Genomic DNA, 56,553 nt, shown 5'->3' with positions numbered 1-56,553 from the left:
TCCCGCTGCCGGTGGAAGTGATCCCAATGGCGCGCTCTTATGTTGCGCGTGAACTGGTTAAACTCGGCGGCCTGCCGGAATACCGCCAGAATGTGCTGACAGACAATGGCAATGTGATCCTTGATGTGCATAACCTGAACATTCTTGATGCCGTCGCGATGGAAAATAAGATCAACAGTATTGCCGGTGTTGTGACTGTCGGCCTGTTCGCCAACCGGGGTGCTGACGTGGCGCTGGTCGGGACTTCTGAAGGTGTCAAAACCGTCAAACTGAAGTAATCAGAATATAAGCAGAAGATCTGGCTGCTTTAGGGCAAGGCAGCCAGCCTAAGCCTCGTCATTGCGCTGTCATAACGCAATGTTATGAAGATGATAATTTTCTGACTGAATCATCTTTTCTTCAAAGGCTTTAATTTGGTGACTTATGTCACATTTCTGTATTTCTCCTCCTGAACGTCTGGCACAGTAAAATTGAACCAGCATGAAATGCTAAAAACCGGCAGGCGTGCTGAGCCTTCTGCTGGGGGGCAGGCAATCGTTTGTATTGATGATGGCGGATTTTTTGTTATGTTGACTGTGAGCAGTCATCTTGCAGTTCGAATTCAGCCAGAAAAATATAGGGTCGGGAAATGGCAAAAGTATCACTTGAGAAAGACAAGATTAAATTTTTGTTAGTGGAAGGCGTCCACCAAAGTGCGGTTGATACACTCCGTGCCGCGGGTTACACCAATATTGAATTTCACAAAGGTGCTTTAGACACGCAATCGCTGAAAGAATCGATCCGTGATGCGCACTTTGTTGGACTCCGATCGCGTACTCAGCTGACTGAAGAAGTGTTCCAGGCAGCAGAAAAACTGGTGGCTGTTGGGTGTTTCTGTATCGGCACCAATCAGGTAGATCTGAAAGCTGCGACCCGTCGCGGTATTCCGGTCTTTAACGCACCCTTCTCCAACACCCGTTCGGTTGCCGAAATGGTGCTGGGCGAGATGTTGCTGATGATGCGCGGCATTCCTGAAGCTAACGCCAAGGCGCACCGTGGTATCTGGAACAAATTAGCCGTCGGCTCGTTCGAAGCGCGCGGCAAGCGTCTGGGCATTATCGGTTACGGCCACATTGGTACGCAGCTGGGGATCCTGGCGGAAAGCCTGGGGATGCGCGTCTTCTATTATGACATCGAAAGCAAACTGCCTTTGGGCAACGCGCAGCCGATTGCCACACTGGAAGAATTGCTCAATACCAGCGACGTGGTCACGCTGCATGTGCCGGAAACAGCCGGAACCAAAGACATGATCTCCGAGTTGCAACTGGCGCAGATGAAGCCTGGCGCGTTGTTAATCAACGCCTCACGCGGTACCGTGATCGACATTCCTGCTCTGTGCAATGCGCTGCGTAACAAACATCTTTCCGGTGCGGCTATCGACGTCTTCCCGGAAGAACCGGCGACTAACAGTGACCCGTTCAATTCTCCGCTGTGTGAATTTGACAACGTGCTGCTGACGCCGCATATCGGCGGTTCAACGATGGAAGCGCAGGAAGGTATCGGCCTCGAAGTGGCAGGCAAACTGGCGAAATATTCTGACAACGGTTCTACACTGTCAGCGGTCAACTTCCCGGAAGCGTCTCTGCCAGCGCATACCGAGAAAGCCAGCCGTTTGCTGCATATCCACGAAAATCGTCCGGGTGTGCTGACCAGCATCAACCAGATTTTTGCGGAACAGGGTATCAACATTGCTGCGCAGTACCTGCAAACCAGCCCAGAAATCGGTTATGTGGTGATTGATGCGGAAACGGATACTGCGACGCTGACTACCGCGCTGCAACTGATGAAGGCGATTCCGGGAACCATTCGTGCCCGTTTGCTTTACTGATAAGTCTTTCTGAAACAGACAAAATACCAACCGCCGAAAGGCGGTTTTTTGTTTTATGGCATCAGGGCGTTAAAAAATGTCTGCAGAGGGAATAAAGGGGGGATCAAAACGTCAGAAGTAAAAGGACAGGGTAATCAGACCGCAGAGGATCATTGATGAAAAAGTGATTTCGAACAGGTAGCGGCGCAGCATCATCTGTCAGTACCTCAGGGCAGAAAACGGAGAAAAAAACACCCGGCGAACCGGGTGTTAAATTTTTCAGTCTTGATAAGAGTGAACAGATTCGTTCACAAAGACTTCCTAGTGACTTCTTATGCTGCCGGAGTTGCTTTAGCCGGAGCAGCTTTCTTAGCATGTTTCACGTGCTTTTTAGCCGCCTGCGCCTTCTGAGCAACAGGAGCCGCTTTCTTAGCGTGTTTCACGTGCTTCTTAGCCGCCTGCGCTTTCTGAGCAACAGGAGCCGCTTTTTTAGCGTGTTTCACGTGTTTCTTAGCCGCCTGCGCCTTCTGAGCGACTGGTGCTTTTTTAGCGGCTTTTTTGTGTTTCTTGGCAGCTTGCGCTTTCTGAACAGGTTTCTTGTGTGCTTTATGCTTAGTGGCATGAGCCGGAGCTGCGGTGGTTGTGGTAGCAGCAGGTGCCGGCGTTGCGGTAGTTTCAGCAGCGAAAGCGACAGAAGACAGGCCCATTGCAGCGGCTACAACCAGAGCTAATACTTTTTTCATCTTTAATTCCTCAGGGATCTTGGTTTGTGTGTCTACCCCACTGCGGGGCCGATGTGAGAATAATAGGCGTGACAAACCTTGCTGTCCGTGAGTGATTGGTTTCGGCGTGTAACGGTATGTATAAAGAGAAAGTATTATTAATTTCAATTGGTTGGGTTTTTAAAAAGCGAGGGAGACGTGCGGATTTCAAGCTTAGTTACAACATACTTATGAGGTATGCTTTCTATTTCTGGCTGGCACTCTGCTTACCGTGGATTTATATCGTCTGGCATCACCATCTCCACACTTTTCCAGGCGTGATGACCTCAGGTAAAGGCACATCCCAGTGTTCCACCGGTAAAGCATCGACATGCTGACAATCGTGCGCTAATCCGATCGGATACGGCCCGCCTTCTTTCCAGCGCTCAAGTGTGCGGTCATAAAAGCCACCACCCATACCTAAACGTTGCCCCGCACTGTCGAACGCCACCAGCGGCGTCAGGATGATATCCAGCTGCGCCAGTGGGATCACCTGCGTGACATCCAGTTGTGGCTCAAGAATGTTGAGCCGGTTGCGCACCAGCGTCGTATCGGGCGTATAACGCAGAAAAAGCAGATTACCCGGCGAGAAAGGGTGCAGCACTGGCAGACAAAGCTGTTTGCCTTCGTTCCACAAACGGGCGATCAACGGTGCGGTATCCAGCTCACCATCAAAGGACAGAAACAGGGAGACTGAAGTGGCGGACTGAATTTTCGGATGGGTTGCAACGCGTTCTGCAGCCTGCAGCGCAAAATGAGTTTGCTGTTCAGCGGTCAGCGTATTTCTGCGTTGGCGTATTTCACTGCGGATGGTTTGTCGGGCAGAAGCAAAAAGTGGCGTGTAGGGCATAGATACAAACACCAGAAAGGGATGTACCAAAAAGAAAGGGGAATCTCCGAGATGCCGTCGCAGGCTGTAACCCTTGAACCCATGGTTCAAGGTGAACGTGCTGTCGCAATCTTTAGGCTTCTCGGACGGACCGAGCATGCGCACCGATTACGGATCATCACATTCTGTTGGTACTAATTATCGGCTCAGGGGACGGGCCCGCTGGCGAACATCTCAGAGAAATTTTTTACCGTTTCTGACGACCTGTGACCAGTCAGTCAGCAACGTGTGTTATTCGAAAGGCGCCCCTTCACGTTCAGAGATCCGGCCTTGTTCGAGCAATGCCTGCTCGATGGTTTGTTGCAACATCCGTATACGTTGTTCCATATTGGATGCGTAGTCGCGCGTTTTCAACCTTTCCTGAGCAAGTTCGTGACATACGTTCAATGCCGCGATGAATACCAGTTGCTCCGTATTGGTGACTCTAGTGCGAACTTTCAGATCTTGCAACCGCTGATTAAGATCTTCAGCTGCCAGATTCAGTGCTTCCTGTTGTTCTGGCGGACAATTCACCCGTAAAGAGCGACCAAAAATTTGAATATCTACCGGTTGTGCAGACATGCCACCTTCCTGCTGATTTATTCGTCCGCCCCAACGTGACCACTACGACCTGGCGCAGGATGTTGGAAGCGGGCGCCACTATAACTATCTCAATACCAGGTTACAACCCCATGACCGGCTGACTGCTGCCCGATTGTTCAGAGCGTGCCATTCATGTTTAAGACCACCCCATCACGGGCTGCTAATCTGGTACTACGACAGACCTTGGTGGTAGCATAACACGAACTTAACCTGCCAACGATGGCGAATGCGCATGTCTATAGAGAATACTTACCCTACTTACGATTCGTTGGATCAAAACCTGAAACAACAATCGGTTGCTTTGACCGCAGCAGAAATGCACGGTTTGATCAGTGGTTTGCTGTGCGGTGGCAATCGCGACGGCAGCTGGCTGACGATGGTGCATGATCTGACTAACGAAGGTATGGCCTTCCCGCACACGCTGGCAGATTTGCTGCAACAATTGCGCAAAGTGACGTCAGACACTCTCGAAGATGACAGCTTCGAATTCAAAATGTTGATGCCCGACGATGAAAAACACATCTTTGAGCGTGCCGATGCGCTGGCCGGATGGGTTAACCATTTCCTGCTTGGCCTGGGCATGATGCAGCCAAAACTCGCCAAAGTGAAAGGCGAAGTCGGTGAAGCGATCGACGATTTGCGCAGCATCGCGCAACTGGGCTACGACGAAGATGAAGATCAGGAACAACTGGCGCAATCTTTAGAGGAAGTGGTGGAGTACGTCCGTGTTGCCGCCATTCTGTGCTTTGGTGAATTTGGCCACAGCCGCCCGACGGCTGCGGAAAATCACCGTACTTTGCATTGATGGTACATTGCATTACATAAACTGATTGCACTCATTAAAACGATTTCAGGAGAAGGTGATGACTCAGCAAGAGTACGAGAATCGTCGTCAGGCGCTGTTAGCGAAGATGGCCCCGGGAAGTGCTGCGGTAATTTTTTCTGCGCCCGAAGCACCACGCAGTGCCGACAGTGAATACCCGTATCGTCAGAGCAGTGATTTCTGGTATTTCACCGGTTTCAATGAGCCGGAAGCGGTATTGATCCTGGTGAAAAGTGATGAAAATCATAACCACAGCGTCCTGTTTAACCGCGTCCGTGATCTCACCGCTGAAATCTGGTTTGGTCGTCGTTTAGGTCAGGAAGCCGCGCCCGCCAGGCTTGGCGTGACCAAAGCGCTGCCTTTTGATGATATCAACGATCAGCTTCATCTGCTGCTTAACGGTCTCGACGTGCTGTATCACGCACAGGGCGATTACGCCTATGCGGATGAAATCGTTAACCGTGCCATGGAAAAACTGCGCAAAGGCTTCCGTCAGAATCTCTCGGCCCCGGCCACTGTCACCGACTGGCGTCCGTGGGTGCATGACATGCGCCTGTTCAAATCGGCTGAAGAGATTGCCGTCATGCGCCGTGCCGGACACATCACCGCGCTGGCCCATACCCGTGCGATGGAAAAATGCCGTCCGGGCATGTTCGAATATCAGCTTGAAGGCGAGATTCATCACGAATTCACCCGTCACGGTGCACGTTATCCTTCCTATAACACCATTGTGGGCGGCGGCGAAAACGGCTGCATCCTGCATTACACCGAAAACGAATGTGAACTGCGTGACGGCGATTTAGTGCTGATTGACGCTGGTTGTGAATATCAGGGTTATGCCGGTGATATCACCCGCACGTTCCCGGTGAACGGCAAATTCAGCAAAGCGCAGCGCGAAATCTACGACATCGTGCTGGCGTCAGAATATAAAGCGCTGGAAGTGTTCGGGCCGGGCAGCAGCATTCAGGCCGCAACCGAAGCCGCAGTTCGCGTGATGATTGAAGGTCTGGTCAAACTGGGCGTGATGAAAGGTGACGTTGAAACCCTTTACGCGGAGCAGGCACACCGCCAGTTCTTCATGCACGGTCTTTCCCACTGGCTGGGGCTGGACGTTCATGATGTCGGCCATTATGGCTCAGTGGATCGCAGCCGTACGCTGGAGCCGGGCATGGTGCTGACCGTTGAACCGGGTCTGTATATCGCGCCGGATGCCGACGTACCGGAAGCGTACCGCGGCATCGGTATCCGTATTGAAGACGACATTCTGATCACCACCACCGGTATTGAAATTCTGACCGGCGATGTGGTGAAAGAAGCCGATGATATTGAAGCGTTAATGGCGGCGGCAAAGAAATAATATGAGCATCGTAATTGTTGGCGGCGGCATGACCGGTGCCACGCTGGCGTTGGCGATTTCCTCGCTGACGCAGGGACGTTTGGCGGTGCATCTGGTGGAAGCCACTGCGCCGGAACATCACGGACACCCGGGCTTTGATGCCCGCTCGATTGCGCTGGCACAGGGAACCTGCCAGCAATTATCGCGGGTGGGGATCTGGTCTGCCCTGGCGGCAATCGCCACGCCAATCCGTGATATCCATGTCAGCGATCGTGGTCACGCGGCCTTTGTGAATCTCAATGCCGCGCATTATGGCGTTGAGGCGCTGGGGCAGGTGGTTGAGTTGCATGAAGTCGGTAAGCGCCTGTTTGCGATGCTGAAAAATGCACCCGGCGTCACGCTGCATTGTCCGGCGAAAGTTATGGATGTCGCGCGTTCACAAGATTCCGCCAGCGTGACGCTCGACAGCGGTCAAACGCTGACAGCACAGCTTTTGGTGGCCGCTGACGGTTCGCATTCTTCGCTGGCAAAAGCCTGCAATATTGGCTGGCAGCGTGAAGATTATGGCCAGATTGCCGTCATCGCCAACGTGGCGACCAGCGAGCCGCACAACAATCGTGCTTTCGAGCGTTTCACCCAACACGGTCCGCTGGCACTGCTGCCGATGTCCGATGGCCGCAGTTCGCTGGTCTGGTGTCATCCGCGCGAAGCGAAAGGCAAGATTGATCACTGGAGCGAAGCGCAGTTCCTCAGTGAGTTGCAAAAAGCTTTCGGCTGGCGACTGGGCACCTTCCGGCAGGCCGGTAAACGGTTCAGTTATCCGCTGCAATTACAGCAAGCCAATAGTCACATCAGCCACCGTCTGGCGCTGGTTGGCAACGCGGCGCAAACGCTGCATCCGATTGCCGGACAGGGTTTTAACCTCGGCCTGCGCGACGTCATGACGCTGGCGGAAACACTGGCTAATGCTGCGGCACAAGGTGCCGATGTCGGCAGTTACCGTGTGCTGAGTGAATATCAGCAGCGCCGTCAGCCCGATCAGCAGGCAACCGTCGGCGTGACCGATGGCTTGATCCACCTCTTTGCCAACCGCTGGCTGCCGTTAATGGTCGGGCGCAATCTCGGTTTACTGGCGATGGAAGGCATTACGCCATTACGCGATGCTTTCACTCGCAGAACGTTAGGTTGGGTTGACCGTTAATCCCTACAGGAAAAATTATGCAATCTTTTGATGTGGTTATCGCCGGTGGCGGAATGGTTGGTCTGGCGCTGGCGTGCGGATTACAGGGCAGCGGTCTGCGTGTTGCCGTACTGGAAAATCAGCAGCCGGATCTTGATACGCCCTTGCCGGAACAGCCTGGCTTGCGGGTTTCAGCGATCAATGCTGCCAGTGAACGTCTGCTGAAATATATCGGCGTCTGGGACAACATTATTGCGCAGCGTGCCAATGCCTATCAGGGGATGGAAGTCTGGGATCGCGACAGCTTCGGCAAAATCGCGTTCCGCGGCGAAGAATACGGTTTCAGCCATCTGGGCCATATTATTGAAAATCAGGTGATCCACCGCGCCTTGTGGCAACGTGCGGAAAAATCTTCCGACATCACATTGCTCACACCGGCAACACTGAAAAATGTGGCGTGGGGAGAAAATGAAGCCTTCATTACCCTGAGTGATGAACGTCAGCTCAGCGCGCGTTTAGTGGTCGGCGCGGATGGCGCACAGTCGTGGCTGCGTAAGCACGCCGATATTCCGCTGACCTTCTGGGATTATCGCCATCATGCACTGGTGGCGACCATACGCACTGAAGAACCGCACCAGTCTGTCGCAAGGCAGGTATTCCACGGCGAAGGTATTCTGGCATTTCTGCCGCTGGCGGATGCACATCTGTCTTCTATCGTCTGGTCAGTGTCACCGGATGAAGCGCAGCGCCTGAGTGCGCTTCAGCCGGAAGAGTTCAACAAAATCCTTGCCAGTACCTTTGACCTGCGTCTGGGTATTTGTACCGTAGAAAGCGATCGCGTGACCTTTCCGCTGACCGGCCGTTATGCCCGCAGTTTTGCCGGACAACGTCTGGCGCTGGTGGGCGATGCGGCACACACCGTGCATCCGCTGGCCGGGCAGGGTGTCAACTTAGGTTTTATGGATGCCGCAGAACTGGCCTCCGAAATCAAACGCCTGCAAAAAGAAGGCAAAGATTTCGGCCAGCACATGTACCTGCGTCGTTACGAGCGTCGTCGTAAACACAGCGCTGCGCTGATGCTTGCCGGGATGCAGGGCTTCCGCGAACTGTTTGCCGGTGACAATCCTGCCAAAAAACTGTTGCGTGATATTGGACTGACGCTGGCGGATTCCCTGCCGGGCGTGAAGCCGAAACTGGTCCGCCAGGCAATGGGGCTGAATGATTTACCGGAATGGTTACGGGACGATTCGCTTCGATTGAAATAATCTAATTTTAGCTCAATTTTTCCATTACATTTTCTAATCCGGGGCCGGATTTCTCATTCTGCAAATGGTGAGAAATCCGGCCTTGTCGTTATATAACATCGATACTTTTGATGTTTATTTGTAGATTTTGCGCCACAAACCCCAGTTTACCAGTCAAAAACTCTGCACAATGCCCTTGTGAGATCACTGACATTCATTCTGCTCTGCATATTTTAACTTATGGTTAGCAGGGAGATTCAGTGGTAAGTTCGAGTAAAGGGTATCGTTTGCGCTCCCTGTCATTTTCAACTTTCAGGCAGCCTTTTCGTCATGAGGAATAAGATGGTTAAGCAGACTCAGCTTTATGAACAACATGTTGCGTGCGGTGCGCGTATGGTCGATTTCCACGGCTGGATGATGCCTCTGCATTACGGCTCCCAACTGGATGAACACCACATCGTGCGTCAGGATGCCGGTATGTTTGACGTCTCGCACATGACCATTGTCGATCTCCACGGTGCCCGTACCCGGGAATTCCTCCGTTACCTGCTGGCGAACGATGTCGTCAAACTCACCGTTCCCGGCAAAGCGCTCTATACCGGTATGCTCAATGCGTCCGGTGGCGTGATCGACGACCTGATTGTTTACTTCCTCAACGAAAATTATTTCCGTCTGGTGGTTAACTCCGCTACCCGCGAGAAAGATCTGGCATGGATTTCGCAGCATGCAGAACCGTACGCTGTTGAACTGACGGTGCGTGATGATCTGGCGCTGGTCGCTGTACAGGGGCCGCAGGCGAAAGAAAAAGCGGAAACCTTGTTTACCGCCGGGCAAAAACAAGCGGTCGCGGGCATGAAGCCGTTCTTTGGCGTTCAGGCGGGCGATCTGTTTATCGCCACCACCGGTTATACCGGCGAAGCGGGTTATGAAATCGCGCTGCCGCAAGAGCAGGTGGCGGATTTCTGGCAGAAATTGCTGGCCGCAGGCGTGAAACCCGCCGGTCTGGGCGCGCGCGACACGCTGCGTCTGGAAGCTGGCATGAATCTCTACGGTCAGGAAATGGACGAAGGCGTTTCACCGCTGGCGGCCAACATGGGCTGGACCATCGCGTGGGCGCCTGAAGACCGTCACTTTATTGGCCGTGACGCACTGGAAAGACAGCGCGAGCAGGGCACCGAACAGCTGGTCGGCCTGGTGATGACCGAGAAAGGCGTATTGCGTAACGAACTGCCGGTGCGATTCACCGACAGCGCGGGCAACACGCTGGAAGGCGTGATCACCAGCGGGTCATTCTCTCCGACGCTGGGCTACAGTATTGCACTGGCACGCGTTCCGGCAGGCATTGGCGAAAATGCCATTGTGCAGATCCGCAACCGTGAAATGCCGGTAAAAGTCACCAAACCCGGTTTTGTCCGTAACGGCAAACCGCTGGTGCAGTAACGAATTCGTGATAAAAATTATCCGGTTAACGCTGAATTAAGCACTTTTTTGGAGAAAGTAACATGAGCAATGTTCCAGCAGATTTGAAATACGCATCCTCCCACGAGTGGATACGTTCAGAAGGCAACGGCGTTTATACCGTAGGCATCACCGAACACGCACAGGAGTTACTGGGCGATATGGTTTTCGTTGATCTGCCAGAAGTCGGCCGTGAAGTTGCCGCCGGTGAAGATTGCGCAGTGGCTGAATCCGTCAAAGCGGCGTCAGATATTTACTCTCCAATTAGCGGCGAAATCGTTGCAGTTAACGGCGAACTGGAAGGTTCTCCGGAGCTGGTCAACAGCGAGCCATACGGCACCGGTTTCCTGTTCCAGATTAAAGCGTCAGACGAAAGCGAACTGGCTAAGCTGCTTGATGCACAAGCCTACTCAGCTTCCATCGACGAGTAATTACACATTGCATTACCCGCCCCGCAACCCGCTTGCGGGGCAGATCCCGACCCGTAGCTTTTGTCAGTATCCCAAGACACCTCCAGCAGATTTCAGGAATGCGTAGCAAATGACTCAGACTCTCAGCCAACTCGAACACAGCGAAGCCTTTATCGGCCGCCACATCGGTCCGTCTTCTCAGCAGCAGCAACAGATGCTGGAAACGGTCGGTGCGGATTCTTTAAATGCGCTGATCCAGCAGATCGTTCCGGTCGATATCCAGTTACCTGGCCCGCCGGCTGTCGGTGATGCCGTCACGGAACATCAGGCGCTGGCTGAGCTGAAAGCCATTGCCAGCCAGAATCAACGCTATAAATCCTACATCGGTATGGGTTACAGCGCGGTGCTGACGCCGCCGGTTATCCTGCGCAATATGCTGGAAAATCCGGGCTGGTATACCGCGTATACGCCGTATCAGCCGGAAGTGTCTCAGGGCCGTCTTGAAGCATTGCTGAACTTCCAGCAACTGACTTTAGACTTAACGGGGCTGGATCTGGCTTCTGCTTCTTTGCTTGATGAAGCGACTGCCGCTGCCGAAGCGATGGCGCTGGCAAAACGTGCCAGCAAACTCAAAGACGCCAACCGTTTCTTCGTGGCAGACGACGTGCATCCGCAAACGCTGGATGTGGTGCGTACCCGTGCGGAAACCTTCGGTTTTGACATCATCGTTGATAAAGCCGAAAAAGTGCTCGAGCTGGAAGGCGTGTTCGGCGTGCTGTTGCAGCAGGTTGGCACCACCGGTGAAGTTCACGATTACACCGCGCTGCTGGGCGAACTGAAATCCCGCAAAATTATTACCAGCGTCGCCGCTGACATTATGGCGCTGGTGCTGCTGGCTGCACCGGGCAAGCAGGGCGCAGACGTGGTCTTCGGTTCCGCGCAACGCTTTGGTGTGCCGATGGGCTACGGTGGTCCGCACGCGGCATTCTTCGCCTGTGTAGACGAATTCAAACGTTCCATGCCGGGCCGTATCATCGGGGTTTCCCGTGATGCCGCAGGCAAAACTGCACTGCGTATGGCGATGCAGACCCGCGAGCAACATATCCGCCGCGAAAAAGCCAACTCCAACATTTGTACCTCGCAGGTTTTACTGGCGAATATTGCCAGTCTGTATGCGGTATTCCACGGCCCTGAAGGCCTGAAACGCATTGCGTCACGTATTCACCGTCTGACCGACATTCTGGCCGCTGGCCTGAAACAGGGTGGCCTGACGCTGCGTCATAACACCTGGTTTGACACGCTGACTGTTGAAGTCAAAGACAAAGCCGCCGTGCTGGAACGCGCGCTGAGTTTCGGTCTGAACCTGCGTACTGACATTCACGGCGCAGTCGGTATCACCCTCGACGAAGCCACGTCCCGCGAAGACGTTCAGGTTCTGTTCGCTGCCCTGCTGGGTGACGACAACGGTCTGGATATCGACAAACTGGACAAGGCGGCATCGACCGACAGCAACTCCATTCCTGCTGCTATGCTGCGTGTGGATCCGATCCTGACCCATCCGGTATTCAACCAGTACCACAGCGAAACCGAGATGATGCGTTATATGCACCGTCTGGAGAAAAAAGATCTGGCGCTGAATCAGGCCATGATCCCGCTGGGTTCCTGCACCATGAAACTGAACGCTGCGGCAGAAATGATCCCGATTACCTGGCCGGAATTTGCCGATCTGCACCCGTTCTGTCCGACAGAACAGGCTGGCGGTTATCAGCAGATGATTGGTCAGCTGTCACAATGGCTGGTTCAGCTTACCGGTTACGACGCAGTTTGCATGCAGCCAAACTCCGGCGCGCAGGGCGAATACGCGGGTCTGCTGGCCATCCGTCGTTACCACGAAAGCCGTAACGAAAGCGGTCGTCACATCTGCCTGATCCCAAGTTCAGCGCACGGCACCAACCCGGCTTCCGCGCAGATGGCGAGCATGACCGTCGTAGTGGTTGCGTGTGATAAACAGGGCAACATCGACCTGAGCGACCTGCGTGAGAAAGCGGCGAAAGCGGGCGATGAGCTGTCTTGTATCATGGTGACGTACCCGTCAACGCACGGCGTTTACGAAGAAACTATCCGCGAAGTTTGCCAGATTGTGCATCAGTACGGCGGTCAGGTTTACCTCGACGGCGCGAACATGAACGCACAGGTCGGCATTACCACGCCGGGTTACATCGGCGCGGACGTCTCGCACCTTAACCTGCATAAAACTTTCTGTATCCCGCACGGCGGCGGCGGTCCTGGCATGGGCCCGATTGGTGTGAAAGCGCATCTGGCGCCGTTCGTTCCGGGTCACAGCGTGGTGCAGATTGACGGCGTGCTGACGCAAAACGGCGCGGTTTCTGCGGCACCGTTCGGCAGTGCTTCCATCCTGCCAATCAGCTGGATGTATATCCGCATGATGGGCGCGGAAGGTCTGAAACAAGCCAGCCAGGTGGCAATTCTGAATGCGAACTACATCGCGACCCGTCTGAAAGACGCGTATCCGGTGCTGTATACCGGCCGTGATGGTCGTGTGGCGCACGAATGCATTCTGGATATTCGTCCGCTGAAAGAGACGACCGGTATCAGTGAAATGGATATCGCCAAGCGTCTGATCGACTACGGATTCCATGCCCCGACCATGTCCTTCCCGGTGGCCGGTACGCTGATGGTTGAACCAACCGAATCAGAAAGCAAAGTGGAACTGGATCGCTTCATTGATGCGCTGCTGGCAATCCGCAGTGAAATCGACCGCGTGGCGCAAGGCGAATGGCCGCTGGCAGACAACCCGCTGGTGAATGCACCGCACGTGCAGAACGAGCTGGTCAGCGACTGGAACCATCCGTACACCCGCGAAGTGGCGGTATTCCCGGCCGGTTACGACAACAAGTACTGGCCGACGGTGAAACGTCTGGATGACGTGTACGGGGACAGGAATTTGTTCTGTTCGTGTGTACCGATGTCAGATTACGAGTAAGACGCCGATCTGCTCCTCGCTGAGAAGGGTGAGGAGTAAAAAACTCGGGCTGCTCCCTCCCCTGCGAAGGGGAGGGTTGGGGTGGGGTATTAAAGTAAAATCAATAAGTTGAAGTATGCTTTTGCCGGGTGTTAGCCCTTAAAACCCCCTCCCAACCTCCCCCTTCGCAGGGGGAGGAGCTAAGCCAAATTCCCCTTTCTTTCTGTTTCTCCTACACTTTCCTCATTTCCCCCCAATGGAATCTTACACTCATGAAAATCGCTCTCGTCACCGGCGGCAGTCGCGGTATCGGCCGTGCAACGGCTCTTCTTCTTGCGCAGCAGGGTTACGCCGTCGGTGTGAATTACGTGAATAACGAAACCGCAGCCCAATCTGTTATCGATGAAATCCATCAGGCCGGTGGCAAAGCCATCGCGCTGAAGGCTGATATTTCCGATGAAGCGCAGGTTGTCGCGATGTTCAAACAGCTGAGCAACGAACTCGGCCCGATCACCGCGCTGGTGAATAATGCCGGGATTTTGTTCCAGCAGACCACCATTGAAAATCTCTCTGCTGCACGTATCAACAAAGTGCTGTCTACTAACGTAACCGGGTATTTCCTGTGCTGCCGTGAGGCGGTGAAAATCATGTCACACCGGCATGGCGGAAAAGGCGGGGCGATTGTGAATGTGTCCTCGGCGGCTGCCCGTTTAGGTGCGCCGGGTGAATATGCCGATTACGCGGCATCGAAAGGTGCGGTGGATACCCTGACAACCGGTCTGGCGCTGGAAGTGGCGGCGTACGGTATCCGCGTTAACTGTGTGCGTCCGGGTCTGATCTACACCGAAATGCACGCCAGTGGCGGTGAGCCGGGGCGGGTCGATCGCGTGAAAGCCAATCTGCCGATGCAGCGCGGCGGTCAGCCGGAAGAAGTCGCACAGGCGATTGCCTGGTTGCTGTCGGATTCCGCCTCTTACGCCACCGGCAGCTTTCTCGATCTGGCTGGCGGCAGATAGTCAGCGTAAATCATTGATAGCGGGGTTCGCTCCCCGTTCACTCCCCCAAAACGGTCAAATCCACACAACCGGTCATTAACGGTCATTAAATTGCACGAGGAATTGTGACCGTTTGCAAATCTGTTGCTGTTCTGTTGCAACGCAAATGACGATTTAATGCCGCTCCCACCACAGATCCAAACTTTAACATTTCATCTTTTCTCACCTTTTCGTGACAACTATCACAGGACGATTGTGGCAAAAAATGCGCACAGTCGCCTTTGAGGCACTGCGCATTCCATAAACATCCGGCTGCGTATCCTATTTGACATCGGGAAAGAGGAATCACCACATGCTGCCAGTAGAGCGACATCGATATATCACCGAAATTCTCAGCCAGCGCGGACGCATTCTTGTGCAGGAAGTGGCGCAGTTATGCCGCATCTCGCTGGAAACCGCGCGGCGGGATCTGGCGCTGCTGGAAAAGCGTGGCGTGCTGTTACGCAGCCATGGCGGCGCGGTGTTTAAAGAACATTCGGCGGCAGAAAAAACCTATGTGCCGTCGCAGATTGAACAGGGTGAATCCTTTCGTGACCGCAGCAATCAGTCGCCGGACAGCAAAACGCGTATCGCCAAACGGGCGTTACAGCTGATCAATCCCGGCGATTGCCTGCTGCTCGACAGCAGTTCCAGCAGCTGGTTTCTGGCGCGCCAGTTGCCTGACATTCAGCTGGTGGTGCTGACCAACTCGGTGCACATCATCCAGACGCTGGCGGTGAAAGCTAACGTGCGGGTGATCGGACTGGGCGGTGAATACTCGGCGAAATACGAAGATTTTGTCGGTGTGCTGGCCGAACAAATGCTGAAAGAGTTCGTCATCAACAAACTGTTTTTCTCCTGTCACGGCATCAGCCACGAAGGCGGTATCCGTGAAAGTAACGAGCATCACGCACGGCTGAAACAGCAAATGCTGCTTTCCTCCGAGCACAAAATTTTGCTGGCTGACTCCAGCAAATTCGGCCGCCGCTCTTTTGCGCGGATCTGCCACTACCGGGAAATCGACACACTGATAACAGACCATCTGGAGGATGAAGAATTCCGCCAGGAACTGGCCTGGAGCAACGTTAACGTGATTGAAGTTTCTCCGTCACCCCTACAGAAAAAAACTAAAAACAGCCGCAACGGCCCGTTAGCTGCGGCACATAACTGACCTCCCAGGAGAGTAAACATGATCAAGAAATCCGTTCTTGCCTGCCTGTTCGCCACAGCCATGTTGTCCCTGTCTGCGCACGCCGCCGACAAAATTCGCATGGGCGTGGTGGTGAAAGTCGGCGGTAATGCCTGGTTCAACGCGATGGAAGCCGGGATCAAAAGCGAAGCGGCCAAACGCGGGATCGACGCGTGGCAGGTCGGGCCGACCAGTGCGGATCCGGCGTTGCAGGTGCGTGCGATTGAAGATCTGATCGCCCAGAAAGTGGATGTGATCGGCGTGGTGCCCAACGACGCCCGCGTGCTGGAGCCGGTACTGAAACGCGCTCACGACGCCGGGATCAAAGTCATCGTGCATGAATCGCCGGATCAGAAATATGCCGACTGGGATTTCGAAATGGTCGATGCCACGCAGCACGGCATTAATCACATGATCGCGCTGGCGCAGTGTATGAAAGAGAAAGGCGACTATGCGGTGTATGTCGGAAGTCTTACCGTGCCGCTCCATCAGAAATGGGCTGATGCCGCCATCAATTACCAGAAAGAACATTATCCGGATATGCATCTGGTCGGCGACAAATTTGGTGTCGGCGAATCCCTTGATGACAGCATCCGTACCACCAACGACCTGATGTCCAAAGACGCCAACCTGAAAGGCATTCTGGCGATCGGCTCGCAAGGCCCGATTGGCGCAGGCCGCGCGGTGCTTAACCGTGGCAAAACTGACGACATCTGTGTGTTCGGGCCATTCAGTCCGGGTCAGGGCGCCAGTCTGGTGAAAGCCGGGGCCATCAAAGGCGGCTTTATCTGGAACCCGATGGTCGCGGGTGAAGTCTTTGTGCGCATCGCCGAGAAGCTGGAGAAAGGCGAAAAAATCACTGACGGCATGACCATTGAAGGCATGGGCAAAGTGAAAGTCGATGAAGCAACGCACACCATTCTGGGCAACGAAACCGAAAGCCTGGACAAAGCGAACCTGCCGAAACTGGTCAAAATGGGGCTGTAATCATGGCAATCTCCGAGATCATTCAAACAGAGAACGCGCCGCTGATTGATGTGCAAAACCTGTCGGTGACGTTTGGCGGGCAGCGTGCACTCAACGACATTTCCCTGCAGCTGATGCAGGGCGAAGTTCACTGCCTGGCGGGCACCAACGGCTGCGGGAAAAGTACGTTGATCAAAGTGATCTCGGGGGTTTATCAGCCGGACAACGGTTGCCAGATCACGCTCAGCTCGCCGTCGCAGGGCAGCCAGAGTTTCAGCAAACTCTCTCCGGATCAGGCACGTCAGTTTGGCGTGCAGGTGATTTATCAGGACTTGTCGCTGTTCCCGAACCTCAGCGTGTTCGAGAACATCGCCTTCGACCACAACTTACAAGGGCTTATGGGCTGGTATCGCCCGTCGCGCCTGCGGGAAACCGCGCAGCGCATTCTGACCGAACTGAATTACACGCTGGATCTCGACAGCAAAGTCTCGGCGCTGCCGATTGCCCAGCGCCAGCAGGTGGCGATTTGCCGTGCACTGGTCGCCGATGCGCGGTTAGTGATTATGGATGAGCCGACGGCCTCGCTGACCCGCACCGAAGTGAATCAGCTGCTGCGCACCGTGCATTATCTGAAAAGCAAAGGCATCAGCGTGGTGTTCGTCAGCCATCGCCTCGATGAAGTGCTGGAGATTTCAGACAGCGTCACGGTGATCCGTGACGGCAAAAAGGTCGGCACATTCCCGGCCTCTGAAGTCAGCAGCGAACGCCTGACCGAACTGATGACCGGCCTGAAACTCGATTACCGCCTGAAAGCCGCCAACATGAATGACGAACGCATCATGCTGGAAACCGACAAACTCAGCCGCGCAGGCCAGTATCACGACGTCAGTTTCAAACTGCATGCCGGAGAAGTGCTCGGTTTATGCGGTCTGCTCGGTTCCGGCCGCACCGAACTGGCACTCAGTCTGTTCGGCATGACCAAACCCGACAGCGGCAAAATCTACCTCGACAGCAAGCCGGTGCGTTTTCGCAGCCATGAAGACGCGATCAAATCCGGCGTCGGTTATGTGTCGGAAGATCGCCTGACGCTCGGCCTGATCCAGCAACAATCGGTGGGCGACAACACCGTGCTGGCGATCATGGATCAGTTGCGCAGCCGTTTTCATCTGATCGACGAATACCGCAAAAACAAGATCATCCAGCAGTGGATCGAAAAACTCGGCGTCAAAGTCGCCAGTCCCGAACAGGCGATTTCCACCCTTTCCGGTGGCAATCAGCAAAAGATCGTGCTCGCGAAATGGGTACTGACGCAGCCGAAAATCCTGATCCTCGATTCGCCAACGGTCGGCGTCGATGTCGGCGCGAAAGCCAGCATTTATCAGCTGATCCACCAACTGGCGGAAGAGGGGATTTCTATCCTGCTGATTTCCGACGAAGTGCCGGAAGTCTATTTCAACTGTGACCGCGTGCTGCATTTCAGTGAAGGCACGGTGGTTGGCGAATATCTGCCGGGCGCGATTACCCAGCAACAACTTGCGGAGGCGGTCAATGCTTAAGCTCAGCCGGTTACGCCCGTCCAGCAACGAAGGTTATTTAGCCTGGGTATTGCTGGTGGTGATCGTCACCTTTTCCTTACTCACCAACCAGTTTCTGACTTTACAGAACCTGCTGGATCTGACCGAAAGCTACGCCGTCAGCGGTATCTTTGCCCTCGGCCTGTTCGTGGTGCTGGTCACCGGCGGAATCGATATTTCGTTCGCCGCCGTGGCTTCTGTCGTGCAGTACCTCATCGCCACGCTGGCGATTCACTACGGCCTGAGCAGCCCGACCGGCAGCATTTTACTGGCGGTCGCCATCGGCACGGTGCTCGGGATGATCAACGCGATTCTGATCTACTGCCTGCGCATCGTGTCGATCATCGTCACCATCAGTATGCAGTCGCTGCTGTTTGGCATGCTGATGTGGCTGACCAACGGCACCAGTTTGTACGACCTGCCGGACTGGCTGACGACGCCAATCCGTGTGCTGCCGTTCAGCGTCGGCGAGCAGCATTATCAGATTGGGTTGCCTGTGGTGGTGATGTTAGTGGTCGCCGGACTGAGCTGGATCCTGCTTAACAAAACCCATCTCGGACGCCAGTTATTTGCGGTCGGCGGTGACCAGGAATCCGCACGCCGTATCGGTATCCGCGTCGGTTTGCTGCATCTGTTTGCCTACGGTTATCTCGGCGCGATGGCGGCGATTGGCGGGCTGGTGCAGGTGTATCGCGTCGGTGAAGTGGTGCCGAATGCACTGGTCGGCGGCGAGCTGGATGTACTGGCGGCGGCAGTGCTCGGCGGTGCCAGTCTCCACGGCGGCAAAGGCAGCGTGGTCGGCACCCTGATGGGCGTGTTCCTGATTGGCGTGCTGAAAAACGGCCTCAACCTGATCGGCGTTTCCAGTTACTTCATGAACATCGTTATCGGCGTGGTGATCGTCGCGGCCATCACCGTCACCCATTACAAGAAACGCAAAGAAACCGAAGTCGGCTTCGCCTGAGGAAAACCGCTATGTTCGCAAAAAGCAGAAATGTGAGTCTTAAAGCGAAGCCCGATGCGCGGCCTCGCCTGAAAATCGCTTCCCTGAAAATAGATAGCACGACATTGGGATTATCGCTGTTATTGCTGGTGGTGATCATCGGTTTCAGCCTGGCGATGCCGGGGCGCTTCTTCAGTGACGCCACCTTTATGAGCGTCGCCTTCCAGCTGCCGGAACTCGGTTTACTGACGCTGGCGATGTTTATCCCGATCCTCAGCGGTGGTCTGAACCTGTGCATTATCGCCACCGCTAACCTGACCAGCTTACTGATGGCGTGGGTGTTTCTCACCTGGTTGCCGCCGGATGCCAGCATGGCGATGCAGGCGGTCTGGCTGACGCTGGCGCTGGTCGGCGCAATGATTCTGGCGCTGGTGATTGGCATGCTGACCGGCGCGCTGGTGGCGTATGTCGGCGCCCATCCGATTCTGGTGACGCTGGCGACCATGACCATGGTGAACGGCGTCGGCATCTACCTTTCACGCGGTGCGGCGATCAGCGGTATGCCGGACATCGTGCGCTTTATCGGCGCGGAAACCCTGCTCGGCGTGCCGGTTCCGCTGATTATCTTCCTGCTGACTGCAGCCTTAATCGCGGTGTTTTTAGAACGCACCCGCCTCGGTAAATACATCTACATGAGCGGCAGCAACATTAACGCCACCCATTTCAGCGGCGTGAATACCCACCGTGTACTGATCGCCATCTACGTGATTTCCAGCATGTTATGCGTGATTGCCGGACTCATCATGATGGCGCGTTTCAACTCGGCGCGCATGGGCTACGGCGACTCGTATCTGCTGCTGACGGTGCTGGCCATCATCCTCGGCGGTACCGATCCCAACGGGGGTTTCGGTAAAGTCGCGGGCGTGGTGCTCTCGCTGATTGTCCTGCAGGTGATTTCCACCGGCCTGAATCTGATGAACGTCAGCCCGCATTTCAGCCTGGCGATGTGGGGCGCGGTACTGATTGTGGTGCTGGCGCTGAAATTCTTCCGCAGCCGTTATCTGCAAAAAAGGGCAGGGCGAATGAGCGCTGCCAAAGCGCGGGCGGCTCAACCTTAAACACTTTTTTAAAATTGCCTCTGACTTAGGAAAACATCATGGAATACAAAATTTCTCCGTCGCTGATGTGCATGAGCCTGATCGACATTAAACAGCAACTCGAGGTGCTGAACCGTCGCGCCGACATGCTGCACATTGACATCATGGATGGCCATTACGTCAAAAACATCACGCTGTCGCCGTTCTTTATTGAGCAGATCCGCCCGCATACGCCGCTGGTTCTGGACGTGCATATGATGGTGGAAAACCCGGCTGACTTTATCGAGCCAATCGCCAAAGCCGGTGCCGATTTTATTTGTCCGCATGCCGAAACCATTAACCGCGACGCGTTCCGCATCATTAATCAGATCCGCTCGCTGGGTAAAAAAGTCGGCGTGGTGCTCAACCCCGCGACACCGGTGGAATACATCCAGCACTACATTCATCTGCTGGATAAAATCACCGTGATGACCGTCGATCCGGGCTATGCCGGTCAGCCGTTTATCCCTGAAATGCTGGGGAAAATCGCGCAACTGCGCGATCTCAAACAGCAAAAAGGCTACCGCTATCTGATCGAAATCGACGGGTCCTGCAACCTGCGCACCTATCAGGATCTGATGGGCGCGGGCGCGGAAGTGCTGATCGTCGGCAGTTCCGGCCTGTTCACGCTGGACAACGATCTGGATGTTGCCTGGGACAAAATGCTCGATCAGATGCGTCAGGCGCGTCACGCAGCCTGAGGGCAGGAGAGCCGTATGCCGCACTTTCTTGGAGTGGATGTCGGGGGCACCAATACCCGTTTAATGCTGATGGACAGCCAGCAAAATTTTCGCGGCTACCACAAAACCCCGACCCAAAGCTGGGCGGGGCAGTCCGATCCGTTACAGGGGCTGGAAAACCTGATCACGGCGTATTTGCAGGAACAGGACCCGCATAATCAGGTGGCGCAGGTGATGCTCGGGCTGCCGGGCATATTGTCCCGCGACCGCCAGACCGTGCTGTCGCTGCCGTTTATCTCCGCGCTGGATAATCAGCCGGTAGCGGCGCTGCTCTCGCAACGTTTACACCTGCCGGTGGCGATGGACAAAGACGTTAACCATCTGATGTGGTGGGATTTAATGCAGCATGGCGCATTGCCGGATGTTGCCGTCGGGCTGTATCTCGGCACCGGGCTGGGCAACAGTTTGTGGATCCACGGTGATTTTTACCACGGCGCGCACGGCGGTGCGGGCGAACTGGGGCACATTCCGCTGGCGGGGAATCCGTTGCTTTGTCCGTGCGGCAAAACCGGCTGCGTCGAGACGCTGACGTCCGGCAACTGGCTGACCGGCTGGGCGCGGCAATATGCGCCGCAAACGCCGTTCGCTGACCTGTTTGTACGTCATGCCGGGCATGTGGATTTAACTGAATTTGTGGCACGTCTGGCGCGCACCGTCGCCAGCGAAATGAACATTCTGGATCCCGAATATCTGGTGCTGGGCGGTGGTGTGCTGGCGATGGAAAACTTCCCGCTGGCCGAACTGGAACAACAGTTACGCAGCCATCTGCGCAGCCCGTATCCGGCGAACGGTCTGACCATTCATTTCAGCGCCGTCACCGACGAGACCGGTTGTCGTGGCGCGTGTCTGGCCGCACAGCGCGTTTTTCCGTCGCAGCCAGCTCTGGCCGCCGGAACATTTTCCTTCAGGAGAGAGGCATGAACAAAGGCAAGGTATGCGTATTTGGGTCTTTCAACCTCGATATCGTCGCAGGCATGGCGCGTTTCCCCAAACCGGGAGAATCCCTGATTGCCCGCAACAGCATGATGGGCGCGGGCGGCAAGGGCGCCAACCAGGCGGTCGCCGCACTGCGTGCCGGTGCGCGGGTGCATTACATCGGTAAAGTTGGTCGCGATGATTTCGGCATGTTTGCCCGCCGCCATCTCGACAGCGCCGGTTTCGACGCCGTCACGTTGTTCTCCACCAGCGAATGCCCGACCGGCAACGCGCTGATTTATGTCGCCGGAGCCGATGCCGAAAACATGATTGCCGTTGATCCGGGCGCCAACCTGACGGTCACCGACGAAGAAGTCGAACAATGCCGTCCGGCCGTCGCCGCCGCTGATATCCTGCTGACGCAGCTCGAAAATAATCTGCCTGCGATTGAAAAACTGATCGGCATCGCGAAGGAAAATGACACCTACATTATCCTCAACCCCGCGCCGTTCCAGCCGGTGTCCGACCATCTGCTGTCGCAGGTCGATTTACTGACGCCGAACGCCACGGAGTGCACGCTGCTGACCGGCATTGAAGTCCGCGATATTCCCTCTGCCCAACGCGCCGCCCACGCGCTGCACGCCAAAGGAATACAGGCGCTGATCATCACACTGGGCACGCAGGGCGCATTGCTTTCAGTCAACGGCGAAACGCAGATTATCCAGGCCTGTCCGGCGACCCCGGTCGACACCACTGGCGCAGGTGACGCCTTCAACGGCGCGCTGGCCTCCCAACTCGCAGCCGGCGCCACACTCTCCGAAGCCGCACAATTCGCATCCGCGTATGCTTCTGTATGTGTGGAAAGAGCAGGCGCGGCGGCATCGATGCCGACGTATGAAGAAGCGCGGGAGAGGATGGGGGTTGTGGTGGTTTGAAGCGGGTTTTCTTTTGCTCCTGCGAAAGCTGCAGGTTTTTCTTTACTCCTCCCCCTGCGAAGGGGGAGGTTGGGAGGGGGTTTTAAGGGCTTATACCTTCTGTCAAAGCACACTTCAACTTTTTGATTTTGCTTTAATACCCCACCCCAACCCTCCCCTTCGCAGGTGAGGGAGTCGACCGGCGTTATTCCTGCGAGACATCTTCCAGATTTCAAAGTAACTCCCTGTAAATCCATCCAGCCCATTTCATTCGAAAAATGGCAGGAATATAGTCGCTTCGCTGCGGAAGAACCGTAGTCAGAATTAGCGTTCTGGATCAGATTTACTCGATTGCACTGTGGCATAATGCCGCAGGTTTTGAGTCACCTGTAAATTATGGTGGTTCAGGCAGGGGCTTCTCAGAAGCGCCGGTTTTCGAGTCCGGTAACGCTAACTCTGTCTGAGCCACCACCCGAGGTTAGCGTCTCGTGTGGGGCAAAACATAATTTACTCGAGACTTTAAAATGACCGATTCAATTACCGAAACCACCCATCCCGAAAATTCCCTCACCGTTTTCCGTGCCCTGATTGCCGATTTGGATCTGAGCCATTTCACCGATCCCCAGCTTTACGATCTCGGCGCTGTCGCGTCTGAATCCGCTGAAGGGCTTTGCCAGGGTTTGCTGTGCCTGAGTGAAGGGCTGGAAAATAGCGAACTGTTGCCGCCGGAAGGCGTTTCGCAGGTGAGCGCCTATCTGAAAGCCTCTGCGCATCTGCTTCCGGCGCTGTTTGAGTTGTCAGAGAAGGCGGGGATTGCGCTCGGGATAGCAAAAATACGGGTTTAATCTTTTTCTCCTTCCCCTCTCACGAGGGGAAGGCTGGGAGGCCGGGTGTTGGTTTCGTGTAGATCTTAAGATAAATATAAAATATACCCCACGTGGGTTAATATGTTTTTTGTATGGTTGAAGTTAATGTGTTTATATTTAAAAGGTTTGTTTTTAATATCAAAGTGATTAATATCTGCGTGGTTTAAAATGTAGTTATGAGGGACCAAACTCCCATTGGGATGATCCTAAAGATCAGACATGGATAAGAGCAGGAATTGATTATGCCAAAAGAACGGGTTTTTAGGAAAATATATATTTTCATCGTGTTGGTTATAGCTTTCCTGGGATATTTAATTAAAGTGGTATTAGATTTTTCACCTTATGAACAAACGATTATACGAAAGGAAAGTATAGGCGAGTTTAATACCCTTTATGTGACTGAAGGTAGTGCGGGTGCAACGACCCAAAATACGTATAAATATTATCTTTATCCATCTGTAAAAACAGAGAAAGAGTTTCTGGCGGATGTCAGAGATTATCCTTCTGTTCTTTTTACTTCAGATTCAAATGTCCAAATGCAATTGAAGGGCAGATATCTCTATTTTACAGTTAAAGGAACTATTTATAGTTTTACCAACCAATCTGATTCTGTCTTTATATACCTCACCTCAACCCCATTTTAGTGGGGTTTTATCCGCATGTTACCGTTCAATCTTAAACCCGACCTCTATTTTGTTCAGTAACAATGCTCATATTTCATTCAAATAACCATCACATTCCCGCCATGTGGCTGACACAAATGCAGGACAGGATAGGCACCTTATTTCGCTGACCGGTACCCTGTAATGCGCCGCACGTTGTTCCCTTATCTGATTTTGCTGCCGACGCTGATTTTTCTGTTTTTATTCACCTATTACCCTTTATTTCAGTCAGCGACGGACAGCCTGTTTGACAGTCGTCTGTCGTCAGACGCGCCGCCGTTTGTCGGTCTGCAAAACTATCTGCGCCTGATCCAGGATTCAGTCTTCTGGCGCGCGCTGCTCAATAATCTGGCGTACATCCTGATGACCGTGGTGCCCGGCATTATTCTTGCGCTGCTGCTGGCGGTTGCGCTGTGGGAAAACACCTCGCTGAACCGCTGGCTGCGTACCGCGTTTTTCTTCCCGATGATTATCCCGCTGGTCAGTGCCGCCACCTTGTGGTTGTTCATTTTCATGCCCGGTATGGGGCTGCTGGATTACTACCTGGCGAAAGCATTCGGGCCGATGAATAACAATTATCTCGGTATGAGCAACAGTGCGCTGATTGCGCTGAGCGTGATCGGCGTGTGGAAATTCGCCGGTTATTACATGCTGTTTTTCCTCGCCGGATTGCAGTCGATCCCCGCCTCGGCACGCGAAGCGGCGCTGATGGAAGGGGCGTCGCGCCCGCAGGTTTTCTTCTATATCACGCTGCCGCTGCTGCGCCCGACCATCAGTTTTGTGGTCACTATCGCGCTGATTTATTCGATTACCCAGATAGATCACGTCGCAGTGATGACACAGGGCGGGCCGAATAACGCCACTACCGTCTTGCTGTATTACATCCAGAGTCTGGCGAATGACACCCATGATTTAGGCAAAGCTTCGGCGGCGACATTCCTGACGCTGGTGTTGCTGTTTGGTTTTTCGATGCTGAATCTGCGCGTGCTGGAAAGAGGAGCTCACTATGAGCGTTGAAACGTCTGAAGCGCCGGTGATGACCGGTAAAAAATTGCGGGCGGGCGTGCGTTCGCCATCGATGTTATTGCGCGGTGCGCGCCGTTCGACACTGCCGGTTTTACTGCTGTGCGCGGCCTTTTTATGGATGGCGCCTTTCCTGTGGATGCTGTCGTCAGCATTCAGTGAAAGCAGTTTTTCGCCGGATATGGCCTCGCTGTTGCCGCGCTTCCCGCTGACGTTGCAAAACTTCCGTGATGCGTGGGACAGCGCCGACTGGCTGCGGCTTTATGCCAATACTATTTTCTTCTCCTTCGGCACCTTTCTGGTTCAGCTGGTGACGATCACCACTGCCGGTTACGTGTTCGCATATCACGAATTTCGCGGCAAACAGACGCTGTTCTACCTGCTGCTGATCCAGCTGATGATCATGCCGGTGATTATGATGGTGCCGAACATGATGATCCTCAAACAGTTCGGGCTGCTCAATACATTGACCGGCGTGATGATGCCGTATTTCGCCTCAGCGTTTGGCGTATTCCTGATGCGTCAGGCGTTTCTCAGCATTCCCCGTGAAATCGAAGAAGCCGCGCTGATGGAGGGCTGCCGCTGGTGGCAGGTGGTGTTCCGCGTGCTGATCCCGATGTCGTGGCCCGCCATCCTCGCCTTTGCCACTGTCAGCATTACCTATCACTGGAATGAATACCTGTGGCCGCTGATGGTGCTTAACGATCCGGACAAACAGGTGCTGACCGTCGGACTGGTGTCTTTCGCGATGGGTGCGGAATCGGGCGGGCAGTGGGGCTTAATTACTGCCGGAACGCTGATGGTGTGTCTGCCGCTGATGCTGGCGTTCATTATTTTTCAGAAACAGTTCCTGAAAAGCTTCGGCTTCTCGGGCATCAAATAAAGGAGTCATCCATGTTTTTAGCTCAGATTTCTGACATGCACTTTCGCAGCCACGGCCGCAAACTGTATGACTTTATCGACGTGAACGGCTGTAACGCCGAAGTGGTCAGCCAGCTTAACGCGCTGGAAGAACAACCGGATGCGGTGGTGATCACCGGCGATATCGTTAACTGCGGTTTGCCGCAGGAATATGAAGTGGCGCGCCGCACGCTGGGCAACCTGCGCTATCCGTTGTTTATCATTCCCGGCAACCACGACGACAAAGCGCAGTTTCTGGAAGCGCTGCATCCGTTGTGTCCGCAGCTCGGTACTGACCCGCAAAATATGCGTTACGCCATCGATGATTTCCCGATGCGTCTGCTGTTTGTCGATTCCAGCCTGGCCGGAGAATCGAAAGGGTACCTGACGCTCGAAACGCTGGCGTGGCTGGAAGGTCAGCTGGAGCAGGGCGGCGATAAACCGACGGCGGTGTTTATGCACCATCCGCCGGTGAAAGTGGGTTCGGCGCAGATGGACGCGATTTCCTGCGAAAACGGCGATCAGCTGCTGGCGCTGATCGACCGTTTCCCGTCGCTGGTTCGCGTGTTCTGCGGCCACACGCACCGCCTGATTTTCACCCAGTACAAACAGGCGATCATCACCACCATTCCCGGTACGGTGCATCAGGTGCCGTATTATCATCACAATCCGGCACCGTTTTATAACCTCGAACCGGCGGCCTGCGTGATGCACCGTCTGGTGGATAACACCGGGCTGGTCAGCTATCTGCATCCGCTGTCGCAATATCCGGGGCCGTATCTGTATGACGCGCAAATCAGTTGCCCGGCGGATGAGCAATGATGTCTGGCATTCGTCTGGAAAATATTACCAAACAGTTTGAAGGCAGCACGGCGGTGAATAAGCTGTCGCTGGAGATTGCCGACGGCGAATTTCTGGTGCTGGTCGGGCCGTCGGGGTGTGGCAAAAGTACCCTGTTGCGCCTGCTGGCGGGTCTTGAAGAGGTCAGCGACGGGCGCATTATGCTCGACGGCAATGACATCTCCGGGCTGTCGCCGCGCGAACGAAATTTCTCAATGATCTTCCAGAACTACGCGCTGTTCCCGCACATGACCGTGGAACAGAACATCACCTTTGGCATGCGTATGCGCAATGAGCCGAAAGATCAGCACCAGGCGCGGGTGGATCGTGTCGCCGGATTATTACAACTGGAGCCGTTGCTCAAACGTAAACCCGGTAAGTTATCCGGCGGCCAGCGTCAGCGTGTTGCGATGGCGCGCGCCATTGTGCGCGATCCGAAGCTGTTTCTGATGGATGAACCGCTGTCGAATCTCGATGCGCGGCTGCGCACGGAAGTGCGTGACGGCATCATGCAACTGCATCAGCAACTGAAAACCAGCACCGTTTATGTCACTCACGATCAGATGGAAGCCATGACCATGGCGGATCGGATCGCGGTGCTGGATAAAGGCCATTTGCAACAAATCGGCGCGCCGGAAACGCTGTACGCGCACCCGGCCAACCTGTTTGTCGCCGGATTTATCGGCACCCCGTCGATGAATCTGTTTCTGCTGCCGTGCGCCGCTGGCGTGCTGACAGTCGAAAACCAGCCGGTCCGTCTGCCGCAAACTGAACATGCGCAGGCGCTCAATGAGGTGTATCTGGGCATCAGACCCGAACACATCAGCGACCGGCCGGTGGAAGGCGAAAGCCTGCAATTGCAGGCGACGCTGACCTATCGCGAGCTGCTCGGCGCGGAGTATCTGTGCCATGCCGACACGCCGCTCGGGAAAATCCGTTACGTACGTAAAAACCAGTTGCGGGAAAACAGCGGGGACATTCCACAACCCGGCGACCGCATTACTTTGTATTTCTCTTTGCACGACCTTCATCTTTTTTCAGGCCAAAACCAGCAGAATCTGCACCGGGAGAATCACCATCATGCGTAAAGTATCTGTGCTGGCGCTCGCCATCGGCTTTATTGCCGCAGGCACGGCGTCCGCCAAAGAAAATATCGATTTCATGTTCCCTGCACCGGTTGACGGCAAGCTGACCATGGAAATGACCCGCGTTATCAAAGAGTTCAACCAGTCACAAAATGATGTGGAAGTGCGCGGGATATTTACCGGCAGCTATGACACCACCAAAGTGAAAGCTGAAGCGGCAGCGAAATCTGGCCAGCCACCGGCGCTGGTGATCATGTCCGCTAACTTCACGGCGGATCTGGCGATCAAAAACGAAATTCTGCCGATGGACGAACTGTTCAAATTCGGCGACCAGAAAGCCACGCCGTTCCTGACGCAAAACTTCTGGCCCGCCATGCGCCAGAACGCTCAGCTTAACGGCGTCACTTACGCAATCCCGTTCCATAATTCGACGCCAATTCTCTATTACAACAAAGACATGTTCGCCAAAGCGGGCATTACCGCGCCGCCGAAAGACTGGGATGAATTGCTGGAAGACTCGAAAAAGCTGACGGATTCGGCGAAAGGTCAGTGGGGGATCATGTTGCCATCGACCAACGATGACTACGGCGGCTGGATTTTGTCGGCACTGACCCGCGCCAATGGCGGCCAGTATTACAACGCCGATTATCCGGGCGAAGTGTATTACGACAAACCATCCACCTTGGGCGCGCTGCGCTTCTGGCAGAATCTGGTATACCGCGACAAAGTGATGCCGTCGGGTGTGCTGAACTCCAAGCAAATCAGCGCGGCGTTCTTTTCCGGCAAACTCGGCATGGCGATGCTGAGCACCGGTGCACTGGGCTTTATGCGTGAAAATACCAAAGATTTTGAGCTGGGCGTGGCGATGATGCCTGCCAAAGTGCGTAACGGTGTCACCATCGGCGGGGCGAGTCTGGTGAGTTTTAAAGGCATTTCCGATGACCAGAAAAAAGCGGCTTACACCTTCCTGCAATATCTGGTCAGCCCGAAAGTGAACGGTGCCTGGAGCCGCTTTACCGGCTATTTTTCACCGCGTATGGCGTCTTATGACACACCGGAAATGAAAGAATATCTGGCGAAAGATCCGCGTGCGGCGATTGCGCTGGAGCAGCTGAAATACGCCTATCCGTGGTATGCGACGTATGAAACCGTGGCGGTGCGTCAGGCGATGGAAAATCAGCTTGCGGCGCTGGTTAATGATGAGAAAGTCACGCCGGAAGCGGCGGCGGCACAGGCACAGAAAGACGCCGACACCATCATGAAACCTTATGTGGAATCAACGGCACTGACTGTTCCAAAGTAGGTGATCTCGCTCCTTCCCCTTTACGAGGGGAAGGAGCAAAAAAATTACTTCAGCCAGCCCTGCTGATGGGCGTTATCCAGATGACTGCGGATATGCAGCCACAGTTCAGGATGGATATCGGCGATAAAGGCATTACGGGCTAACACCTGCTCCAGACGGATATTGTTCTCCACCCAGCTCTGCCCCTGATTATTCAGGTTCATGATCATCGGCATCACGCGGTCGATCACCAGCGCAAAGCGCGCTTCCGGGGTTTCACCCGCTTCGTATTCATTCCACAAATCCAGGAATTGTGTGTTCAGCGGTGCAGGCAGCAGGCCGAACAGGCGTTTCGCGGCAATGATTTCCTGATCGTGAACTGCTGCGCGGGCAGCGAGATCGTAAACCAGCACATCACCGGCATCGATTTCGACGATGTCGTGGATCAAAGCCATACGGATGACTTTATTGATATCAACGCCTTCCGGTGCGAAAGGGGCCAGGGACATTGCTGCCACGGCGAAATGCCAGCTATGTTCTGCGGAGTTTTCCTGACGCTCAGTGCCTAACACTTTGGTGCGACGTTGCACGCTTTTCAGTTTGTCGATTTCCATCAGGAACTGAAAAACTTCGGTCATTGCGCCGAAATTCAGCGGGGTAGTGGCTGCAGACATACTAAAACCTTAGTCATATTGACGGCATGGTAAACGGCGTTATTTCACTTTTCCGCTACACCTTAGTCGCTTGATATAAAAAAATCATGTTTTTGGGTGCGGAAAATGCATGTGTCTCAAAAATGTAATCTGAATGAATTATAAACAAATTGAATGAATTGAAGGGCTTCACACAACGGGGTGAATGAAATGATGATCTGCCTAAGAGACTGTTACATCAGATAATACTCATTTTAAGCTTACAGATGTACACTGGAATGGTTCTCAGTTAATCTGATTCTGTTGAACCGTTTTATTAACAATCATTTTCCCTTTTTTGTCTTGAGGATTCTCAACGTATGGGTAAGTTGTCTCCATCCCCACAGGGATATCCGTGGGCCGAAGAAATTGCCAACAGCCTGAGTCACGGCGTTGGTCTGGTTTTCGGGATTGTCGGACTGGTGTTGTTACTGGTTCAGGCGACAGGCGATAACGCCAGCGCCATGGCGATCACCAGTTATAGTTTGTACGGCGGCAGCATGATTTTGCTGTATCTGGCCTCCACGCTGTATCACGCGATACCGCATCAGAAAGCCAAATACTGGCTGAAAAAACTTGATCACTGCGCGATTTATTTGCTGATCGCCGGAACCTACACGCCGTTCCTGCTGATCGGGCTTAACTCCCCGCTGGCAAAAGGATTAATGGCGGTGATCTGGGGGCTGGCACTGTTCGGCGTGATTTTTAAACTGGCATTCGCGCACCGTTTTGAGGTACTTTCGCTGGTCACCTATCTGACGATGGGCTGGCTGTCACTGATTGTGATTTACCAGCTTGCGACCACACTTTCTCTTGGCGGTGTGATATTGCTGGCGCTGGGCGGCGTGATATACACGCTGGGCGTTATTTTCTACGCCTCGAAACGCTTTCGGTTCGGCCACGCGATCTGGCACGGATTTGTGCTCGGCGGCAGCGCCTGCCACTTTTTAGCCATCTATTTTTATGTCTGATGTGTTTAATTCAATTCAGTAAAGGAAAGCGGAGCCTGATGCTCCGCTTTTTTGTGCCTGCTATTTCTTACCCGCGTCGTCCGACCACCATTGCACCAGTGAAGGCACCGGCCGCAGATCGTAATGCGCTTCGCCCAGCAGATGATTGAGGATTTTCGCCGATCGCCACGCAGTCAGTGTCAGTTGCCCCTCGGCGCTGCCGTGGCTGTGAATACCGGCATTCACCGCGTAAATGCGGTTCTGCTCCGGGCCGTCCCAGCGCAGATTGAAATTCGGCTGCAGCGGCAGATGCTGCTCGCGGTCATAAGGAATACGATCCAGCAATGGCTCGAGATAATCCGGCAAACCGGGACGGTAGCCGGTTGCCAGGATCACAATATCGGCACTGAAATGTTCCTCGCATTTTTCCAGCCCGTGTTTTGCCTGCAAACTGAAATCGCCGGCCGCATTACGCACGATATGATCCAGTGCACGGTGCGGCAACAAACGCACGTTACGCCGCTGATGCAGCACGTCGAAACGGTGATAAAGCTGCTTGTAGATGTCTTCCAGCGTGTGATAACTGATGCCATCAGAGGGCAGTTTTTGTGTTTCGATTTCCTGCTCGCGCACCTCTTCCGGCAGCGTATAAAAGTAATTCACATACTCCGGCGTGAAATATTCATTGGTGAAAATGGATTCATCCAGCGGCTGGAAGTTAGGGCGTCGTGATATCCAGCTCAGTTCGGTGAACTCGCCCCAGTGGCCGCTCAGCGCGTTGAGAACGATGTCGGCACCGCTTTGTCCGCCGCCGACAACGACCACACGTTTACCGGTGAAATCTGGCTCACGTAGTTCTATTTCTGCGGCGTGAAAACAGTTATCACCCAGCGCCGCCCGTGCCGGTTTTGGGATCCACGGCGCATGGCCGGTGCCGAGGCAAATATTGCGCGCGCGGTGCTCGCCTTTTTCACTCTGTACGATAAATTCCTGTCGCTTATCGTCGAAATCAATGCGCTCAACCGGTTCGGAAAAATGCAAACCCGCAATGCGGTCACACGCCCAGCGCAGATAGTCGGAAAACTCATCGCGGCTGATGATCAGCTGTTCCGTGGCCAGAAAACGGTAAATCTTCTTCTGATCAACCAGATAATTAATAAACGAAAATTCGCTGCGCGGCGCAACGGTAGTGACCAGATCCTGCAGGACGTAGGTCTGCATGGTCGCCGTGGGTAATAACATACCGGGATGCCAGCTGAATTCCGGGTTAGCATCAAAGAAAGCGGCGTTGAGTTTTTCTGTGTCTTTTGCCATGGCGGCGAGACTTAAATTAAAGGGGCCGATACCAATACCAATTAAATCCTTCACGGGCATCTTTCTGTTCCTTATGTTTTTAGGATATTTTGGAAACGACGTTATTAAGCATAGGTCAGCCGACAGCGGCTGACATTTTTCTCGATAACTTATCGAAATATTCCTAAACTCAGTCAGTTCGCCCTCTCTTTCTTAATGATTTAAAAGGATTTGCTATGACCCGCCTGCGCCGTTTTAAACAAGTTGATGTGTTCACCGCTGAGCCACTCAAAGGCAATGCATTGGCCGTGATATTGGATTCGGAAGGACTGACGGATGCCGAAATGTTTGCGATGGCCCGCTGGACCAATCTGGCGGAAACGGCGTTTGTGCTCAAACCGGTTTCACCCGAAGCGGATTACCGTGTGCGGATTTTTACGACCGACAAAGAGCTGCCGTTCGCCGGACATCCGACGCTGGGCACGGCGTACGCGCTGTTGCAAAGCGGGCTGAAGCCAAAAAACGCGGGATATCTGGTGCAGGAATGCGGTGTCGGGCTGGTGCAGGTGAAGCAACTGGCAGATGGCGGTCAGGCATTTTCCGCGCCGCCTGCGCAGATGAAACCGCTGGCGGCTGAACATCACACCTTGCTGGAAACCGCGCTGCGCGGCGGTAATATTCAGGCTGATGTCATGCCGGTTGCGGTTGATATGGGCATCATCTGGCTGGTCGTACGGATGGAAAGTGCGCAGGATTGCCTGAACATCACCGCCGATGCCGCGGCAGTCAGCCAGCTACAAAAACAACTCGGGATTAACGGCATCGCGGTGTACGGTTTACACGATAAAAATGGCCCGGCGGATTATGAAGTGCGGGCGATTATCGATGAGGACGGCGTGCTGAAAGAAGATCCGGTCACCGGCAGCGCCAATGCCTGTCTGGCCCGGGTGCTGAAAGCGGCGAATTTCCCGGATGGCGCTCAGATGGCACAAACTTACCGCGTGCGGCAGGGCACCAAACTCCAGCGCGATGGCCGCGTGACGGTCACGTTTGTGGATGGCGAACCCTGGATCGGTGGCGATACCTGTACGCTGATCGACGGCACGTTAGATCTCTGATCAGCGGGGCGTCAGCCCGTGCTGTGCCGTCTGTAACAGATGAATAAATGCCTGCATGTACGGCGTGGCGTTCAGGTTATGGCGGTGCAGCAGCCAGGTGCGGTTTTTTACCGTCGCGCCGTCCACGTTAATCGGGCGGCGGTAAAAATGCTCCGGCAGCGGTAAATAAGTGGCGACAATCGCGTAACCCAGCCCGTGTTCCACCATCGCCATGCACACTTCCAGTTTGTCGACTTCCATCGTGATAGTCGGCGCATGGGAAAAGTTGGCATTCCACCAGCGCTCAATCAGTTGTGTCACGTGCGGGCCGTGATGAATTTTTATCTGCGGCATGTGCGGCAGCAGGGCGAAATCAAAATCCTGACTGTTGATCAGCACGTAATCATCTTCCTCAATCAGATGCTTGCCTTCCTTCCAGTTAAAATCGTCCTTGACCAGCGCCATATCAATTTCCCCGCGCAACAGTTTCTGAATGATTTCCTCGCTAAAACCACTCATCAGATTCACGCGGATCCCCGGATGCGTCTGCCGGAACTGGCTGAGTAATGGTGGCAGACGGTACGCTGCATAGTTGCTCGACACGCCCAGCGAAATCTCTCCCTGCTGTTCCTGATCCAGACTGTGCAGATTGAGTTTCAGTTGCTGTAAATCGTTGAGCACGGTCAACGCGTGTTGCGCGAGATATTCCCCCTGCGCGCTGAAAACCAGTCCTTTTTGTCCTTCTTCAAACAGACGGATCGCCAGCTTGCGTTCAATCTGGCGCAAACGGTAACTGAGTGCGGGCTGAGAGGTATAAAGCTGCTCTGCCGCCCGGGTAATGTTTTTATGCTGATATACCGCCCGCAATATCAGCCAGTCTTTCTCGTTCATCGTTTTCCGCCGCCAGTAAAATCCCTCTGTCATAAAATAATTTTTGCGTAAAAGACGCAACAGATAAAAAGGCTCAATTTGACCGAAAACGTCAAAAGCCCTATTTCTGTAAGGCACAGAGACGTCTTATCGCAGTGCCAGATTGTATTCATCCGAAAATATTTTTTGGTTTTTTGCACCATCGCAGGGAATAAACATGTCGAATTGCACTACATCAGTTCATCACGCCGGGGAACCGAAAACTCAGATTATTGCGGCTGTGGATTCACTCGCCGCGCAGGCCAGCGCGCTGGCAATGAATATTCATGCCAACCCTGAACTCAGCTTTGAGGAAGTCGAATCCGCAGCGGCACTGATTGCACCACTGCGCGCGGCGGGGTTTGAGATTGAGGAACAACCTGGCGGCCTGGCGACGGCATTTCGTGCAACCTATGACAGTGGCAAGCCGGGTCCGGTGATCGCGTTGCTGGCGGAATACGATGCGCTGAAGGATCTGGGGCATGCCTGCGGACATAACCTGATTGGCACGGCATCCGTGACGGCCGCGCTGGCGCTGAAACAGCAATCGCATCTGCTGACCGGCAGGCTGGAAGTGATCGGCACACCGGCAGAAGAAGAGGGCGGCGGCAAAATTATTCTCAGCGAGAAAGGCATTTTCAACCATGTGGACGCCGTAATGATGTTCCATCCGCGCGACAAAACCATGGTGGTGCGCGGCGGGCTGGCGTGTGTCGATGCGGTGTTTAAGTTCTATGGCAAAGCGGCGCATGCGGCGTCGGCACCCCAAAATGGCATCAGCGCACTCGATGCGGTGATCCACACTTTCAACGGCATAAACGCCCTGCGTCAGATGTTCACCGATGATGTGCGCGTGCACGGCATCATTTCCGACGGCGGCAGCGCGACCAATATTGTTCCGGCTTATGCGGAGGCGAAGTTCCTGATGCGGGCCAGTACGGTCAGAGGGCTGAGCATTGTTAAACAAAAAGTGTTTGATGCGGCACAGGGCGCGGCGCTGATGGCCGGTGCGCGGCTGGAGGTTGAAGAAGGGCTGACCTACGCCGAGCGCAATAACAATCTGACGCTGGCGGAATACTTTAAACAGAATCTGGACATTCTGGGTGTGGAAGTGGTTCCGCCGCCGCTCAGTGGCGGGATCGGTTCTTCGGATATCGGCAATGTCAGTCAGATAACAGCGGCGATCCACCCGTATATCCGTATCGGTGATGTGCTGCCGCATACACCGGAATTTGCCAAAGCGGCCGGTTCCGGGGCCGGTTTGCAGGCCATGTTGCAGGCGGCAAAAGCGCTGGCGATGACGACAGTGGATTTATGTCAGGACGGCGCAAAACTTCAGGCCGTGCGGGAAGAGTTTTTAAACTGGAAGTCTCATTTTTAACTTAACAATCAAAATAATAACCTTGGGTAAGAGGACAGGATAATGATGAAAAAAACACTGGCGGCTGCCGTTATGGCACTGACGTTTGGCAGTGCGCTGGCACATGCCGAAGGCGAAACTTTGCGTGTCGGCGCAGATTTAAGTTATCCGCCATTCCAGTTCCGTGATGCGGCGGGCACGCCGACCGGCTTTGAAATTGACGTCACCAATGCCATCTGCAAAGAGATGAAAGTGAAATGTGACTATGTGGTCAGCAGCTTTGACGCTGAAATTCCTTCGCTGATCGCCAAAAAAGTGGATTTCATTTCGCCGCAGGGTGCGACCGAAAAACGTCGCAAAGTGATCGACTTCAGCGATTTTGTGTATCACATCCCGACCAAACTGGTGGTGCAAAAAGGCAGTCCGCTGTTGCCGACGCCGGAATCGTTGCAGGGCAAACGTATCGCAGTTCAGCAGGGGTCGATTCAGGAAATGTATGCCAATACTTTCTGGCAGCCGAAAGGGGTGGATGTGGTGGCATATGCCGATCAGGACACCATTTACCAGGATCTGGTAGCCGGTCGTTTAGACGGCGCGCTCAGCCCGGCGGTGGCGGTGACCTTTGGTTTCCTCAACAAACCGGAAGGCAAGAATTTTACCCTGACCGGCCCGGAAGTGCGCGACGACAAACTGTTCAGTATCGGTTCGTCGTACGGTCTGCGTAAAGGCGACGACCATATCAAACAACTGCTCAATGACGGGCTGGCGAAAATCATTGCCGACGGCACCTGGGAAAAAATTAAGACGCAATACTTCGGTCCGCTGGATATATCCGTTCATCAGGAAAAGGCTAAATAATCATGAGTTTGCGCCCGCCTGTTCGTGAGCATTTGTTACCGCTGATGGATGACCTGTTGCGCGAGTTTTCCGGGTTGCACCGGCTTTCCGGCTGCGATGATGCACAACGGGCGGCGCAGCACATGGTGTCTGTGTTGCAGGATCACGGACTGGATGCGCGGCTGATGCAGTGCCCGCTGTATCTCAGCGATCCCCTGGCCGGAAGATTGCGGCTGCCTGAATTTCCGCAATGGCAGTGCGACGCCAAAACCCGTTCGTTCTCGGCCCATTTTCCGCAGGGCGTGGAAGCACAGGGTTATCACGATGACGGCGCCTGTCAGCCGCGTACCGATCTTGAATGGCAACGTTGGGCGCAGGACGTAAAAGGCAAAATTGTGATTGCGGGGCAGGGCTTTGAAGATTACGTGCAACGCCTGTGCGCTGCAGGTGCCGCCGGACTTATCCATATCTGGGGGTCGGCTGAAACCGCACTGCATGAAGAAACCGTCGGGCCGGTCTGGGGGACGCCGGAACCGGATGATTTTCTGCGTTATCCGCGCTTGCCGGTGATTTCCGTTAATCATCAGGATGGTCAGCGTTTGCTGGCGCAGTATCAGCAACACCCGCTGATGACGCTGGAAATCGCCACGGAACTGAATTTTCACGTTGCTGAATGCAGCATGCCGGTGGTGGAAATTCCCGGCCGTTCGCCGGAGTTCGTTCTCCTTTCTTCACATTATGATTCCTGGCACGAAGGCGTCACGGATAACGCGACCGGTAATGCGCTTTGTCTGGCGATGGCAATTCATATTCATCAGCAACCACAAACGTTGCTGCGCGGACTGCGGATTATCTGGTGGCCCGGCCATTCCAACGCCCGTTATGGTGGCTCGGCCTGGTACGCTGACAACTACCGCCAGCAACTGAAACAGCATTGCGTGGCGCATATTAACGTCGATTCGCCGGGGTGTAAGGATGCGGTGAATGTTGTGCTCAATGCCAGTGGTGCGGAATCACAGACCTTTTTAAATGCGGCGGTGAAAGCCGTGACCGGTGAACCGGCGCAGCGCATTACCCCCCTGGGCAAAGGCGGCGATCAGTCATTCTGGGGAGGCGGTCTGCCACTGCATTTTGCCTTTCGTGAAGTCCCGCTGGAAAAAAACAGTCAGTCGCCGGGCAGCGGCGGCGGCTGGTGGTGGCACACGCAAGACGACACTTACGATAAAGTGGATCTGAATATTCTCTGGCGCGATACGCAAATCCACGCGCACTGGCTGGAAGGCCTGCTGACACAACCCGCGCTGCCGCTTGATCCGCTGGCTTACCTGAACGGTTTGCAGCAATCGCTGGCAGAACTCGCCGCCACAATTTCACCTGAATTTGATCTCTTTACCGTGGCTGAAAAATTACAACAATTACAGCCTGTTTTGAGCGAACTGACCACGAACTGGCAGGCGGATCCGCAGACCTGGCAGCGGCAACTGAAACAGGCGATCGCCGGTTTACATCGCCTGCGTTACAGCTCCGTGGATGACTTCCATTACGATCTGAGTTATCGCGGCGGTGCGTTCCCCGGTTTTCAGGAACTGGCTGCACGGCGGGAAGATACCTCGCCGGAAATGTGGCTGATGATGGCAACGCGCTTTCGCCGTCAGCGTGACCGTGCGCTGGCGCTGCTGGACAGCGTGGAGGCTATTTGTCGCTCATGACCAGCAGATACCGGCAGGGCTTGGTGCCGGGATTACTGAATGTGATGGGCAAATCAACGCCGAACGTCAGCGCATCACCCGCGGTTAACGCATATTTTTCATCATCATAATCAATCGTCAGCGACCCCTCCACCATCCATAAACGTTGTTTATAGGCCTGATGGCTCCAGCCCGGATAACTGACGCGAGCCGCCGCTGGCAGCGTAATTTCGACCAGTTCCGCGCCGCCGTTTTCCTCATGCGCCGTCACCTGACGGCGCAGATAACCGATATCCGGATCCTGCCAGACTTCCTGCTGCGCCAGCGGGCGCAAGGGTGCAGGCTGCTCGTTATCTTCTGACAGCAACTGCGCCAGCGACACGCCCAGACTGGCCGCGAGGCGGCCTAACAGACTGGCGCTCGGGCTGCTGTCCTGCCGCTCAATTTTCGAAATCATTGCCTTACTGACGCCCGAACTGCTGGCCAGTTGTTCGAGGCTTAAACCCTGAGATTTTCGCAAAGCCTGCAGGCGCGTGGCGATCAATTGGTCGATTGACATGAGGTAAGTTCCGTTGTTTACTTTTGTGGAAATAATTCTACTATAGTGGAATTAAACGCATAACGGAAGCCACCGGGGAACGACTGATGAAAATGATTACCTGCACTGAACGCCAGCATGCTGTCGCAATTTTGGATATCTTTAATGATGCGATTCTGACATCTACGGCGCTTTATGATTATAAGCCACGCCATATCGACAGCATGACATCGTGGTTTGCCACTAAACTGACCCATAACTTTCCGGTGATTGGGCTGGAAGACGCGCAGGGGACGTTACTGGGTTTTGCCAGTTATGGCACGTTCCGCGCCTGGCCTGCGTATAAATATTCGGTCGAGCATTCGATTTATATCCATAAAGATCATCGTGGAAAAGGGTTGGGCAAAATCCTGCTAAGCGCACTGGTGGAAGCTGCCCGTGAACGGGGCGTGCACACGCTGATTGGCGCCATTGATGCGGCTAACAGTGGCAGTATTGCCCTGCACGAAAAAAATGGATTCATCCATACCGGCACGATTAAACAGGCGGCTTTCAAATTTGATCGCTGGCTGGATCTGGCTTTTTATCAGATGATCCTCGAAACGCCCTTAAAACCGGTTGCAGGCTGAGGGCGCCGCGCTGAATGAGAAAGCAAGAGCCGGAGGGCGCGGGTGTTCACGGCGATTTATGCTGGCAGTTATCCAGTCGCAAACGTGAGGCATAAAATGTCAGGTAAAACAGAAGTCATCAAAGATAAGGCATGGGGAAATATTGCCTGTGTGCAGAGCCAGGATCCTCGCTGGCAGGCGGTCGTCAACTGTGATGCGAATGCGGATGGTAAATTTGTTTATGCGGTAAAAACCACCGGAATTTACTGCGCACCGTCGTGTCCGTCGCGGCAGCCTAATCCGGAAAATGTTATCTACTTTGATGATGCCGAAGCCGCAGAACAGGCAGGATTCCGTCCCTGCAAGCGTTGCCGTCAGGGGCTGATTTCACTGGCGCAGTTTCATGCTCAGCGTGTGGCTCAGGCCTGCCGGTTGCTGGAACAATCAGCCGACATGCTGACGCTGAATCAGCTGGCTGCCAAAGTGGGCATCAGTGCATATCATTTTCATCGCCTGTTTAAAGCACAAACCGGCGTGACACCTAAAGAGTACCAACAGGCGCAGCGAGCACGCCGGGTACGTGAAAAACTGGCAGATTCTGCGACGGTCACCGAGGCGATCCACGCGGCGGGCTATCCTTCTGATGGCCGGTTTTACGAAACCTCCGTGGCGACACTGGGTATGACGCCGCAAAATTTCCGCTCGGGCGGCCGTGATGTACGCGTCTGGTTTGCCATCGGTAAATCTTCTCTCGGCGATATACTGGTCGCCGAAAGTCAGCGGGGGATCTGCGCCATTTTGCTGGGAGATGATCCTGAAAAGCTGATTAACGAACTGCAAAACAGTTTTCCGCAGGCAGAATTACTGGGCGGTGATCCGGATTTCGAGCAGCGTATTGCCCTGGTCGTCGGCTTTGTGGAAGCGCCAGAGATGGGTCTGGATTTGCCGCTGGATATTCGCGGCACGGCTTTCCAGCAGCGTGTCTGGCAGGCATTGCGTGATATTCCGCCGGGAACAACAGCCAGCTATGCCGAGATCGCCAACAAAATTGGCTCGCCGAAATCCGTCCGCGCAGTGGCCGGGGCCTGCGCCGCGAACCTGCTGGCGGTCGCCATCCCCTGCCATCGGGTGGTGAAAACCGGTGGCAATATTTCCGGTTACCGCTGGGGGGTAGAACGAAAACGCAGTTTGCTGGCGCGGGAAGAGAAGGGCTGACTATACTGAGCAGACTTTATGATCTCATGAACTTTTTTATAACGAGGGATGCCGTGCCAGCCTGCACTTTACGGATTGCTGAACCCAAAGATATCGATGCTCTTGCTCAATTACATGTTGCCATCTGGCGTGATACTTATCGTGAGCTTGCTCCTCCGGAGGCTTTTGTGGCTCTCGATGTACCGCGTCGGCAAGCGTTCTGGCAGGATAAATTTGCACATCCTGCTGACGGTCAGGGCGTTTTTATTGCGGAAACTGATGGAGCATTCGCCGGATTTTGTCTGGCTTCGGCTTCCTCAAACCCGGAATTTGGCGACATGGCAGAAATCAAATTTCTGTATGTTTCTCCGGCATTTAAACGTCGGGGAATTGGCCGACTGTTGATCGCCAAAGCCGCAAAGCATCTTTCCGCTGAAGGTTTTCGCAGCGCAGGGTTGGGCGTTGTCGAAGGAAACGAACCGGCCATTCGTTTTTACCAGGCTTTAGGTGGCCGCGAAGCCGGACGATATACCGATGCCGGGCCACTCTGGCGCTCGCCTAACATAATCTATGCGTGGCCTGATATTACCGTGCTGACTGCACTGTAAATCCCCCTGGCGGTCAAACCCCCGCCTGCGTCAGTGAATAGCGCAGGCAATATTCACCCACGCAGTGTTTCCAGCCGTTGTTTTTGCTGACCTTCCGGCGTGAAATTATCTGCGCTTAACCAGCGTTCAAACGCGGCTTTCGACGCTGGCCATTCATAGTCGAGAACGGAATACCAGCAGGTGTCACGGTTGTGGCCTTTATTGATGATGGCCTGACGGAACATACCTTCATAGTGGAAACCAAAACGCTGTGCGGCCAGTTTTGATGGCTCATTCAGGCTGTGGCATTTCCATTCGCAGCGGCGATATTTCAGCGTATCGAACAGATAGCGTTGCAGCAGATAAATTGCTTCAGTGCCAAAACGCGTGCGTTTCATCAGCGGAGACCAGTTCACCCAGCCAATTTCGGCAACGCCATTCACCGCATCAATGCGCATCAGAGAAACACTGCCGACTGCGCGTTGTGTCTGCATATCGACAACCGCAAAGAACAAGGGATCCTCACTTCTGGCCTGTTGAGAAATAAACAGATCGCAATCAGCCTGGGTCGCAGGACGATCGACGGAGAGATATGTCCAGTCGCGATTATCATCAATGCTGTGCCAGGCCCTGAAGAGATCCTGACTATGGCGTTCAGCGTTCAGAGGCTCCAGACGACACCAGAGGCCGTCAAGCTGAACATGAGAAGGTCGTTCGCGGGGTTGCCAGTCGGGAAGGGCATCACCAATGGGTTGGCCGAAGTGGTTAAGGGTGGTCATAGCGTTTCCATTTTACTCTCAATGAACTTCCATAAAATCAGAATGGAATGACGCCTGCAACCGGCGCTTTAATAAAAATCCGGAAAGCGGGCGCTTAGCCCGCTTCGTTAATACAGGCCAGTTATAAGCATCCGGCACTGCCACAGATCCTGATTTTTTCCTCAACAACTTTTTGCATCGCCAGTTTTCCAGGCACGATGTATTTGCGGGGATCATTAGCATCCGGATGTTGTGCAAAATACTCTTTTACCGCGCCAGCAAATGCGATTTTCAGCTCGGTCGCAATATTGACTTTGCAGATCCCAAGCTCTATTGCCTCACGGATCATGCTTTCAGGAATACCGGACGCACCATGCAGGACCAGCGGGACATCGACCTGCTGACGGATTTGCCCAAGGCGGCAGAAGTCCAGTTTCGGTTCGCCCTGATACAGACCATGCGCGGAGCCAATCGCAACGGCCAGCGAGTCAATGCGTGTGGATTCAACAAAGTGCCTGGCCACAACGGGATCGGTGAAAAAACTGTCGCCTTCGTCTACCACCAGATCGTCTTCCTTCCCGCCAAGACGGCCGAGTTCTGCTTCGACACTGGCATCAAAGGCATGACACAACCGTACAGTTTCACACACGTGTTGGATGTTTTCTGCCAGCGGGAAATGTGAAGCATCAATCATTACGGAGCGGATCCCCGACCGGACTTTGTTTTCGATATCGCCCTGATCTTCATGGTGGTCCAGATGCAGCGCCAGTGGAATGCGATACTTCCGCGCAGCCTCATGGCATATCGAGATCAGGTAGTCTGTACCTGCATAACTGAATGTCCCCGGCGTTCCGGCAAGGATCACCGGAGAACTCATGGCTGCCGCCGTTTCTGCCACGACTTGTACCGTCTCGAGGTTGTGAACGTTGAAAGCCGGGACGGCGTAACCTCCGCGCTGAGCTGCGAGCAGCATTTCCCTGTTTGAAATCAGATACATTTTCTTAGCCTCCCGTCATATCCAGCAAAATCTTTCCCGTCATCGGCTTGCCAGCCAGTGCCGTGACGTCCCTGACAAACTCTGCGGGACGGGCAACACTGGCGATCAGGGGGGCCAGGTTTAGTTTATTCTCAGCAAAAAGCTGTATGGCAAGTCGCCACTCACTGCCCGGCCACGGAGAGGAATAGTTCATCCAACTGCCGAGCAAGGTCAGCTCTTTGCGCAGGATATGGCCGAAAGTAGTGACGTCTAAAGTCAGGTCTTTGTGTAAGGTGCCGACCAGCGCGATTTGCGCTTTGGGGCCTGCGATATTGAGAGACAAGGCCACGGTTTGCGCTGTGCCTGCTGTTTCAATAATCAGCTGATTAAAGCGCCGTTCATGAGTTTGCTGGCGGATTTCATCGGCGTTGCATATTGCGCTGTTATAAACGTGGCTGGCACCTGTTTCCTGCGCCAGGGAAAGGCGCTGCGGATTGATATCGATCGCTGTCACCGATTTAGCCCCCAGGGCGCTGGCTGCCTGAATAAGCAACTGCCCGATGGTGCCGGCTCCAATGACTATCACTTCTTTACCCTCACAGCCTCCTGCCAGCTTCAGGGCATGCAAGCCAACGGTGAGCGGTTCCAAAAAAGCGCCTTGCAGAAGTGAAAAATTCTCCGGCAATTTAAATAAGTTTTTACGCGAAACCACGATAAATTCAGCATGGCCGCCACTCCGTCGGGAGCCAATAAATTGATAATGCTTACATTGGGAATACGCTGTTTTGCGGCACTCTTCGCACTGAAAGCATGGCAATAAAGGTACGCAGGCCACGGCATCCCCCTCATATAAATCGCTGACTTCTTCTCCGGTGCTAACGACGTGACCACTGAATTCGTGGCCTAATGTGATGGGATAAAAATGTGAACTGCTGGCGAAAATACGCGGGATATCGGATCCGCAAAGCCCGGAGTAGGCAATGCGAACCAGAACCTCATCGGGTGCACTCAGCGTGGGAGCCGGTTGCTCTTCAATAGTTATCCTGCTGTCAGCATGTACAACAACTGATTTCATAGTCAGATTCCTTAAGCGGGGGATTTCCCCCCGCCGGGATGAAAAGTTAAGAGTTAGCCAGTGAAGCGGCTGCCCGCTTTTCTGTTTGTGTGAATTGACGGGCGCGACGCCATGTCAGGAATACACCGATGGCGTAAATAACGCCGATGATGGTGAGCCCGGCGACGTTTTTGAGCGTGCAAAGTTGGATGAGTAAATACGTGATCGGCGAGCCGCCCTGATCCATTGAAGCTACTCTTCCTCCAGCCGTGAGTGCACCCGCATTTGCAGCCAGTTGGGTATGTAAATCAATGGTCTGCGTCGCTATCCACAGTGTGATGCTCATGATGATGCAACCCGAAATCAGCGTGCGGAACAGGTTGCCCTGATGCACGGCCACCGCGATGGCAACGAAGAAGCCGATAGTGGCGAGGTCACCAAATGGCAAGACCTGATTTCCCGGGACAAGCACGGCGATAAGGATTGTCAGAGGAATAAAAATCAGGCTGGCTGAAACAACGGCGGTATGACCGAGTAATAAAGCCGGATCCAGACCAATCAGGAACTCCTGTCCACCAAAGCGGGCTTGCAGACGTGTACGGGCATGGCGGGCAATGGGCGTTAAACCGTCCATTATCGGTTTGATGACTCGTGGCATCAGAAGCATAACCGCAGCGGTTTTAACGGCCAGCTGCAATACGCCTTTGACGTCGTATCCCGCGAGGTAACCAATAATCAGCCCCATCACGAAACCGACGGTGACGGGTTCACCGAACGGACCGAAACGCTTTTGCACATCATCAGCGCTGAAGTGAATTTTGTTCAGCCCTGGGATCTTCTCAATGAGGGTATCAACCAGTACCGCAATCGGGCCGAGATACGCCGAGGAACCATGGGGGATGGCAATACCGTCCAGATTAAAGAAGTCACGCGTATCCTTTGCAAACCAGTCGCCCAGCTTGTAGATGAATGCCGCATGCAAAACGACCCCCATGATCCCCAGCCAGTAAGAACCGGTGGCGAGGTGCAACATGGCACCGGTGAAAGTCATGTGCCAGATATTCCAGATATCCACATTGACGACACGTGTCATACGCGTCAGCAACATGACGATGTTCACACCGATCGCAATCGGAATAGCGACCAGCGCGATTTGTGATGCCCAGGTCATTGGCGACGAGCCCGGCCAGCCAATATCGACGACCTGCAGGTTAATTTCGAAATGCTCTGCCATGGCTTTTGCCGCAGGGCCGATGGAGTCGAGCATCAGGCCAATGACCAGACCGATCCCGACAAAGCCAATACCAATATGAATCGCAGATTTAAATGAATCCCCCAGTTTCATCCCTAATATCAGAGAGAAAACGATGATCACCCCAGGCAGCATGACTGTCGGGCCGAGATCGAGGATGTAGCGCATGATGTCGGTAAACATGACTTACTCCTGTAACAGGGTCAGTATTTGCTGACGTAACGTATCCATACCCACGCCGGAGATAAACGGCATGCCGTGCACCACCGGAATGTTGCCAAATGTCCGGTCAACTTTGGCGGTGGTACAAATCAGATGGGCACCGTCCATATAGGTTTCGATTTCCGTTACCCGGCACTGAACGAGATCCACATGTATGCCATGCGCCTCACACAATTCTTTGATTTCCTCCGCTGCCAGCGTAGAGGTGGCAACGGCTCCGCCACAGGCGACTATAATTTTTCGCTTCACGGTAAGGCTCCTTAACAGATTGTTTTAAATATTATTTTTTTAGGTAAGACGTCGGGTTTATTGCTGAGAACATTTTCAGGTACAAACGGCGGATCGTTTCTCAGGTGCCGGGATAAAAATGTGCCGTTCAAAAAGCGCGGATAGCTGTTCTTCAGGCGCTGTCAGTAAGCTTTCGAAAAAAACAGGATCCTGTAGCTGGCTGAATAACTGACGTAACAACATCAGCTGTTCAGAAGGATGAGTGACAATCAGGGCAATAATGAGTGTCGCGGGAATCGTTCCCTCATCATCAGCCTGAAAGAATTCCACCGCTGTATCTGGCCTGATCAGATAAATGGCCGGGCTGCGGGCATGGGTGGCTTCGCAATGAGGAATGGCGACGGCGTGGTGTTCAAGCTGAATGCCGGTGGGATATTCAGCCTCGCGATTGACCAGCGCCTGCGGATACGTCGATTCCACCACGCCCTCCTGCACCATGCGCTCACCGATATGCATGAGTGCTTCGTGATAATCCGCAAAGCTGATACCTGTTTTGACGAAGATTTCGCAATTATGCATGGCAGGCTCCTTCGCATGTCGTTTGCAACGGCGTGCAGCCGAAGTGATATGCGCGTAAAACGTCCTGAATTTTATCGATGATAAGTTCATGCGGATCGCTGGCGAGTTCGCCGTTCATCACCCGTTCAAACTGAGCAGGAAGATATTGGCTCAGCAGACCAAGCGGGATATCTGTTGAACGCAGGTTGGCCATTAAAACGTCCATCGCCCGGTTGATGCGTGTATGAGGCCAGTAGTAGCGAATTCGATCGGATAAGCTGAAATGCAGATCGATAAGCGAAAGGCTGAATGTTGGGTTGTAATACTTTTTCCAGTAACCGGGTTCATCCAGCATGACGCCATCAATGACCGTGAGGATCTGGCTACGGCATTCGGGCGCAATCAATACCTGTTCAATGTTGGCCAGGGCAAAGACGGCTTCCCGCAAAGCGAAAGTCAGCGCGGGACCCACTTTCAGGATAGCGAAGTGATCTTTCACCAGGTTGCGGTAGGAATCACGGGTCTGGTAATCGGTGGAATGTGCCTCATAAACCAGCGGTGTAGTCGCAATATAAGCTGACAGATCCTGAGCAAGATCAGACTGATAGTGAATCACGCGGCTGTGATCGAATTCAACGCCGGGCTGAACCACGATGGCGACGATCCGATCTATGGCATCATTGAGCCCGAGTTCACGAAATGCCTGATGGTGCATATCCAGAGTCGCTTTTGCATCTTTGGCTTCAGTGACATGAACGTGCTGAATCGCCGATGACTCACCGCCTGGAACCGGAACTTCAGTACCGATGACATAGGTCAGCAACGCTTTCTGCTGTGCAGTTGCCACTTCTTCTGCGACCTGACATAAACGCGCCGCGCGCTGAGCCACGACGAAAGGATCCAGAGGAACAGGATCGTCTGCACAGGACATGGATGCATCCAGATGAATTTTGCTGAATCCGCCTTCGACATAACGCGCGATAAGCTCTTGTGCTTTTGCCATCGCTGTTTCGGCGTTTTCGTGCTGCCAGCAGTTTGGCCCCAGATGATCGCCCCCTAAGATCAGACGTTGTAATGGAAATCCGATTTTCTCGGCAATGGCGAGAACGAAATCGCGAAAATCAATTGGCAGCATGCCGGTATAGCCGCCAAACTGATTTACCTGGTTGGAGGTTGCCTCGATGAGCACTTTTCGGCCAGTGTGTAAGTCTTCCCGTAATGCAGCTTCAATCACCAGCGGGTGCGCAGAGCATACTGAGCAGATCCCGATCCTTTCGCCTGTCTTGTGTTTAGCAATAATGTCTTTCATTTTATGCCTCCGTTTATTTCCGAAGAGGATCATACCTTTCCGAAAGGCAAACAATAGCGTTTTCTGCATTATGTGATGGCGATCGAAATGTTTCGTAAGTTTATTGCATTCGTTTTCTTTCGTTTTAGGGGCATCTCGGGGATTGAAAAGATAACGTCTGAGAATGCAGCAAAGGCACATGCGGAGTTGCTATGCTTCACAGCGCAGGGAATTTTTACTCCTCATTAAGGTGCCTTTTGTTTACACTGTGAGGAATATGACCTTTCGGATTACTCATAATGAATACTTATGAACGTCGCAATAAAATCATTGATTTAGTGAATGAAAATGGCAGTGTTCTGGTCACTGACCTTTCGACTGCTTTCGAAGTTTCAGAGGTGACAATTCGGTCAGACTTGAGTTTGCTGGAACAAAAAGGTGCGCTCAGTCGTTTTCACGGAGGGGCGGCAAAGTGGATCGCAAAGGAAACGCCTGGTCACGAAAAACCACTGGATGAAATGGTTCTGGAAGAGCGTTATCTTCACGCCAGCGACCCGAAAAAACGCATTGCTCAGACCGCCGCGGGGTTGGTTAAACCGGGGGATACCGTGATCCTCGACAGTGGCAGCACGACCATGCTGCTGGCTGAGGAGTTAGTGAAAGCGGGTGATATCACTGTCATTACTAACAACTTACCGGCTGCGTTTGTATTATCAGAAAACCCGGATATCACTCTGGTCGTTTGCGGCGGAACACTACGCCACAAAACGCGCTCGCTACATGGCAACATCACGGAATATGCGTTGCAGGGCATCGTCGCTAACCTCATGTTTGTCGGCGCTGATGGCCTCGACGCGGCCACAGGGATCACCACATTTAATGAAGGCTATAGTATCAGCGGTATTATGGCTGATGCCGCTCAGCGTGTTGTCGTGGTGACTGATTCCACTAAATTTGGCCGACGCGGATATAACCTGGTGCTGCCTATGGAAAAAATCGACACCATCATTACTGACTCCGCTATCAGCGATGATGTGCAGCAGGCGCTCCAACAAACATCGACAGAGATTATTGTTGTTTAATCTTTATCCGGTTTCTGGCTTCAACCTGTGCTGACTTTATGGCCGATGATGATTAAAAGATACTGGCAGAACAGAGGGTTGCGCAGACGCGCAAGAAAATTTTTATCTGTTTCAGTAACAGCTATTGATAAGTGGAAGCGGTATTCAAAAAAGGCCGCAGAGCAAGATCCCTGCGGCGACGGAAAAGTAATCAGGATTTTTTGTTATAAACTTCAAAGGTGAAGTATTTCTTTTCCAGCGTCTTATAAGTGCCGTTTTTGTGTATTTCTGCCAGTGCATTATTGATCAGTGTCAGATGTGCCTGATCATCCTTACGCAGTCCGATGGCCGTGCCTTCACCCAAATAACGGGTGTCGTTTAATGGCTCCCCGGCGAAGGCATAACCTGTGCCTTCCGGGGTTTTCAGGAAGCCCGTTTCTGCGGCGGCGGCATTGGTCAGCGTCACGTCTATGCGACCTGATGCCAGATCCTGATTCACGAAATCCTGATTCTGATAGGAAACCACATCCACGCCTTTTTTCTGCCATTCGCCCTGGGCGTAGGCTTCCTGCGTAGTGCCCTGAGCAACACCCACCGTTTTTCCTTTCAGTGAATCGGCTGTGGGTTGCAGGCCGCTCCCTTTCTTCGCGATCAGCACACTTGGTACGTGGTAAAGCATGTCGGAGAAAGTGACCTGCGTTTTACGTTTTGGTGTCATGGACATTGCAGAAAGTACCGCATCAAACTTTTTAGCATTCAGCGCCGGGATAATGCCGTCATAGGCGGTTTCGACCCACTCACATTTCACTTTTGCCTGCTGACAAATGGCGTTACCTAAATCGATATCAAAACCGACCAGCTTGCCATCTGGCGCTTTTGATTCAAAAGGTGGAAATGACGGATCCACACCGAAACGCAATGTCGTCTCCGCATGTGCCAGCCCGCTGGTGGCCGATAATGCCGCGATGATCAGCAAGGGGATTTTATTCACAATTGTTCTCCGGTGGTGCCCAATAAAAACAAACCCCCGCCCGGCTGCGGCGAGGGTAAAGGAATTATTCATATTTTGAATATGACGATTGCGATATCTAGGGTCAAGCGCCAATCTTATCGTCAAAATGGTCATTAGCGTGACATAGGGGGTATTGGTTTTTGGGCAGAGTAAGCGAGGGTTTTACCGGGTCTATAGCGGCAGAGGGGCTGCGTTTATTCTTAAAAACAACAGGATAAATATTCCAATGTCTGAAGATATCAGGCAAAAAAATCGCCTTTACCCACAGGAGTAAAGGCGATTGAAGGTCTGCATTTGACTTAAGATGACATTGTCAAAGACCGTTCATGGAAGATTACTTGGCTTTATCGATGAAGACTTTTAATGAAGAGGCTTTGTTATCAAATGACACTGCGCTAAGGTCGGGAATCTTTTGACCTGACTTCACATCAACATAAGACCCTTGATAGTCACGCTCAGAATACAGGCGGACGGTATAACCCTCAGCAACCTCTATTTGGGAGATGACATTATCGTAAGTATCTCTATAATCGCCCCTTTTTTCGGCGCTGAGCCGTGGAATATCCCCGTAAATCTGTAAGAACCCGCCACGATCATAGCTTGCTTCACGAGCTTCTGCTTTAACGACCTGAACAGAGGAGACTGCTTTGTTCATTTCGCTGAGATACCTGGTCAGATCATATTGAGATGAAGATGGAAATAGGTTCGAAGTTCCTTTGAATTGACATTCTGTGAATAAACGCACCCCCAACGAACTTTCTGGTATCGTAAAGGACGACACTTGATCATTGGCGTCAGTACCGTTTTTCATCTTAACACCGTTTAAGCAATCGATGTCCCCAGTGACTTCCAGGCTATCGCCAGTATAACCAGCGTTCTGGAACAGGGTGACTTTAAGACCGGTCACAGGCTCTGGCTGCGGTTCTGGCTGCGGTTCTGGCTCAAAGCTGGTGACCACCATTTGGGCCACAACTGCCGGATTAGGTGACACACGCTGAATGACAATGGTTTCACCGATAGAAATGTCTTTTTCATCCGACTTAACGTGTGAAATAGCGCCATCTACAGTCTCGGTACTGTAATCACATTTGCCATTATCGCAGTTGAAAATATAGTTGCCTCTCTTGCTATCATTAACGATTTTAGCAACATAAGAAGAACCATCTGCGCTGTGGAGTTTTTCTTTATCAAAATCAACGAAAATATACGGCACGTTATTGATTTTCGACACACTCATCGACTTCACGCTGCCATCAGAGATCACCGGGTTATTACCGTCGAGCATATCCTGCGTGACCGTAATCTGACCAAGAACAGCCTGATTCGGGTACTCACGTTTGACCGAAATGACAGAACCTACTGCCAGGCGGCTTTCAACATCCCCTGTACGGAATGAAGCTTCTTTACCTAAACTTTTCTTGTTGCTGTAGTAATAGTGAGTGCCTTCTGTGCCGAAAAGATATTTCCCGTCAACATAGGCTGTATATGCCGTGCCACTCGTAATTTTGCTGGAATCGAGATTCATGTAAACACGTGTTTGACCATCATCCACGCTGACCAGAATAGCTTTCAGATCGGTCTTATCGATAACCGGATCTTCATCTGGTACTGGGACATCGGAATCATCCGGAAGCGGCGTGTTTTTCACTTCTTTAACGATATTACCCAGTTCGTGTTCCGGAGTATCGCCACTGATATCCCACAGGATCGCACCACCGAAGCCCTGATCGAGAATGTAATCTACTTTTTCATCAATGGACTGCGGATCGTCATAGGTCAGGAATTCTTGCTTGGTTTTGCTGTAGAGATACGGAACGTGTGACTCTGGGTCCCAATAGCGCGTGTATTCGCCACTGGCCAGTTTTTGCTTGAGCACATACCACGGGTTGGTACCTGTAAACTGATCCGCATCATCCCATGCACCTTTTACGGTTGCCGCGCCGGTGTTAAACATGCCCGGCAAACCAGGAATGAGTTCTGTACCCGGCACATGGCCCCAGCCACGACCATAATATGGGATTCCCATCATCAGCTTGGTTTTCGGCACATTCCAGGTTTCGACATAGGCCGTCATGGTGTCAGCCACGTTCAGATCTTTATCTTCATCATGGCTGTTTTCATACAGCGGTGCGTTATGACCGGTTAGCGGATCGAAGGCACCGTGGATGTCATACGCCATCACGTTCACGCTATCCAGCAATGGCGTGGTTACCGCCGGGTTGATGAACTGAATGTTGTTGTGATTAGTGGTGACCGCCGCAGAAAGTTGATAATACTTATCATCTTTCAGACCTTGCGCATCCAGTTTGGTACGCAGCGACTGGATTAGTTTAGTGAACTGGTTTTTCTCAGCTTCGGTATTCGGATATTCCCAGTCAATGTCGAGGCCGTCGAAATGCCATTGTGCCATGTAGCTGACCATGCTGTTGGCCAGTTTCTCAATACCTGCATCCGTGGCGGTTGCCGCTTCGAAGACACCTTCCTGGGAGTTATTCCAGCCACCGACAGAAATCATATGCGCCACGTTGGCCGCTTCAGTCCGTTTATCCAGGTCTTTAATCAGTCCTGGGGCTTTATCGGTGTCATGCATGGTCACCACACCGTTTTTCACCACCGCAAAACCGTAGTTCAGGTGGGTCAGACCAGAGTAGTCCACTTTATCAGGGGTAAAGAAGTTATGGGCTTCATACACGCCCCATTCCGGGAAGTAACCAATCACTTTACGCTGTGCAGCTACGTTGGCTTTTTCACGGTTCTGCAGATCGATAGCGTCCTGGCCGGTATACGGCGTGAACTGGAAGCTGATGTAAGGCTTGATGTTAATAGCATCACCGGATACCCATACTGGATCGGTTCCCGGGCTAATACCCTGGTCAACCCACCATTGTGCAGTCCAGTAGTATCCCAGGAAGCGAACGGTATCGCCGCCTTTATAGGTGCGGTTTGGATCGTAATCCTCAGAAATAATAGCCAGTTCCTGTTTTGGCGCGACTTGCGCTAAGACAGTACCTGGGAAGTTGTTTTGCGATGCGTTGGTATACGCAGTCCAGGTGTGACCACCATCTTTGGTGATCATCATTGAGTAATCGAGGCCGGAGAAGGTGTTAGTCTGATCGCTTGCCGTCACAGTGGCGGCAGACGAAATTATTGGGAATCCAATAGCAGAAAACAGGATTGCTTTAGTTAATTTATTTAAGCGCATAGGTGACTTCCTAATTTGTCTATAAACTCGTTTATTAACAAGGATACAAGAAATACGCGCCTTTATATCATTTGCATTATTTGCATAGTATTTAATTATATATTAAGAATGAGTAAATTAAACTTACCCTTAATCATGTGTATTTAAATAATAAAGGTACTCGCATCATTTAAATAAATGTTTTGGCTGCCAATTATAAATAAATGTGATTATTGGGGGGGGCTGAACTCACGATCAGCCTCTCGCCATCCCACCAACTGACTCCCTCAAGACCTTGTTTTTGGAAACGTTGGGCCAAAGCGGGGAGGTTTTGGGTTCATCCGGTCATAAATTGTGGATCTGGAAAGACCCATTTTGAGCGCGACAGCGGGTAAGCGGAGAACCTTAACATTAGATGATGTCATGGCTTATTCTCCTGAATCATATTGGTTTGGATGCAGGAAGATTAGGGATGTGGTGGTTTTTAAAAATATTTTTGCTTTCTCATTTTTTTATTGAAAGCCGCAAGTACTTAATTTTTTATTTTAATGAAAATTAATTTCAAAGGAACTTACGGTTTTTTGATTAAAAGCTTCGACGATGTACGTGGGATCATACCAGATTGGGTACAAAATACGCCATGGGAATCAGTGAGGTCCATGTTGGACTATGAAAATACTGATATTCAGCTTTTATCAGAACAGCTCACTGATGAATTCACCCCGACGGACCTTTTTTCAGCGTGTAACTTTCATTCACTCCAGCTTGTCCAGTCATTGCCGGGTTTCCGTAAAAAATTGAATTCAATTTTTGTTTGTATACCTAAACGTATACCCAATCTTTAATTTTTAAGCTTGTTCCATGGCATTTTGGAAAGCAAAACTGCCATTCCGCACCAACCACTTACACCAGCAAAAAGCAGGCCTGCACCGACGAATCCCGACAATAGAAAGAAGCTTTCATCTATTGCGTATCCCATCAATACCCCTGCGAGGATAAGTATTCCAGCTACAATCTGAACTTGCCTCATGATTGGAAGAGGATACTTCTTGTCTTCAATCGTCGGAAGATTTGCACTTTTCCAGGCATTAATGCCGCCAGACAACAATAAAACCGTTGCCGGGTCTGCTGTTCTGACCAGTGCATCTTCATTTTGAGCTGTGCGTGAACCCGCCAAACAGTGAAAAATAACAGGATGATTTACAGGCAGGTCCTTGATTTTTTTCCCCAACAAAATATCGGATAGTGGAAAAGAGATAGCTCCAGGAACGTGCTCTCGAAGAAATTCAGCAGGCTCCCGAATGTCGATCAGAGTGCTGCCATTTTTCATGAGTTCATGTGCTTCTGCAGGACTTACAGTTCTTGTGCTCATTTCAAATCCTCAGGGCAGTAAATGTCCTTTAACGTTGCGATAACTTTTCTAATCGATTCATTTTTAATGAAATAATTTCTTCGTTGCTCATCTATGGAACATTCAATCAAATCCTCTTCCTTCATTCTCGCCAGGTGCTGCGATGTGGCTGAAGGACTTAATCCTGTCAGTTTACTTAGATTACCTGCTGAAGTTCCCGGTGAGTCAATGAGAGTACAAAGAATCAATAGTCGGTTAACGTTACTCATGGACTTGAGAAGCCTGGTCGCCTGAGCCGCGCTATCTTGCAAAAATTCAAGGTCAGTATTTTTCATATGTTATTTCAGGTTTATCTAATTTAAGTAAAGTCTAAATCAAATGCAGGCGTAGAGCAAAAAAAGATTTATGAATAAAATGCTCAAACTGTCCACTATGTGTTTACTTTATTTTTCAAATGGTTAAATGGTGATGAGATTGCCCTAACTGGTCACTTACAATGAACCGTTGGCCAAAAAATGCAAAATTCCGGTTTGAACCGATTATTGAGGTGCTTTTCACGATGATGTCGGCTGCTCTGATTCTGATATAGGAGGCTGAGTGTTTAGTTTATTTCACTCTAATGGCTTACGTTGAATAAGGCATATTATTAGAAAGTCTTTATTGGTATCTAATGAAAGGAGTCGGATGATGGTATTTGAAGAAAAGAAGAAAAAGGCAATAGACCTGATGGAAAATAAAAAGATGTGGCGGAGCAATTATGCGCCCCCCATCTTACGCTTGTTTTGGAAAATGGGGAGTAAAATGCCACCGCCTCCGTTTGCCCCTTTCTGGCTTAATACGATGTTCTTCGCCGCCTGGTACAGCCCTATATGGGGCATTTTCATGTGGTTCACTATCTGGAAAAATCAAGGCTTCAGCGTATTGCATGCGGTATTCATCGCCCTCTTTGCCGGTTTGCTGTTTGGTTTATTCATGGCGTTATTCCACTATTGGCGCAAGCGGTCCAACAAGTTGCCTGACTGGAAGAGCCTCTAAGAAGGCAACAATTTGAACATCAGAAAAAAGATTTATATAAAAACTGTTCACAGCTTTCACTTTTTTTTGTTTAATTTCATTTATGTTATGTGGTAATTGGTTTGCCCTGAACTGTCTATAACTCATCACTTCAAGTGACCAGTTACTACTTCTCAATGAAAAAAACCGGCCTGAGCCGGTTTCTTTTTAAGCATTCTTGATGTCGCACATTGGCAACCAGTCTGTCTCGCAGTCTTCACTTAAGATCAGATTGGTTTGCAGACCCGGATTGGTCTTTTTCTTCAAGAATTCAATCTCATACTCTTTCAACGTTTGCGGCACAGCCCGACCTTTCGGCTAGGGAAAACGTGCTGACGATTCCCGCTAATTGGAGGCATGATTTCCAGCAGCTCTAAAGCTTGTTCTGAGAGAGGGGCTATATGATCACGTTTTGCCTTCATACGTTCCGCTGGAATACACTACTGCTTGTTCTCGATATCGGTCTCTGACCAAGCTATTGCTGAGGCTTCTGCAGGGCGTATTGTAGGCATGTGCTGCTTCTTCGGGCGTTCGAAAGCATTACCTATACCTGAAGCTGGATTCGCCTCAATCAATCCCACATTCACCGCATAAATCATTATCTCATTGATGCGCTGAACTAACCTTCCGACAGCTTCTAACGCTCCACGTGCTTTGATTGGCTCTAACACCTGAATAAGTGTGCATGCTTTCAGCTCCTGAACAGGAATGTTCTCGATCTCGGACTTCTACAGACACAAAAAAGCCCGCAAACCTAGAAGGGATGCGGGCTTTCAGGACTTCTCCGGACTTATCTGGTAATAACCGGATCATTATTTGGTGGGCTGGGGGAAGTTGAGGAAATTAGTTAACTTAATGTTTTAACTAGTTAATTACGAATTCAGGTTTGTGGTGTATACCTAAACGTATACCAATGCAGATAATCGTACTTCGTTATGTTCATATTTTGAACGCTTTGAGTAGGGTGCCTCTGACTAGCCTACGCGATACAAAAAGATTTATAGAAAAACTGGTCACAGTGTTCACTTTTGCATTAATGATTATAATAAACAGTTAGTTATGCGGTGATTAGTAGATGAAATCAGTTCACTATAAGTGACGAGTTGATGGTCTGCACATTAAATGAACTTGCAGTTTTCGAGTCTTATTGACCTGCCCCCAGGATTAGATACAACCGTCAGTTAGTAATGTCGGTTTGTTTACCTTCACATTTTCCATTTCGCCA

Annotated in this window: 55 protein-coding genes, 1 other RNA gene and 1 pseudogene (1 of these 57 only partly in view); 35 read left to right on the top strand and 22 right to left on the bottom strand. The window is 52.6% G+C overall.

Features of this window, described 5'->3' with window-relative positions; translation table 11 throughout:
* Together rpiA and serA are read left to right on the top strand one after the other, a co-directional pair.
* Window positions 1–278, top strand: partial view of a ribose-5-phosphate isomerase RpiA gene (gene rpiA, locus HGO41_RS16475; protein ID WP_013576792.1) — the 3' end only. 385 nt of this gene lie to the left of the window's left edge; the window shows 278 of its 663 coding nt (coding positions 386–663); its start codon lies off the left edge, out of view; it ends in the stop codon at window positions 276–278.
* Window positions 279–628: 350 nt separating this feature from the next.
* On the top strand, window positions 629–1,867 hold the full coding sequence (serA, locus tag HGO41_RS16470) for a phosphoglycerate dehydrogenase (RefSeq protein ID WP_250981225.1): 1,239 nt from the start codon (window positions 629–631) through the stop codon (window positions 1,865–1,867).
* 111 nt (window positions 1,868–1,978) lie between these two features.
* Here the strand turns inward: serA and ydgU are convergent, their stop codons facing one another.
* The 5 genes from ydgU to zapA form a co-directional block, all read right to left on the bottom strand.
* A complete protein-coding gene (ydgU, locus tag HGO41_RS25930) occupies window positions 1,979–2,059 on the bottom strand; it encodes a small membrane protein YdgU (protein WP_455769640.1) in 81 nt (26 codons plus the stop codon).
* 119 nt (window positions 2,060–2,178) lie between these two features.
* Window positions 2,179–2,589: an acid resistance repetitive basic protein Asr gene (gene asr, locus HGO41_RS16465; RefSeq protein WP_013576790.1), complete on the bottom strand. Its 411-nt coding sequence runs from the start codon at window positions 2,587–2,589 to the stop codon at window positions 2,179–2,181.
* A 271-nt stretch (window positions 2,590–2,860) separates the two neighbouring features.
* The gene (locus HGO41_RS16460; protein WP_037036679.1) at window positions 2,861–3,457 is read right to left on the bottom strand and encodes a 5-formyltetrahydrofolate cyclo-ligase; all 597 of its coding nucleotides are present in this window, start codon (window positions 3,455–3,457) and stop codon (window positions 2,861–2,863) included.
* Window positions 3,458–3,496: 39 nt separating this feature from the next.
* A non-coding RNA gene (gene ssrS, locus HGO41_RS16455) (6S RNA) lies at window positions 3,497–3,680 on the bottom strand.
* A gap of 47 nt (window positions 3,681–3,727) precedes the next feature.
* A complete protein-coding gene (gene zapA / locus HGO41_RS16450; protein ID WP_013576788.1) occupies window positions 3,728–4,057 on the bottom strand; it encodes a cell division protein ZapA in 330 nt (109 codons plus the stop codon).
* A 253-nt stretch (window positions 4,058–4,310) separates the two neighbouring features.
* On the opposite strand from zapA, the gene HGO41_RS16445 reads away from it, so the two are divergent.
* The 23 genes from HGO41_RS16445 (at window position 4,311) to HGO41_RS16335 (ending at window position 29,602) form a co-directional block, all read left to right on the top strand.
* Window positions 4,311–4,883, top strand: coding sequence for a YecA/YgfB family protein (locus HGO41_RS16445; RefSeq protein WP_015690331.1), 573 nt, complete (start codon window positions 4,311–4,313; stop codon window positions 4,881–4,883).
* Between the two features lie 58 nt (window positions 4,884–4,941).
* Window positions 4,942–6,258 carry a Xaa-Pro aminopeptidase gene (pepP, locus tag HGO41_RS16440; RefSeq protein ID WP_013576786.1) on the top strand — a complete coding sequence of 439 codons (1,317 nt, stop codon included), beginning with the start codon at window positions 4,942–4,944 and terminating at the stop codon, window positions 6,256–6,258.
* Between the two features lies 1 nt (window position 6,259).
* Window positions 6,260–7,438, top strand: coding sequence for a 2-octaprenyl-6-methoxyphenyl hydroxylase (gene ubiH / locus HGO41_RS16435; RefSeq protein WP_126125100.1), 1,179 nt, complete (start codon window positions 6,260–6,262; stop codon window positions 7,436–7,438).
* A 17-nt stretch (window positions 7,439–7,455) separates the two neighbouring features.
* Window positions 7,456–8,682, top strand: a complete 1,227-nt coding sequence (ubiI, locus tag HGO41_RS16430; protein ID WP_250981224.1) for an FAD-dependent 2-octaprenylphenol hydroxylase — start codon at window positions 7,456–7,458, stop codon at window positions 8,680–8,682.
* A gap of 321 nt (window positions 8,683–9,003) precedes the next feature.
* Complete coding sequence (gene gcvT / locus HGO41_RS16425) at window positions 9,004–10,101, top strand: glycine cleavage system aminomethyltransferase GcvT (RefSeq protein WP_241916965.1); 1,098 nt, start codon at window positions 9,004–9,006, stop codon at window positions 10,099–10,101.
* A 62-nt stretch (window positions 10,102–10,163) separates the two neighbouring features.
* On the top strand, window positions 10,164–10,550 hold the full coding sequence (gcvH, locus tag HGO41_RS16420) for a glycine cleavage system protein GcvH (RefSeq protein WP_013576782.1): 387 nt from the start codon (window positions 10,164–10,166) through the stop codon (window positions 10,548–10,550).
* A 109-nt stretch (window positions 10,551–10,659) separates the two neighbouring features.
* Window positions 10,660–13,533: an aminomethyl-transferring glycine dehydrogenase gene (gcvP, locus tag HGO41_RS16415; protein WP_250981223.1), complete on the top strand. Its 2,874-nt coding sequence runs from the start codon at window positions 10,660–10,662 to the stop codon at window positions 13,531–13,533.
* 251 nt (window positions 13,534–13,784) lie between these two features.
* Window positions 13,785–14,528, top strand: a complete 744-nt coding sequence (locus tag HGO41_RS16410; protein ID WP_250981222.1) for an SDR family oxidoreductase — start codon at window positions 13,785–13,787, stop codon at window positions 14,526–14,528.
* A gap of 331 nt (window positions 14,529–14,859) precedes the next feature.
* Complete coding sequence (locus tag HGO41_RS16405; RefSeq protein ID WP_013576779.1) at window positions 14,860–15,717, top strand: DeoR/GlpR family DNA-binding transcription regulator; 858 nt, start codon at window positions 14,860–14,862, stop codon at window positions 15,715–15,717.
* An 18-nt stretch (window positions 15,718–15,735) separates the two neighbouring features.
* The gene (locus HGO41_RS16400) at window positions 15,736–16,722 is read left to right on the top strand and encodes a substrate-binding domain-containing protein (RefSeq protein ID WP_013576778.1); all 987 of its coding nucleotides are present in this window, start codon (window positions 15,736–15,738) and stop codon (window positions 16,720–16,722) included.
* Window positions 16,723–16,724: 2 nt separating this feature from the next.
* Complete coding sequence (locus HGO41_RS16395) at window positions 16,725–18,257, top strand: sugar ABC transporter ATP-binding protein (RefSeq protein WP_250981221.1); 1,533 nt, start codon at window positions 16,725–16,727, stop codon at window positions 18,255–18,257.
* The gene (locus tag HGO41_RS16390) at window positions 18,250–19,239 is read left to right on the top strand and encodes an ABC transporter permease (protein WP_250981220.1); all 990 of its coding nucleotides are present in this window, start codon (window positions 18,250–18,252) and stop codon (window positions 19,237–19,239) included. The genes HGO41_RS16395 and HGO41_RS16390 overlap by 8 nt, the downstream gene beginning before the upstream one ends.
* 11 nt (window positions 19,240–19,250) lie before the next feature.
* Complete coding sequence (locus HGO41_RS16385) at window positions 19,251–20,336, top strand: ABC transporter permease (protein WP_112150865.1); 1,086 nt, start codon at window positions 19,251–19,253, stop codon at window positions 20,334–20,336.
* Between the two features lie 38 nt (window positions 20,337–20,374).
* Window positions 20,375–21,055, top strand: a complete 681-nt coding sequence (gene alsE, locus HGO41_RS16380) for a D-allulose 6-phosphate 3-epimerase (RefSeq protein ID WP_112288404.1) — start codon at window positions 20,375–20,377, stop codon at window positions 21,053–21,055.
* Between the two features lie 15 nt (window positions 21,056–21,070).
* Complete coding sequence (gene alsK / locus HGO41_RS16375) at window positions 21,071–22,015, top strand: allose kinase (protein WP_250981219.1); 945 nt, start codon at window positions 21,071–21,073, stop codon at window positions 22,013–22,015.
* Window positions 22,012–22,944, top strand: a complete 933-nt coding sequence (rbsK, locus tag HGO41_RS16370; RefSeq protein ID WP_037036693.1) for a ribokinase — start codon at window positions 22,012–22,014, stop codon at window positions 22,942–22,944. The genes alsK and rbsK overlap by 4 nt, the downstream gene beginning before the upstream one ends.
* Window positions 22,945–23,447: 503 nt before the next feature.
* A complete protein-coding gene (locus HGO41_RS16365) occupies window positions 23,448–23,768 on the top strand; it encodes a hypothetical protein (protein WP_013576771.1) in 321 nt (106 codons plus the stop codon).
* Between the two features lie 263 nt (window positions 23,769–24,031).
* On the top strand, window positions 24,032–24,433 hold the full coding sequence (locus HGO41_RS16360) for a hypothetical protein (RefSeq protein WP_250981218.1): 402 nt from the start codon (window positions 24,032–24,034) through the stop codon (window positions 24,431–24,433).
* Window positions 24,434–24,595: 162 nt separating this feature from the next.
* Window positions 24,596–25,468 (top strand): carbohydrate ABC transporter permease, encoded by an 873-nt coding sequence (locus HGO41_RS16355; RefSeq protein ID WP_013576769.1) that lies wholly within the window; start codon window positions 24,596–24,598, stop codon window positions 25,466–25,468.
* On the top strand, window positions 25,458–26,357 hold the full coding sequence (locus HGO41_RS16350; RefSeq protein ID WP_112150858.1) for a carbohydrate ABC transporter permease: 900 nt from the start codon (window positions 25,458–25,460) through the stop codon (window positions 26,355–26,357). Before HGO41_RS16355 ends, HGO41_RS16350 begins: the two co-directional genes overlap by 11 nt.
* A gap of 11 nt (window positions 26,358–26,368) precedes the next feature.
* Window positions 26,369–27,196: a glycerophosphodiester phosphodiesterase GpdQ gene (gene gpdQ, locus HGO41_RS16345; protein ID WP_013576767.1), complete on the top strand. Its 828-nt coding sequence runs from the start codon at window positions 26,369–26,371 to the stop codon at window positions 27,194–27,196.
* The gene (locus tag HGO41_RS16340; protein WP_223510308.1) at window positions 27,196–28,302 is read left to right on the top strand and encodes an ABC transporter ATP-binding protein; all 1,107 of its coding nucleotides are present in this window, start codon (window positions 27,196–27,198) and stop codon (window positions 28,300–28,302) included. The genes gpdQ and HGO41_RS16340 overlap by 1 nt, the downstream gene beginning before the upstream one ends.
* The gene (locus HGO41_RS16335) at window positions 28,295–29,602 is read left to right on the top strand and encodes an ABC transporter substrate-binding protein (protein ID WP_037036703.1); all 1,308 of its coding nucleotides are present in this window, start codon (window positions 28,295–28,297) and stop codon (window positions 29,600–29,602) included. Before HGO41_RS16340 ends, HGO41_RS16335 begins: the two co-directional genes overlap by 8 nt.
* A 44-nt stretch (window positions 29,603–29,646) precedes the next feature.
* On the opposite strand, the gene HGO41_RS16330 is transcribed toward HGO41_RS16335, so the two are convergent.
* A complete protein-coding gene (locus HGO41_RS16330; protein ID WP_013576764.1) occupies window positions 29,647–30,255 on the bottom strand; it encodes an HD domain-containing protein in 609 nt (202 codons plus the stop codon).
* A 338-nt stretch (window positions 30,256–30,593) separates the two neighbouring features.
* On the opposite strand from HGO41_RS16330, the gene trhA reads away from it, so the two are divergent.
* Entirely contained in the window at window positions 30,594–31,244 is a 651-nt protein-coding gene (gene trhA, locus HGO41_RS16325) for a PAQR family membrane homeostasis protein TrhA (RefSeq protein WP_013576763.1), read from the top strand.
* Between the two features lie 60 nt (window positions 31,245–31,304).
* Here trhA and HGO41_RS16320 read toward each other — a convergent pair whose 3' ends face one another.
* Window positions 31,305–32,597: a lysine N(6)-hydroxylase/L-ornithine N(5)-oxygenase family protein gene (locus tag HGO41_RS16320; protein ID WP_013576762.1), complete on the bottom strand. Its 1,293-nt coding sequence runs from the start codon at window positions 32,595–32,597 to the stop codon at window positions 31,305–31,307.
* A 155-nt stretch (window positions 32,598–32,752) separates the two neighbouring features.
* Here HGO41_RS16320 and HGO41_RS16315 point away from each other — a divergent pair, with 155 nt between their 5' ends.
* Entirely contained in the window at window positions 32,753–33,634 is an 882-nt protein-coding gene (locus tag HGO41_RS16315; protein ID WP_037036707.1) for a PhzF family phenazine biosynthesis protein, read from the top strand.
* Here the strand turns inward: HGO41_RS16315 and HGO41_RS16310 are convergent, their stop codons facing one another.
* Window positions 33,635–34,504 carry a LysR family transcriptional regulator gene (locus tag HGO41_RS16310; RefSeq protein ID WP_126125097.1) on the bottom strand — a complete coding sequence of 290 codons (870 nt, stop codon included), beginning with the start codon at window positions 34,502–34,504 and terminating at the stop codon, window positions 33,635–33,637.
* Between the two features lie 196 nt (window positions 34,505–34,700).
* Between HGO41_RS16310 and HGO41_RS16305 the strand changes: the two genes are divergently transcribed.
* The 3 genes from HGO41_RS16305 to HGO41_RS16295 are packed head-to-tail and all read left to right on the top strand — an operon-like array spanning window position 34,701 to window position 38,428.
* Window positions 34,701–35,903 (top strand): M20 family metallopeptidase, encoded by a 1,203-nt coding sequence (locus tag HGO41_RS16305; RefSeq protein ID WP_250981217.1) that lies wholly within the window; start codon window positions 34,701–34,703, stop codon window positions 35,901–35,903.
* Window positions 35,904–35,945: 42 nt separating this feature from the next.
* Window positions 35,946–36,740 carry a transporter substrate-binding domain-containing protein gene (locus HGO41_RS16300; protein WP_250981216.1) on the top strand — a complete coding sequence of 265 codons (795 nt, stop codon included), beginning with the start codon at window positions 35,946–35,948 and terminating at the stop codon, window positions 36,738–36,740.
* Window positions 36,741–36,742: 2 nt separating this feature from the next.
* Entirely contained in the window at window positions 36,743–38,428 is a 1,686-nt protein-coding gene (locus HGO41_RS16295) for a M28 family peptidase (RefSeq protein WP_250981215.1), read from the top strand.
* Here HGO41_RS16295 and HGO41_RS16290 read toward each other — a convergent pair.
* On the bottom strand, window positions 38,412–38,966 hold the full coding sequence (locus HGO41_RS16290) for a helix-turn-helix domain-containing protein (RefSeq protein ID WP_250981214.1): 555 nt from the start codon (window positions 38,964–38,966) through the stop codon (window positions 38,412–38,414). The genes HGO41_RS16295 and HGO41_RS16290 overlap by 17 nt on opposite strands.
* Before the next feature lie 86 nt (window positions 38,967–39,052).
* Between HGO41_RS16290 and HGO41_RS16285 the strand changes: the two genes are divergently transcribed.
* The 3 genes from HGO41_RS16285 to HGO41_RS16275 all read left to right on the top strand — a co-directional run bounded on the left by HGO41_RS16285 (window position 39,053) and on the right by HGO41_RS16275 (window position 41,355).
* Window positions 39,053–39,574: a GNAT family N-acetyltransferase gene (locus HGO41_RS16285; RefSeq protein WP_013576755.1), complete on the top strand. Its 522-nt coding sequence runs from the start codon at window positions 39,053–39,055 to the stop codon at window positions 39,572–39,574.
* A 96-nt stretch (window positions 39,575–39,670) separates the two neighbouring features.
* Window positions 39,671–40,768, top strand: coding sequence for a bifunctional DNA-binding transcriptional regulator/O6-methylguanine-DNA methyltransferase Ada (gene ada, locus HGO41_RS16280; protein WP_153376497.1), 1,098 nt, complete (start codon window positions 39,671–39,673; stop codon window positions 40,766–40,768).
* A gap of 53 nt (window positions 40,769–40,821) precedes the next feature.
* Window positions 40,822–41,355: a GNAT family N-acetyltransferase gene (locus HGO41_RS16275; protein WP_250981213.1), complete on the top strand. Its 534-nt coding sequence runs from the start codon at window positions 40,822–40,824 to the stop codon at window positions 41,353–41,355.
* 53 nt (window positions 41,356–41,408) lie between these two features.
* On the opposite strand, the gene HGO41_RS16270 is transcribed toward HGO41_RS16275, so the two are convergent.
* From HGO41_RS16270 to gatZ, 7 genes are all read right to left on the bottom strand, one after another.
* Window positions 41,409–42,113, bottom strand: coding sequence for a GNAT family N-acetyltransferase (locus tag HGO41_RS16270; RefSeq protein WP_112150852.1), 705 nt, complete (start codon window positions 42,111–42,113; stop codon window positions 41,409–41,411).
* 121 nt (window positions 42,114–42,234) lie between these two features.
* Complete coding sequence (locus HGO41_RS16265) at window positions 42,235–43,089, bottom strand: tagatose bisphosphate family class II aldolase (RefSeq protein WP_250981212.1); 855 nt, start codon at window positions 43,087–43,089, stop codon at window positions 42,235–42,237.
* Window positions 43,090–43,093: 4 nt separating this feature from the next.
* Window positions 43,094–44,143, bottom strand: coding sequence for an alcohol dehydrogenase catalytic domain-containing protein (locus HGO41_RS16260; RefSeq protein WP_013576750.1), 1,050 nt, complete (start codon window positions 44,141–44,143; stop codon window positions 43,094–43,096).
* A gap of 46 nt (window positions 44,144–44,189) precedes the next feature.
* Window positions 44,190–45,557, bottom strand: coding sequence for a galactitol-specific PTS transporter subunit IIC (locus HGO41_RS16255; protein ID WP_112150849.1), 1,368 nt, complete (start codon window positions 45,555–45,557; stop codon window positions 44,190–44,192).
* A gap of 3 nt (window positions 45,558–45,560) precedes the next feature.
* Complete coding sequence (gene gatB / locus HGO41_RS16250) at window positions 45,561–45,845, bottom strand: PTS galactitol transporter subunit IIB (protein WP_013576748.1); 285 nt, start codon at window positions 45,843–45,845, stop codon at window positions 45,561–45,563.
* Between the two features lie 75 nt (window positions 45,846–45,920).
* Complete coding sequence (gene gatA, locus HGO41_RS16245; RefSeq protein ID WP_013576747.1) at window positions 45,921–46,403, bottom strand: PTS galactitol transporter subunit IIA; 483 nt, start codon at window positions 46,401–46,403, stop codon at window positions 45,921–45,923.
* Complete coding sequence (gene gatZ, locus HGO41_RS16240) at window positions 46,396–47,691, bottom strand: tagatose-bisphosphate aldolase subunit GatZ (protein WP_250981211.1); 1,296 nt, start codon at window positions 47,689–47,691, stop codon at window positions 46,396–46,398. Before gatZ ends, gatA begins: the two co-directional genes overlap by 8 nt.
* Before the next feature lie 278 nt (window positions 47,692–47,969).
* Here gatZ and HGO41_RS16235 point away from each other — a divergent pair, with 278 nt between their 5' ends.
* Complete coding sequence (locus tag HGO41_RS16235; protein WP_013576745.1) at window positions 47,970–48,752, top strand: DeoR/GlpR family DNA-binding transcription regulator; 783 nt, start codon at window positions 47,970–47,972, stop codon at window positions 48,750–48,752.
* Window positions 48,753–48,942: 190 nt separating this feature from the next.
* Here the strand turns inward: HGO41_RS16235 and HGO41_RS16230 are convergent, their stop codons facing one another.
* From HGO41_RS16230 to HGO41_RS16210, 5 genes are all read right to left on the bottom strand, one after another.
* Window positions 48,943–49,722 carry an ABC transporter substrate-binding protein gene (locus HGO41_RS16230; RefSeq protein WP_013576744.1) on the bottom strand — a complete coding sequence of 260 codons (780 nt, stop codon included), beginning with the start codon at window positions 49,720–49,722 and terminating at the stop codon, window positions 48,943–48,945.
* Between the two features lie 355 nt (window positions 49,723–50,077).
* On the bottom strand, window positions 50,078–52,945 hold the full coding sequence (locus tag HGO41_RS16225) for a glycosyl hydrolase family 18 protein (RefSeq protein WP_013576743.1): 2,868 nt from the start codon (window positions 52,943–52,945) through the stop codon (window positions 50,078–50,080).
* Between the two features lie 266 nt (window positions 52,946–53,211).
* Window positions 53,212–53,349, bottom strand: coding sequence for an AlpA family phage regulatory protein (locus HGO41_RS16220; protein WP_081481102.1), 138 nt, complete (start codon window positions 53,347–53,349; stop codon window positions 53,212–53,214).
* Window positions 53,350–53,765: 416 nt separating this feature from the next.
* A complete protein-coding gene (locus tag HGO41_RS16215) occupies window positions 53,766–54,296 on the bottom strand; it encodes a rhodanese family protein (protein WP_013576742.1) in 531 nt (176 codons plus the stop codon).
* Entirely contained in the window at window positions 54,293–54,610 is a 318-nt protein-coding gene (locus HGO41_RS16210; protein WP_015690325.1) for an ArsR/SmtB family transcription factor, read from the bottom strand. Before HGO41_RS16210 ends, HGO41_RS16215 begins: the two co-directional genes overlap by 4 nt.
* Before the next feature lie 352 nt (window positions 54,611–54,962).
* Here HGO41_RS16210 and HGO41_RS16205 point away from each other — a divergent pair, with 352 nt between their 5' ends.
* Window positions 54,963–55,310: a DUF6404 family protein gene (locus HGO41_RS16205; RefSeq protein ID WP_013576740.1), complete on the top strand. Its 348-nt coding sequence runs from the start codon at window positions 54,963–54,965 to the stop codon at window positions 55,308–55,310.
* 332 nt (window positions 55,311–55,642) lie between these two features.
* Here the strand turns inward: HGO41_RS16205 and HGO41_RS16195 are convergent.
* A pseudogene (locus HGO41_RS16195) lies at window positions 55,643–56,047 on the bottom strand (phage integrase central domain-containing protein); the annotation flags it as partial.
* Window positions 56,048–56,553 lie beyond the last annotated feature (506 nt).

Origin of the sequence: Rahnella sp. CG8, assembly GCF_023701875.1 — a bacterium.
Lineage (GTDB): Bacteria > Pseudomonadota > Gammaproteobacteria > Enterobacterales > Enterobacteriaceae > Rahnella > Rahnella aceris.
The sequence above is the reverse complement of the archived record's forward strand: the minus strand, read 5'-3'. Positions and strand labels throughout refer to the sequence as shown.

What these genes read in the sequence shown, in the direction of transcription:
- serA (WP_250981225.1), top strand. Translation starts at nt 629, where the DNA reads ATGGCAAAAGTATCACTTGAGAAAGACAAGATTAAATTTTTGTTAGTG.
- ydgU (WP_455769640.1), bottom strand. Translation starts at nt 2,059, where the DNA reads ATGCTGCGCCGCTACCTGTTCGAAATCACTTTTTCATCAATGATCCTC.
- asr (WP_013576790.1), bottom strand. Translation starts at nt 2,589, where the DNA reads ATGAAAAAAGTATTAGCTCTGGTTGTAGCCGCTGCAATGGGCCTGTCT.
- HGO41_RS16460 (WP_037036679.1), bottom strand. Translation starts at nt 3,457, where the DNA reads ATGCCCTACACGCCACTTTTTGCTTCTGCCCGACAAACCATCCGCAGT.
- zapA (WP_013576788.1), bottom strand. Translation starts at nt 4,057, where the DNA reads ATGTCTGCACAACCGGTAGATATTCAAATTTTTGGTCGCTCTTTACGG.
- HGO41_RS16445 (WP_015690331.1), top strand. Translation starts at nt 4,311, where the DNA reads ATGTCTATAGAGAATACTTACCCTACTTACGATTCGTTGGATCAAAAC.
- pepP (WP_013576786.1), top strand. Translation starts at nt 4,942, where the DNA reads ATGACTCAGCAAGAGTACGAGAATCGTCGTCAGGCGCTGTTAGCGAAG.
- ubiH (WP_126125100.1), top strand. Translation starts at nt 6,260, where the DNA reads ATGAGCATCGTAATTGTTGGCGGCGGCATGACCGGTGCCACGCTGGCG.
- ubiI (WP_250981224.1), top strand. Translation starts at nt 7,456, where the DNA reads ATGCAATCTTTTGATGTGGTTATCGCCGGTGGCGGAATGGTTGGTCTG.
- gcvT (WP_241916965.1), top strand. Translation starts at nt 9,004, where the DNA reads ATGGTTAAGCAGACTCAGCTTTATGAACAACATGTTGCGTGCGGTGCG.
- gcvH (WP_013576782.1), top strand. Translation starts at nt 10,164, where the DNA reads ATGAGCAATGTTCCAGCAGATTTGAAATACGCATCCTCCCACGAGTGG.
- gcvP (WP_250981223.1), top strand. Translation starts at nt 10,660, where the DNA reads ATGACTCAGACTCTCAGCCAACTCGAACACAGCGAAGCCTTTATCGGC.
- HGO41_RS16410 (WP_250981222.1), top strand. Translation starts at nt 13,785, where the DNA reads ATGAAAATCGCTCTCGTCACCGGCGGCAGTCGCGGTATCGGCCGTGCA.
- HGO41_RS16405 (WP_013576779.1), top strand. Translation starts at nt 14,860, where the DNA reads ATGCTGCCAGTAGAGCGACATCGATATATCACCGAAATTCTCAGCCAG.
- HGO41_RS16400 (WP_013576778.1), top strand. Translation starts at nt 15,736, where the DNA reads ATGATCAAGAAATCCGTTCTTGCCTGCCTGTTCGCCACAGCCATGTTG.
- HGO41_RS16395 (WP_250981221.1), top strand. Translation starts at nt 16,725, where the DNA reads ATGGCAATCTCCGAGATCATTCAAACAGAGAACGCGCCGCTGATTGAT.
- HGO41_RS16390 (WP_250981220.1), top strand. Translation starts at nt 18,250, where the DNA reads ATGCTTAAGCTCAGCCGGTTACGCCCGTCCAGCAACGAAGGTTATTTA.
- HGO41_RS16385 (WP_112150865.1), top strand. Translation starts at nt 19,251, where the DNA reads ATGTTCGCAAAAAGCAGAAATGTGAGTCTTAAAGCGAAGCCCGATGCG.
- alsE (WP_112288404.1), top strand. Translation starts at nt 20,375, where the DNA reads ATGGAATACAAAATTTCTCCGTCGCTGATGTGCATGAGCCTGATCGAC.
- alsK (WP_250981219.1), top strand. Translation starts at nt 21,071, where the DNA reads ATGCCGCACTTTCTTGGAGTGGATGTCGGGGGCACCAATACCCGTTTA.
- rbsK (WP_037036693.1), top strand. Translation starts at nt 22,012, where the DNA reads ATGAACAAAGGCAAGGTATGCGTATTTGGGTCTTTCAACCTCGATATC.
- HGO41_RS16365 (WP_013576771.1), top strand. Translation starts at nt 23,448, where the DNA reads ATGACCGATTCAATTACCGAAACCACCCATCCCGAAAATTCCCTCACC.
- HGO41_RS16360 (WP_250981218.1), top strand. Translation starts at nt 24,032, where the DNA reads ATGCCAAAAGAACGGGTTTTTAGGAAAATATATATTTTCATCGTGTTG.
- HGO41_RS16355 (WP_013576769.1), top strand. Translation starts at nt 24,596, where the DNA reads ATGCGCCGCACGTTGTTCCCTTATCTGATTTTGCTGCCGACGCTGATT.
- HGO41_RS16350 (WP_112150858.1), top strand. Translation starts at nt 25,458, where the DNA reads ATGAGCGTTGAAACGTCTGAAGCGCCGGTGATGACCGGTAAAAAATTG.
- gpdQ (WP_013576767.1), top strand. Translation starts at nt 26,369, where the DNA reads ATGTTTTTAGCTCAGATTTCTGACATGCACTTTCGCAGCCACGGCCGC.
- HGO41_RS16340 (WP_223510308.1), top strand. Translation starts at nt 27,196, where the DNA reads ATGTCTGGCATTCGTCTGGAAAATATTACCAAACAGTTTGAAGGCAGC.
- HGO41_RS16335 (WP_037036703.1), top strand. Translation starts at nt 28,295, where the DNA reads ATGCGTAAAGTATCTGTGCTGGCGCTCGCCATCGGCTTTATTGCCGCA.
- HGO41_RS16330 (WP_013576764.1), bottom strand. Translation starts at nt 30,255, where the DNA reads ATGTCTGCAGCCACTACCCCGCTGAATTTCGGCGCAATGACCGAAGTT.
- trhA (WP_013576763.1), top strand. Translation starts at nt 30,594, where the DNA reads ATGGGTAAGTTGTCTCCATCCCCACAGGGATATCCGTGGGCCGAAGAA.
- HGO41_RS16320 (WP_013576762.1), bottom strand. Translation starts at nt 32,597, where the DNA reads ATGCCCGTGAAGGATTTAATTGGTATTGGTATCGGCCCCTTTAATTTA.
- HGO41_RS16315 (WP_037036707.1), top strand. Translation starts at nt 32,753, where the DNA reads ATGACCCGCCTGCGCCGTTTTAAACAAGTTGATGTGTTCACCGCTGAG.
- HGO41_RS16310 (WP_126125097.1), bottom strand. Translation starts at nt 34,504, where the DNA reads ATGAACGAGAAAGACTGGCTGATATTGCGGGCGGTATATCAGCATAAA.
- HGO41_RS16305 (WP_250981217.1), top strand. Translation starts at nt 34,701, where the DNA reads ATGTCGAATTGCACTACATCAGTTCATCACGCCGGGGAACCGAAAACT.
- HGO41_RS16300 (WP_250981216.1), top strand. Translation starts at nt 35,946, where the DNA reads ATGATGAAAAAAACACTGGCGGCTGCCGTTATGGCACTGACGTTTGGC.
- HGO41_RS16295 (WP_250981215.1), top strand. Translation starts at nt 36,743, where the DNA reads ATGAGTTTGCGCCCGCCTGTTCGTGAGCATTTGTTACCGCTGATGGAT.
- HGO41_RS16290 (WP_250981214.1), bottom strand. Translation starts at nt 38,966, where the DNA reads ATGTCAATCGACCAATTGATCGCCACGCGCCTGCAGGCTTTGCGAAAA.
- HGO41_RS16285 (WP_013576755.1), top strand. Translation starts at nt 39,053, where the DNA reads ATGAAAATGATTACCTGCACTGAACGCCAGCATGCTGTCGCAATTTTG.
- ada (WP_153376497.1), top strand. Translation starts at nt 39,671, where the DNA reads ATGTCAGGTAAAACAGAAGTCATCAAAGATAAGGCATGGGGAAATATT.
- HGO41_RS16270 (WP_112150852.1), bottom strand. Translation starts at nt 42,113, where the DNA reads ATGACCACCCTTAACCACTTCGGCCAACCCATTGGTGATGCCCTTCCC.
- HGO41_RS16265 (WP_250981212.1), bottom strand. Translation starts at nt 43,089, where the DNA reads ATGTATCTGATTTCAAACAGGGAAATGCTGCTCGCAGCTCAGCGCGGA.
- HGO41_RS16260 (WP_013576750.1), bottom strand. Translation starts at nt 44,143, where the DNA reads ATGAAATCAGTTGTTGTACATGCTGACAGCAGGATAACTATTGAAGAG.
- HGO41_RS16255 (WP_112150849.1), bottom strand. Translation starts at nt 45,557, where the DNA reads ATGTTTACCGACATCATGCGCTACATCCTCGATCTCGGCCCGACAGTC.
- gatA (WP_013576747.1), bottom strand. Translation starts at nt 46,403, where the DNA reads ATGCATAATTGCGAAATCTTCGTCAAAACAGGTATCAGCTTTGCGGAT.
- gatZ (WP_250981211.1), bottom strand. Translation starts at nt 47,691, where the DNA reads ATGAAAGACATTATTGCTAAACACAAGACAGGCGAAAGGATCGGGATC.
- HGO41_RS16235 (WP_013576745.1), top strand. Translation starts at nt 47,970, where the DNA reads ATGAATACTTATGAACGTCGCAATAAAATCATTGATTTAGTGAATGAA.
- HGO41_RS16225 (WP_013576743.1), bottom strand. Translation starts at nt 52,945, where the DNA reads ATGCGCTTAAATAAATTAACTAAAGCAATCCTGTTTTCTGCTATTGGA.
- HGO41_RS16220 (WP_081481102.1), bottom strand. Translation starts at nt 53,349, where the DNA reads ATGACATCATCTAATGTTAAGGTTCTCCGCTTACCCGCTGTCGCGCTC.
- HGO41_RS16215 (WP_013576742.1), bottom strand. Translation starts at nt 54,296, where the DNA reads ATGAGCACAAGAACTGTAAGTCCTGCAGAAGCACATGAACTCATGAAA.
- HGO41_RS16210 (WP_015690325.1), bottom strand. Translation starts at nt 54,610, where the DNA reads ATGAAAAATACTGACCTTGAATTTTTGCAAGATAGCGCGGCTCAGGCG.
- HGO41_RS16205 (WP_013576740.1), top strand. Translation starts at nt 54,963, where the DNA reads ATGGTATTTGAAGAAAAGAAGAAAAAGGCAATAGACCTGATGGAAAAT.